56 protein-coding genes and 1 tRNA gene (2 of these 57 cut by a window edge) are annotated in these 57,671 nt (G+C 66.3%); 39 read left to right on the top strand and 18 right to left on the bottom strand.

What is annotated here, in order from left to right; genetic code table 11:
• Positions 1-1,949, top strand: the 3' portion of a protein-coding gene (locus ACFWB0_RS04535; RefSeq protein ID WP_378489235.1) for an ABC transporter ATP-binding protein. It extends 7 nt beyond the left edge of the window; 1,949 of the gene's 1,956 nt are visible here — the last part of the coding sequence; its start codon lies off the left edge, out of view; it ends in the stop codon at positions 1,947-1,949.
• 24 nt (positions 1,950-1,973) lie between these two features.
• Here ACFWB0_RS04535 and ACFWB0_RS04540 read toward each other — a convergent pair whose 3' ends face one another.
• Positions 1,974-2,960, bottom strand: a complete 987-nt coding sequence (locus ACFWB0_RS04540; RefSeq protein ID WP_378489236.1) for an Acg family FMN-binding oxidoreductase — start codon at positions 2,958-2,960, stop codon at positions 1,974-1,976.
• Positions 2,961-3,109: 149 nt separating this feature from the next.
• Between ACFWB0_RS04540 and ACFWB0_RS04545 the strand changes: the two genes are divergently transcribed.
• The 17 genes from ACFWB0_RS04545 (at position 3,110) to mddA (ending at position 20,818) form a co-directional block, all read left to right on the top strand.
• Complete coding sequence (locus tag ACFWB0_RS04545) at positions 3,110-3,841, top strand: enoyl-CoA hydratase (RefSeq protein WP_378489237.1); 732 nt, start codon at positions 3,110-3,112, stop codon at positions 3,839-3,841.
• Positions 3,838-4,956, top strand: coding sequence for an MBL fold metallo-hydrolase (locus ACFWB0_RS04550; protein WP_378489238.1), 1,119 nt, complete (start codon positions 3,838-3,840; stop codon positions 4,954-4,956). The genes ACFWB0_RS04545 and ACFWB0_RS04550 overlap by 4 nt, the downstream gene beginning before the upstream one ends.
• Before the next feature lie 114 nt (positions 4,957-5,070).
• Positions 5,071-7,548, top strand: a complete 2,478-nt coding sequence (locus tag ACFWB0_RS04555) for an HAD-IC family P-type ATPase (RefSeq protein WP_378489239.1) — start codon at positions 5,071-5,073, stop codon at positions 7,546-7,548.
• A gap of 95 nt (positions 7,549-7,643) precedes the next feature.
• Complete coding sequence (locus ACFWB0_RS04560; RefSeq protein ID WP_378489240.1) at positions 7,644-7,928, top strand: antitoxin; 285 nt, start codon at positions 7,644-7,646, stop codon at positions 7,926-7,928.
• A 94-nt stretch (positions 7,929-8,022) separates the two neighbouring features.
• Complete coding sequence (locus tag ACFWB0_RS04565; protein ID WP_378489241.1) at positions 8,023-8,211, top strand: antitoxin; 189 nt, start codon at positions 8,023-8,025, stop codon at positions 8,209-8,211.
• Positions 8,212-8,294: 83 nt separating this feature from the next.
• Positions 8,295-9,929: a Na+/H+ antiporter gene (locus ACFWB0_RS04570; protein WP_378489242.1), complete on the top strand. Its 1,635-nt coding sequence runs from the start codon at positions 8,295-8,297 to the stop codon at positions 9,927-9,929.
• A gap of 46 nt (positions 9,930-9,975) precedes the next feature.
• A complete protein-coding gene (locus ACFWB0_RS04575) occupies positions 9,976-11,199 on the top strand; it encodes a sensor histidine kinase (RefSeq protein ID WP_378489243.1) in 1,224 nt (407 codons plus the stop codon).
• A 31-nt stretch (positions 11,200-11,230) separates the two neighbouring features.
• On the top strand, positions 11,231-12,013 hold the full coding sequence (locus ACFWB0_RS04580; protein ID WP_378489244.1) for a LytR/AlgR family response regulator transcription factor: 783 nt from the start codon (positions 11,231-11,233) through the stop codon (positions 12,011-12,013).
• Positions 11,998-12,393: a hypothetical protein gene (locus ACFWB0_RS04585; protein ID WP_378489245.1), complete on the top strand. Its 396-nt coding sequence runs from the start codon at positions 11,998-12,000 to the stop codon at positions 12,391-12,393. Before ACFWB0_RS04580 ends, ACFWB0_RS04585 begins: the two co-directional genes overlap by 16 nt.
• Positions 12,394-12,405: 12 nt before the next feature.
• Positions 12,406-14,178, top strand: coding sequence for a cation acetate symporter (locus ACFWB0_RS04590; RefSeq protein WP_378489246.1), 1,773 nt, complete (start codon positions 12,406-12,408; stop codon positions 14,176-14,178).
• Between the two features lie 125 nt (positions 14,179-14,303).
• A complete protein-coding gene (locus ACFWB0_RS04595; protein WP_378489247.1) occupies positions 14,304-14,666 on the top strand; it encodes a DUF485 domain-containing protein in 363 nt (120 codons plus the stop codon).
• Positions 14,663-16,297, top strand: coding sequence for a cation acetate symporter (locus ACFWB0_RS04600; protein WP_378489248.1), 1,635 nt, complete (start codon positions 14,663-14,665; stop codon positions 16,295-16,297). The genes ACFWB0_RS04595 and ACFWB0_RS04600 overlap by 4 nt, the downstream gene beginning before the upstream one ends.
• A 114-nt stretch (positions 16,298-16,411) precedes the next feature.
• Entirely contained in the window at positions 16,412-16,843 is a 432-nt protein-coding gene (locus ACFWB0_RS04605) for an SRPBCC family protein (RefSeq protein ID WP_378489249.1), read from the top strand.
• Positions 16,844-16,944: 101 nt separating this feature from the next.
• On the top strand, positions 16,945-19,221 hold the full coding sequence (locus ACFWB0_RS04610) for an ATP-dependent DNA ligase (protein WP_378489250.1): 2,277 nt from the start codon (positions 16,945-16,947) through the stop codon (positions 19,219-19,221).
• A 122-nt stretch (positions 19,222-19,343) separates the two neighbouring features.
• A complete protein-coding gene (locus ACFWB0_RS04615; RefSeq protein ID WP_378489251.1) occupies positions 19,344-19,604 on the top strand; it encodes a LuxR C-terminal-related transcriptional regulator in 261 nt (86 codons plus the stop codon).
• Between the two features lie 25 nt (positions 19,605-19,629).
• Positions 19,630-19,959 carry a YnfA family protein gene (locus ACFWB0_RS04620; RefSeq protein WP_378489252.1) on the top strand — a complete coding sequence of 110 codons (330 nt, stop codon included), beginning with the start codon at positions 19,630-19,632 and terminating at the stop codon, positions 19,957-19,959.
• A gap of 76 nt (positions 19,960-20,035) precedes the next feature.
• Positions 20,036-20,818, top strand: a complete 783-nt coding sequence (gene mddA / locus ACFWB0_RS04625) for a methanethiol S-methyltransferase (protein WP_378489253.1) — start codon at positions 20,036-20,038, stop codon at positions 20,816-20,818.
• On the opposite strand, the gene ACFWB0_RS04630 is transcribed toward mddA, so the two are convergent.
• A complete protein-coding gene (locus tag ACFWB0_RS04630; protein ID WP_378489254.1) occupies positions 20,805-21,263 on the bottom strand; it encodes a hypothetical protein in 459 nt (152 codons plus the stop codon). The two genes, mddA and ACFWB0_RS04630, sit on opposite strands and share 14 nt — an antisense overlap.
• Positions 21,264-21,454: 191 nt before the next feature.
• On the opposite strand from ACFWB0_RS04630, the gene ACFWB0_RS04635 reads away from it, so the two are divergent.
• Positions 21,455-22,348, top strand: coding sequence for a siderophore-interacting protein (locus ACFWB0_RS04635; RefSeq protein WP_378489255.1), 894 nt, complete (start codon positions 21,455-21,457; stop codon positions 22,346-22,348).
• A gap of 71 nt (positions 22,349-22,419) precedes the next feature.
• A complete protein-coding gene (locus ACFWB0_RS04640; RefSeq protein WP_378489256.1) occupies positions 22,420-22,578 on the top strand; it encodes a hypothetical protein in 159 nt (52 codons plus the stop codon).
• Between the two features lie 371 nt (positions 22,579-22,949).
• Here ACFWB0_RS04640 and ACFWB0_RS04645 read toward each other — a convergent pair.
• Positions 22,950-23,022: transfer RNA gene (locus ACFWB0_RS04645), tRNA-Arg, on the bottom strand.
• 241 nt (positions 23,023-23,263) lie between these two features.
• Here ACFWB0_RS04645 and ACFWB0_RS04650 point away from each other — a divergent pair.
• A complete protein-coding gene (locus tag ACFWB0_RS04650; RefSeq protein WP_378489257.1) occupies positions 23,264-24,079 on the top strand; it encodes a M23 family metallopeptidase in 816 nt (271 codons plus the stop codon).
• A gap of 147 nt (positions 24,080-24,226) precedes the next feature.
• Positions 24,227-25,735 carry a glutamate-cysteine ligase family protein gene (locus ACFWB0_RS04655; RefSeq protein ID WP_378489258.1) on the top strand — a complete coding sequence of 503 codons (1,509 nt, stop codon included), beginning with the start codon at positions 24,227-24,229 and terminating at the stop codon, positions 25,733-25,735.
• 7 nt (positions 25,736-25,742) lie between these two features.
• Here ACFWB0_RS04655 and ACFWB0_RS04660 read toward each other — a convergent pair whose 3' ends face one another.
• From ACFWB0_RS04660 to ACFWB0_RS04670, 3 genes are all read right to left on the bottom strand, one after another.
• Positions 25,743-28,049: a M28 family peptidase gene (locus ACFWB0_RS04660; protein ID WP_378489259.1), complete on the bottom strand. Its 2,307-nt coding sequence runs from the start codon at positions 28,047-28,049 to the stop codon at positions 25,743-25,745.
• Positions 28,050-28,127: 78 nt separating this feature from the next.
• Positions 28,128-29,354 (bottom strand): globin domain-containing protein, encoded by a 1,227-nt coding sequence (locus ACFWB0_RS04665; protein WP_378489260.1) that lies wholly within the window; start codon positions 29,352-29,354, stop codon positions 28,128-28,130.
• 18 nt (positions 29,355-29,372) lie between these two features.
• Positions 29,373-29,813 carry an RrF2 family transcriptional regulator gene (locus ACFWB0_RS04670; RefSeq protein ID WP_378489261.1) on the bottom strand — a complete coding sequence of 147 codons (441 nt, stop codon included), beginning with the start codon at positions 29,811-29,813 and terminating at the stop codon, positions 29,373-29,375.
• A gap of 145 nt (positions 29,814-29,958) precedes the next feature.
• Between ACFWB0_RS04670 and ACFWB0_RS04675 the strand changes: the two genes are divergently transcribed.
• From ACFWB0_RS04675 to ACFWB0_RS04685, 3 genes are all read left to right on the top strand, one after another.
• A complete protein-coding gene (locus tag ACFWB0_RS04675) occupies positions 29,959-30,867 on the top strand; it encodes a universal stress protein (RefSeq protein WP_378489262.1) in 909 nt (302 codons plus the stop codon).
• A 65-nt stretch (positions 30,868-30,932) separates the two neighbouring features.
• The gene (locus ACFWB0_RS04680) at positions 30,933-31,973 is read left to right on the top strand and encodes an LLM class F420-dependent oxidoreductase (protein ID WP_378489263.1); all 1,041 of its coding nucleotides are present in this window, start codon (positions 30,933-30,935) and stop codon (positions 31,971-31,973) included.
• A gap of 45 nt (positions 31,974-32,018) precedes the next feature.
• Complete coding sequence (locus ACFWB0_RS04685) at positions 32,019-32,927, top strand: universal stress protein (protein ID WP_378489264.1); 909 nt, start codon at positions 32,019-32,021, stop codon at positions 32,925-32,927.
• Between the two features lie 712 nt (positions 32,928-33,639).
• On the opposite strand, the gene ACFWB0_RS04690 is transcribed toward ACFWB0_RS04685, so the two are convergent.
• A complete protein-coding gene (locus ACFWB0_RS04690) occupies positions 33,640-34,239 on the bottom strand; it encodes a TetR/AcrR family transcriptional regulator (protein WP_378489265.1) in 600 nt (199 codons plus the stop codon).
• 114 nt (positions 34,240-34,353) lie between these two features.
• Between ACFWB0_RS04690 and ACFWB0_RS04695 the strand changes: the two genes are divergently transcribed.
• The 3 genes from ACFWB0_RS04695 (at position 34,354) to ACFWB0_RS04705 (ending at position 37,225) form a co-directional block, all read left to right on the top strand.
• Positions 34,354-35,310: an alpha/beta hydrolase family protein gene (locus ACFWB0_RS04695; protein WP_378489266.1), complete on the top strand. Its 957-nt coding sequence runs from the start codon at positions 34,354-34,356 to the stop codon at positions 35,308-35,310.
• 544 nt (positions 35,311-35,854) lie between these two features.
• A complete protein-coding gene (locus ACFWB0_RS04700; RefSeq protein WP_378489267.1) occupies positions 35,855-36,607 on the top strand; it encodes a hypothetical protein in 753 nt (250 codons plus the stop codon).
• A 468-nt stretch (positions 36,608-37,075) separates the two neighbouring features.
• On the top strand, positions 37,076-37,225 hold the full coding sequence (locus tag ACFWB0_RS04705; protein WP_378489268.1) for a hypothetical protein: 150 nt from the start codon (positions 37,076-37,078) through the stop codon (positions 37,223-37,225).
• A 98-nt stretch (positions 37,226-37,323) separates the two neighbouring features.
• Here the strand turns inward: ACFWB0_RS04705 and ACFWB0_RS04710 are convergent, their stop codons facing one another.
• Entirely contained in the window at positions 37,324-38,748 is a 1,425-nt protein-coding gene (locus ACFWB0_RS04710; protein WP_378489269.1) for a hypothetical protein, read from the bottom strand.
• 403 nt (positions 38,749-39,151) lie between these two features.
• On the opposite strand from ACFWB0_RS04710, the gene ACFWB0_RS04715 reads away from it, so the two are divergent.
• Positions 39,152-39,364: a hypothetical protein gene (locus tag ACFWB0_RS04715; protein ID WP_378489270.1), complete on the top strand. Its 213-nt coding sequence runs from the start codon at positions 39,152-39,154 to the stop codon at positions 39,362-39,364.
• A gap of 73 nt (positions 39,365-39,437) precedes the next feature.
• Here ACFWB0_RS04715 and ACFWB0_RS04720 read toward each other — a convergent pair whose 3' ends face one another.
• The gene (locus ACFWB0_RS04720; protein ID WP_378489271.1) at positions 39,438-39,878 is read right to left on the bottom strand and encodes a hypothetical protein; all 441 of its coding nucleotides are present in this window, start codon (positions 39,876-39,878) and stop codon (positions 39,438-39,440) included.
• 14 nt (positions 39,879-39,892) lie between these two features.
• Here ACFWB0_RS04720 and ACFWB0_RS04725 point away from each other — a divergent pair, with 14 nt between their 5' ends.
• A complete protein-coding gene (locus tag ACFWB0_RS04725) occupies positions 39,893-40,345 on the top strand; it encodes a hypothetical protein (protein WP_378489272.1) in 453 nt (150 codons plus the stop codon).
• 445 nt (positions 40,346-40,790) lie between these two features.
• Here the strand turns inward: ACFWB0_RS04725 and ACFWB0_RS04730 are convergent, their stop codons facing one another.
• The 4 genes from ACFWB0_RS04730 to ACFWB0_RS04745 all read right to left on the bottom strand — a co-directional run bounded on the left by ACFWB0_RS04730 (position 40,791) and on the right by ACFWB0_RS04745 (position 43,945).
• A complete protein-coding gene (locus ACFWB0_RS04730; protein ID WP_378489273.1) occupies positions 40,791-41,432 on the bottom strand; it encodes an RES family NAD+ phosphorylase in 642 nt (213 codons plus the stop codon).
• Complete coding sequence (locus ACFWB0_RS04735; protein WP_378489274.1) at positions 41,432-42,079, bottom strand: hypothetical protein; 648 nt, start codon at positions 42,077-42,079, stop codon at positions 41,432-41,434. The genes ACFWB0_RS04730 and ACFWB0_RS04735 overlap by 1 nt, the downstream gene beginning before the upstream one ends.
• Before the next feature lie 650 nt (positions 42,080-42,729).
• Positions 42,730-42,999, bottom strand: coding sequence for a hypothetical protein (locus tag ACFWB0_RS04740; RefSeq protein ID WP_378489275.1), 270 nt, complete (start codon positions 42,997-42,999; stop codon positions 42,730-42,732).
• A 22-nt stretch (positions 43,000-43,021) separates the two neighbouring features.
• Positions 43,022-43,945 carry a nitroreductase family protein gene (locus ACFWB0_RS04745; RefSeq protein WP_378489276.1) on the bottom strand — a complete coding sequence of 308 codons (924 nt, stop codon included), beginning with the start codon at positions 43,943-43,945 and terminating at the stop codon, positions 43,022-43,024.
• Positions 43,946-44,133: 188 nt separating this feature from the next.
• On the opposite strand from ACFWB0_RS04745, the gene ACFWB0_RS04750 reads away from it, so the two are divergent.
• Positions 44,134-44,781, top strand: a complete 648-nt coding sequence (locus tag ACFWB0_RS04750) for a response regulator (protein WP_378489277.1) — start codon at positions 44,134-44,136, stop codon at positions 44,779-44,781.
• Between the two features lie 22 nt (positions 44,782-44,803).
• Here the strand turns inward: ACFWB0_RS04750 and ACFWB0_RS04755 are convergent, their stop codons facing one another.
• Genes ACFWB0_RS04755 through ACFWB0_RS04770 form a run of 4 tightly spaced genes read right to left on the bottom strand, consistent with a single transcriptional unit; the run spans position 44,804 to position 49,089 of the window.
• Positions 44,804-46,465 carry a GAF domain-containing sensor histidine kinase gene (locus ACFWB0_RS04755; RefSeq protein WP_378489309.1) on the bottom strand — a complete coding sequence of 554 codons (1,662 nt, stop codon included), beginning with the start codon at positions 46,463-46,465 and terminating at the stop codon, positions 44,804-44,806.
• 5 nt (positions 46,466-46,470) lie between these two features.
• Complete coding sequence (locus tag ACFWB0_RS04760) at positions 46,471-47,115, bottom strand: alpha/beta family hydrolase (protein ID WP_378489278.1); 645 nt, start codon at positions 47,113-47,115, stop codon at positions 46,471-46,473.
• A gap of 47 nt (positions 47,116-47,162) precedes the next feature.
• Entirely contained in the window at positions 47,163-48,212 is a 1,050-nt protein-coding gene (locus tag ACFWB0_RS04765) for a tellurite resistance/C4-dicarboxylate transporter family protein (protein ID WP_378489279.1), read from the bottom strand.
• A gap of 10 nt (positions 48,213-48,222) precedes the next feature.
• Complete coding sequence (locus ACFWB0_RS04770) at positions 48,223-49,089, bottom strand: Fpg/Nei family DNA glycosylase (RefSeq protein WP_378489280.1); 867 nt, start codon at positions 49,087-49,089, stop codon at positions 48,223-48,225.
• Between the two features lie 42 nt (positions 49,090-49,131).
• Here ACFWB0_RS04770 and ACFWB0_RS04775 point away from each other — a divergent pair, with 42 nt between their 5' ends.
• From ACFWB0_RS04775 to ACFWB0_RS04785, 3 genes are read left to right on the top strand one after another with little or no spacing between them, the layout of a single operon-like run.
• Positions 49,132-49,932: a thymidylate synthase gene (locus ACFWB0_RS04775; protein WP_378489281.1), complete on the top strand. Its 801-nt coding sequence runs from the start codon at positions 49,132-49,134 to the stop codon at positions 49,930-49,932.
• Positions 49,929-50,417 carry a dihydrofolate reductase gene (locus tag ACFWB0_RS04780; protein ID WP_378489282.1) on the top strand — a complete coding sequence of 163 codons (489 nt, stop codon included), beginning with the start codon at positions 49,929-49,931 and terminating at the stop codon, positions 50,415-50,417. Before ACFWB0_RS04775 ends, ACFWB0_RS04780 begins: the two co-directional genes overlap by 4 nt.
• 34 nt (positions 50,418-50,451) lie before the next feature.
• On the top strand, positions 50,452-50,778 hold the full coding sequence (locus ACFWB0_RS04785) for a cupin domain-containing protein (RefSeq protein WP_378489283.1): 327 nt from the start codon (positions 50,452-50,454) through the stop codon (positions 50,776-50,778).
• 61 nt (positions 50,779-50,839) lie between these two features.
• Here ACFWB0_RS04785 and ACFWB0_RS04790 read toward each other — a convergent pair whose 3' ends face one another.
• Positions 50,840-52,357, bottom strand: a complete 1,518-nt coding sequence (locus ACFWB0_RS04790; protein WP_378489310.1) for a carboxylesterase/lipase family protein — start codon at positions 52,355-52,357, stop codon at positions 50,840-50,842.
• A gap of 119 nt (positions 52,358-52,476) precedes the next feature.
• Here ACFWB0_RS04790 and ACFWB0_RS04795 point away from each other — a divergent pair, with 119 nt between their 5' ends.
• The 5 genes from ACFWB0_RS04795 to ACFWB0_RS04815 all read left to right on the top strand — a co-directional run.
• Positions 52,477-54,333: a dynamin family protein gene (locus tag ACFWB0_RS04795; RefSeq protein WP_378489284.1), complete on the top strand. Its 1,857-nt coding sequence runs from the start codon at positions 52,477-52,479 to the stop codon at positions 54,331-54,333.
• 38 nt (positions 54,334-54,371) lie between these two features.
• Positions 54,372-55,769, top strand: coding sequence for a GTPase (locus ACFWB0_RS04800; RefSeq protein WP_378489285.1), 1,398 nt, complete (start codon positions 54,372-54,374; stop codon positions 55,767-55,769).
• A gap of 125 nt (positions 55,770-55,894) precedes the next feature.
• On the top strand, positions 55,895-56,908 hold the full coding sequence (locus ACFWB0_RS04805; protein ID WP_378489286.1) for an Hsp70 family protein: 1,014 nt from the start codon (positions 55,895-55,897) through the stop codon (positions 56,906-56,908).
• 97 nt (positions 56,909-57,005) lie between these two features.
• Positions 57,006-57,380, top strand: coding sequence for a hypothetical protein (locus ACFWB0_RS04810; RefSeq protein WP_378489287.1), 375 nt, complete (start codon positions 57,006-57,008; stop codon positions 57,378-57,380).
• Between the two features lie 22 nt (positions 57,381-57,402).
• Positions 57,403-57,671, top strand: the 5' portion of a protein-coding gene (locus ACFWB0_RS04815) for a hypothetical protein (protein WP_378489288.1). 34 nt of this gene lie beyond the right edge of the window; 269 of the gene's 303 nt are visible here — the first part of the coding sequence; the start codon lies at positions 57,403-57,405; the stop codon falls past the right edge of the window.

Here is a 57,671-nt window from a genome sequence, read left to right on the forward strand (position 1 = left end):
GCCCGGGCGGCAGGCAGCCGCTGGGTGCGCCGGTGCAGAAGCCTCGCTCGTTCGTGCCGTCCATGAAACGGCTACTGCACCTGCTGGTGTCGTATCGCGGCTTCATGATCGTGATCCTGACCGCGACCGTCGGATCAGTGATTCTCACGGCGATCGCCCCGCGGATCCTGGGGCACGCCACCGACCTGATCTTCAACGGTGTCATCGGCCGGATGCTCCCGGCAGGCACCACCAAGGATCAGGCGGTCGCCGACCTTCGAGCACAGGGACAGGACACGTTCGCCGACATGGTCGGCTCGATGGACCTCACCCCCGGTGTCGGCATCGACTTCACTGCAGTCGGGCAGGTGCTGCTGACGGTTCTCGCCCTGTATGTGGGGTCGGCACTGCTCGCGTGGGTCGGTGCCTATCTGCTCAACATCGTCGTCGTCGGCACGATCAAGCGCTTGCGTTCCGATGTGGAGGAGAAGGTTCATCGCCTGCCCCTGCACTACTACGACACGACACCGCGCGGGGATCTGCTCAGCCGAGTCACCAACGACCTCGACAATCTGTCGCAGAGCCTGCAGCAGACCGTCTCGCAGGCACTGAACTCGGTGCTCACTGTCATCGCGATCCTGATCATGATGCTCTCCATCTCACCGCTGCTCACGATCATCGCGCTGGTGGCGATCCCACTGTCGATCCTCGCGACCGTCCTGATCGCCCGGCGTTCCAAACCGCACTTCTCTGCGCAATGGTCGTCGACCGGCAAACTCAATGCGCAGGTCGAAGAAGCGATCACCGGGCACGAACTGATGCTGGCGTTCGGTCGGCAGCAGGAAGTCGAGAACGAGTTCGACACCCGCAACGACAAGCTCTACAACTCGAGTTGGCGCGCCCAGTTCATCTCCGGTCTGGTCCAGCCGGCCATCATGTTCCTGGGCAACCTGAACTTCGTCGCGGTGGCCGTCGTCGGCGGACTCCAGGTCGCGTCGGGCTCGTTGAGTCTCGGGTCGGTGCAGGCGTTCATCCAGTACTCGCGGCAATTCACCCAGCCGCTCGCCCAGATCGGGTCCATGGTCAATCTGCTGCAGAGCGGAGTGGCCTCGGCCGAACGGATCTTCGACATCCTCGACGCCGAGGAACAGAGCTCCGATCCGGAAGACCCGCAGACCCCGGCGACCAACAGCGGACGCATCGACTTCGACGACGTGTCGTTCCGCTACGTTCCCGACAGGCCGCTCATCGAGAACCTGACGCTGGTGGCCGAACCCGGGCACATGGTCGCGATCGTCGGACCGACCGGCGCGGGCAAGACCACCCTCGTCAACCTCATCATGCGGTTCTACGACGTCGACTCGGGGACGATCCGCGTCGACGGTGTGGACTCCCAGCGCATGACCCGCGACGATCTGCGCGAACGCACCGGCATGGTCCTGCAGGACTCCTGGCTGTTCGGCGGCACCATCTACGAGAACATCGCCTACGGCGATCCGAGTGCTTCCCGAGAGGAAGTGATCGAAGCCGCCGAGCTGAGCCACGTCGACCATTTCGTACGGTCGCTACCCGACGGCTACGACACGATGCTCGACGAGGAAGGCGGAGGCGTCAGCGCCGGGGAACGGCAGCTGATCACAATCGCGCGGGCCTTCCTGGCCAAGCCGGTCGTGCTCATCCTCGACGAGGCGACCAGTTCCGTCGATACCCGCACCGAACTGCTCATCCAGCAGGCCATGGCGACGCTGCGCACCGACCGGACGAGTTTCGTCATCGCACACCGTCTCTCCACGATCCGTGACGCCGACGTCATCGTCGTCATGGAGGACGGACACATCGTCGAGCAGGGAAGCCACGAGGAGCTCCTCGCTGCCCGCGGTGCCTATTACGACCTGTACATCAGTCAATTCACCGGCCCTGTCGAGACGGTGGACAGCACTGAACAGTCGACGGTCGTCGAGCACGGCTGATCGAGCTCGCTGCCGAATGACCGGTCAGCGCCGGCTCGATGCAACCGACAGCACCGCCTCGGTGGGAAGCCGCGGCGTCGGTGCGGGCCTGCCTTCGGGCACGGCTGTCCCGATTCGGATCAGTGCCTGCGGACAACCGCCGTCGGGCGTGACTCCGGCGATGATCTCTCGGCTACCCGGCAGCTCGGTCACATGGGTCAGAGGGCATGTCGACAAGCCGTGCACCGTCGCTTCGAGGAGCAGTTCCGAGAGCAGCCTGCCGGCGGCCAGCCACGAGTGCCGCTCGTCGGCCGAGGTGCTGACCAGCAGGACCGTCGAGGCATCGTCTTCGGCCGGGACTCCCTCCGGGGTGGTTCTACTGCCCGCGGGGAAGCGGCGCCCGACGTCGACCCGGGGATGTTGTTCCGTGGTCACCAGTGCTTCGGGCGGGATGCCGGTGGTCTTGGTGGTGTGCCCCGCCCACCAGCGCAGCTCCTCCTGGTACGAGGTGTCGTAGCGGCGGAGGGCGGCGCTGCGCTCGGTCGCGTCGGCCAACACCGAACGTGCTTCGGGAGACAGGACGGTCACCTGCGCGGCGCCCGTCCCGGCTCTCGACGCGATGCTCCGGGTGATGGCCGTGTCGGGCGTTCCGAGCGGTCGCCGGTCGGAATAACGGCGCCTGATCGCCGCGACGAGATCGAAATCGTGTGACGCGGGCCGGGCGCCGTGTCCGAAACGGACGGTGGCGAGATGATCGGAATGTGCGCCGTCGGGAAGTCGTCGGACGTCGGTCGACCATTTCAAGGCCGTGAACGCGACCTCGAGGTGATGCAGGGCCGCGCCGCAGCTGAGGACGAGCTGCCTGCCCGAAGGGTCGGTGGCCGCGAGCATCCGCGTCGCGTCGGCGTGCAGGTCGAGTGCCCCGGTCTCGTATCGCCAGTGCCACGGCTGACTGTTGTGCACCGAGGGTGCGCGGCACGCGAGATCCACGGCCATACGCACCACGTCGGAATCGGGAATGCGGGTGCTCATCAGCGCTCCGTCCTCGTTCGACAGGTCGGGCCTTGTCCCCATTGTTCGCTGTCGGCGTCGTCGGGTCCAGGGACAATGGTCATCGGTTTCAACACCGCACGCGGTGGTGGGATGATGCGGATGCCCGAGTCGAACAGGATGGGGAAGTGATGATCGGAATCAGCCGCGACGGTGCCGTGTTGACGGTGGAACTCCAGCGTGAGGAACGCCGCAACGCGCTCACCACACAGTTGTGTGTGGAGATCCGCGAGGCCGTGGAGAAGGCCGTGGAAGACGACGCACGAGTTGTCGTGATCACCGGACGCGGTACGTCGTTCTGTGCGGGTGCCGACCTGTCCGGCGATGTGTACGCGGAGGGATTCACCGAGAGTCTCGCCGAGTTGCTCCGCACGATCGTGGAGGCGCCGCTCCCGGTGATCGCCGCCGTCAACGGTCCGGCGATCGGTGCGGGAACCCAGCTGGCGCTCGCATCCGATCTGCGCGTGGTGGCTCCCGGCGCAAGATTCGCGGTGCCCGCGGCGAAGTTGGGGATCTCGGTGGATCGGTGGACGGTGCGGCGGCTCGCGTCGCTCGTCGGTGGTGGTCGTGCCCGCACGGTGATGCTCGCGTGCGAGGCGATCGAGGCCGACGACGCGTTGGCCCACGGCCTGGCCAACAAGATCGGCGATCTGGCGGCTGCCCAGTCGTGGGCGCAGGAGATCGCGAAGCTCGCACCGCTCTCGATGCACGCGCACAAGCTCTTTCTCAACGACGACGGAACTCGCCGCGACCCCACCGCCGAACAGCAGGCGGCAGCTGCCGCGGCGTGGCTCAGCGAGGACGCGCAGGAAGCGCGCCAGGCGCGGGCCGAACGTCGCGACCCGATCTTCCGCGGCCGATGAACATCGGGCGGATGGCCTCCTCTGCGGCTGCGGGCGCAGGGCTCGTGTGGTTGGCGCGCGCGGCACACGGATTGCCCGCGTCGATCGGTGCCTCGGTTGCCGACATCCGCCCGTACGCAGCGGGATCGCCGCAGTACCGCGAGGGGCGCTTCCACAATTCCGAGCCCGCGCAGGCTCTCGGCCCCGAGGCAGGCGGTGGGTTCGTCAAGGACCTGGTCGCCCGTGGTTCCCGCGGAACACCGCAGGGTGAAGTCCCCATCGCCCCGTACGTGGCGCCGGTCGAGGCAGCGCCGCTGGCAGTGACCTGGCTCGGGCATTCGAGCGTCCTGATCGAGATCGACGGGTATCGGGTGCTCGCAGACCCCGTGTGGAGCGACAGGGTGTCGCCTTCGGCGACGGTCGGTCCGATGCGTCTGCATCGCATGCCGATGGAACTGTCGGTGTTGCCGCCGATCGACGCGGTGATCATCTCGCACGATCACTACGACCACCTCGATCGCTTCACCGTCGAATCGCTCGCGGCAACACAACCCCGGACCAAGTTCCTCGTGCCCGTCGGGGTGGGAGCGCATCTGCGGAAGTGGCGGGTACCCGAGGATCGCATCGTCGAACTCGACTGGGACGAACACGCCGAGATCGACGGACTGAAGGTGACCTGCACCGAGGCCCGCCACTTCTCGGGCCGCGGTCTGCAGCGCAACATCACGTTGTGGTCGTCGTGGGTGCTCACCGGGCCTTCCCATTCGGTGTTCTTCGGCGGTGACAGCGGATACACCCGCCGCTTCGCCGACCTCGGCGAGAAGTACGGGCCGTTCGACCTGACACTTCTCCCCGTCGGGGCGTACGACCTACGGTGGCCCGACATCCACATGAACCCGGAAGAGGCGGTGCGCACCCACCTCGACCTCGGCGGAACCGAGCGCCGTGACAGCCTCCTCGTGCCGGTGCATTGGGGCACGTTCAACCTCGCGTTCCACGCATGGTCGGAACCGATCGCCCGTCTGTTGCCTGCAGCGCAGGAGAACAATGTCGCGACGGCCGTCCCGATGCCGGGGCAGCGGGTGGACGTGTCTCGGCCGCGTGCGGACCAGCAGTGGTGGGTCGACCTCGGCTGATTTCACCTCCGACCTCGGCCACAACAGCATGGAGGAATGCGCGATCAGCTCCGGCAGGGTTGTGCACCAGAGGGCACTGAAAAAAATGTCGGCTCACGGCATAGCCTGATCGGCATGACAGCAGACGAGCCCACCGTGACGTTAGGGCCGGGTGAGACGATCGAGACCGACGCGACGCATGTCGCGAACGGGCTGACGACCGAGCAGATCGCCGAACGGGTCGCGCGGGGCGAGACCAACGACGTTCCCGACAGGGCGTCACGGTCGGTCAAGGACATCGTGCGCGCCAACGTGTTCACGCGCATCAACGCGATCCTCGGTGTGCTCTTCCTGATCGTGCTGTTCACCGGGTCGATCATCGACGGCATGTTCGGGCTGTTGATCATCGCGAACAGCGGGATCGGCATCATCCAGGAGGTGCGTGCCAAACGCACACTCGACAAGCTTGCGATCGTCGGGCAGGCCAAACCGGTGGTGCGCCGAAACGGCATGTCCGCAGAGCTGTCGCCGCGCGAGGTGGTGCTCGACGACATCATCGAACTCGGCCCCGGCGACCAGCTCGTGGTCGACGGGGTCGTCGTCGATGCAGCAGCACTCGAACTCGACGAATCGCTGCTCACCGGCGAAGCCGACGCGATCGACAAGACACCGGGCTCGACGGTGATGTCGGGCAGTTTCGTGGCGTCGGGCAGCGGTGCGTACCGGGCGACGAAGGTGGGACGCGATGCGTATGCGGCCCGGCTCGCGGACGAGGCCAGCAAGTTCACGCTGGTGCATTCCGAACTCAATGCCGGGATCAACAAGATCCTGAAGTTCATCACTTACCTGATGATTCCCGCGGGCCTGCTCATCATCTACAACCAGTTGTTCTCGAGCGGTGAGGCACTCGGGCCGGCGCTCAGCGGTATGGTGGCCGCGCTCGTGCCGATGGTGCCCGAAGGGCTCGTGCTGATGACGTCGATCGCGTTTGCGGTGGGCGTGATCAGGCTCGGACGCCGACAGTGTCTCGTGCAGGAACTTCCCGCCATCGAGGGTCTCGCTCGCGTCGATGTCGTGTGCGCCGACAAGACCGGCACACTCACCGAGAACGGAATGCGGTTGGCGGACGTCGTTCCCGCCGACGGCACCGATCTCGATACCGCACGTGCGGCGCTCGCGGCGCTCGCTGCAGACGATCCGCGACCGAACGCGAGTGTGCTCGCGATCGGCGAGGCGTTCCCGGACGGTCCGGGATGGGGGGAATCGACTGCGGTCGCGCCGTTCTCGTCGGCGAAGAAGTGGAGCGGGCAGTCCTACGGAAACCACGGCAACTGGCTGCTCGGTGCGCCCGACGTGTTGCTCGACCCCACATCCGATTTCGCGTTGAAGGCGGAGGAGATCGGAGCGAAGGGCTTGCGGGTGCTGCTGCTCGCCTCGGGCGACCGTCCCGTCGACGACCCCGATGCTCCCGGCACCGTGACACCTGGAGCGTTGGTGGTGCTCGAGCAACGGATCCGGCCCGACGCGCAGGACACTCTCGAATACTTCGCAGGTCAGAAGGTCGACGTCAAGGTGATCTCCGGCGACAACGCCGTATCGGTGGGTGCGGTCGCGTCGTCGCTGGGACTTCAAGGCGGTGACCGTCCGATCGACGCCCGCACGTTGCCCGACGACCCGACCGAACTTGCCGAGACCGTCGGATCCGCAACGACATTCGGACGCGTCCGACCGGATCAGAAGCGTGCGATGGTGGCCGCCCTGCAGTCGCGGGGACACACCGTCGCGATGACCGGCGACGGTGTCAACGACGTGCTGGCGCTCAAGGACGCCGACATCGGGGTCGCGATGGGATCGGGCAGCCCGGCGACCCGATCTGTTGCGCAGATCGTCTTGCTCGACAACAAGTTCGCGACCCTGCCGTACGTGGTGGGGGAGGGGCGCCGCGTGATCGGCAACATCGAACGCGTCTCCAACCTGTTCCTCACCAAGACCGTGTACTCGGTGTTGCTGGCCTTCCTGATAGGTGTGTCGGGGGCGCTGTCGCAGGTTTTCGATTTCGAGCCGTTGCCGTATCCGTTTCTTCCGCGACACGTGACGATCGCGGCGTGGTTCACCATCGGTATCCCGGCGTTCCTGTTGTCGCTCGCACCGAACAACGAGCGTGCGCGGTCGGGATTCGTGTCGCGGGTGATGCGTCTGGCGATCCCGTCGGGCGTGGTGACCGGTGTGGCCACGTTTGTCTGTTACGTGCTCGTCTACGGCGGGCCGGATCAGACCGAAGAGCAGAAGATCCAGGCCGGGACGTCGGCGCTGATCACGCTGATCATGATCGCGCTGTGGGTTCTGGCTGTGGTGGCACGCCCGTACCAGTGGTGGAAGATCGTCTTGCTGACCGGTTCGTTGCTCGGCTACGTCGTGTTGTTCTCGGTTCCGGCCACGCGCGAATTCTTCGCGCTGGACCCGTCCAACGTTGCCTATTCGACGATCGCGGTGACGTGCGGTGCGATCGGTGTGGTGCTCGTCGAGGTCATCTGGTGGGTCTCGGGGCGCCTGCACGGCGAGCACCGGCGTCTGTTCGCAGCCCCGGACGACCTGCTCCCGGGAGTACACTGACCGTCGACCGCTGCCTGGATTCGTCGGTGCATGTTTCGCAAGGCCTCTCGGGCGGGAAATCGTGTCGACGACTCCACCCACAGAAGGAGGACGGCATGGGTTTGATGGATTCGCTCAAGGGTTTGCTCGGTAAGGGCAAGGACTACGCCTCACAGAACCCCGACAAGGTCCAGGGGTACATCGACAAGGCGGGCGACACGGTCGACGGGAAGACCGGCGGCAAGTATTCGCAACACGTCGACAAGGCGCAGGACGCTGCGAAGAAGCACCTCGGCACTTCCGGCAATCCCGCGCCCGGCGCCCAACCCGGTGCCGGCGGCGACCCCGGGCCACAGTCCGATCCTGGCCCGGAGGCACAACCGGGGCCGCGCACCCCATAGCGCAGTCCGTCGACGTGTCCGTGTGCTCCGCCGTCTCCCTTTCCCGGCTGTGCGAGGATTTCTTCGCTCGATAGCCGAACGAAAGGGACACGCTGTGGGATTCATGGATCAGGTCAAAGGCATCGTCGACAAGGGCAAAGATCTGGCCGCCCAGCACCCGGACAAGGTGAACCAGGCGATCGACAAGGTCGGCGACCTGGCCGACGACAAGACCGGCGGCAAGTTCGCCGACAAGGTCGACAGCGCCCAGGATGCGGCGAAGAAGGGCCTCGGCACCGTCTGAGGCCTCCTGCCCCACGCATGCCTCGTGCGTGGGGCGTTGCGCTTCGGGCCCGCGACACGGGCCCCTGACGCACAATCGACCAGGTGAGCGGAACCTGGATTCTTCTCGTCGTCATCGCGGCGATCGCCGTCACCGGACTGGCGAACCGCGGAAATTTGCAGGCCCCGCTGGTGCTCGTCGTGATCGGGGCCCTCGCGTCGTTCATCCCCGGCCTGCCACAGCTCGAACTCGAACCGCACGTCCTCCTCGGGGTGGTCCTGCCGCCGCTGCTGTACTCGGCTGCGCTGCGGTTCTCGGTTCCCACCTTCAAACGCAACCTGTCGCACATTCTTCGCCTCGGTGTCGGGACGGTCCTCGTCACCGCATTCGCCGTGGCGTTCTTCGCGGAATGGCTCGTCCCGGAACTCACCTTCGGCGCGGCACTGGTCCTCGGTGCCGTCGTCGCGCCCACCGATGCGGTCAGCGCGGTCGCGGTCGGGCAGAAACTCGGTCTGCCGAAGCGGGTCATCGCCATCCTCACCGGTGAAGGCCTGGTCAACGACGCCACTGCCCTGACGCTGTTCACTGTGGCGGTCTCCACGGTCGTGGGCACACAGGTATTCGTCGACTCGCCCGTCGTGTTCTTCGGCTACGAGGTCGTCGGTGGTGTCGCGGTGGGTCTGGTTCTCGCGGTGACCGTGCATTGGGTGCGTTCCCGTATGGATCATCCGTCGTTGGAAACAGCGCTGGGCCTGGTCATTCCGTTCACCGCGTATCTCGTTGCCGAGGAAATCCACGCATCCGGGGTGCTCGCGGTCGTCGCCGCCGGCCTCTACATGGGGCACCGGTCGACCGACCTGTCGGTCTCGACCAGACTCCAGGAACGCTTCGTCTGGGAAAGTCTCGACACACTGCTCGAGATGTTCGTGTTCGCGTACATGGGATTACAGCTGAAGTTCGTTCTCGACGAAGTGACCGACAACGGCTACGACGTCGTCACGATTCTGCTGTATGCGTTCGCGGTGCTGGTCGTGGTCATGCTGGTCCGTCCGGCCTGGGGCCTGCTGAATTGGAGCCGGCGACGAGCAGTCCGGAAGGCCGGATTGCACAGACTCGGCCGCGACACGCTCAGCTTCCGAGAACACGTCGTGGTGTCCTGGGCCGGGATGCGCGGCGTCGTGACGCTCGCCGCCGCAGGCGGCATCCCGTTCATGCTCGCCTCCGGTGAGCCGTTCCCCGGCCGGGAGATCATTCATCTCACTGCGATCGTCGTCGCCGTCGGCACCCTGCTCATCCAGGGCTCGACCATGCCCGCGCTGATCCGCCGTCTCGACGTCACCGATCCGTACGAGCGGCTGCGGGCCGAAGAACAGCGTGCATTGGCCCGGTCGATCAGTTCCGCTGCGGCGAGAAGCAGACTGCACGCCCTGTCCGTGGAGCTCCCTGAAGGAACCGACGCCGACGCGGTGCGCCGAATCCTCGAGCGCGTCGACCGGTCGATCCAGGCGCGTGCCGACGTCGAGCGGGCCGAATCGGAGATCGAGGTCGAGCAGAGTCCGGACGCGGGTGTGTTGTTCGACCGGTTCCGTCGTGCCGTACTGCGTGCCCAACGCACCGCGCTGATCGCCGCGCGCGACGACGGCACGCTCGACGACGAAACGCTCCGGACCGAACTCGAGAGTCTCGATGTCGAAGAGGCCGCGGCGGAGGAGCGGATCGACCGGCGCGGCCGGGACTGATCCGTTCGGTGCGCATCTTCGTTCATGCGCGTCGTAGCGTAGATCCGTGACCGGAACCGTCCTGCTCGTCGTCGCTGTCGTGGCACTGTGCGTTGCCGCGGGGATCGCCGCGGTGTGGGCGCGCACGCGCCGAGTTGTCACGACACCCGCCGAGCGGGCCGTCCACGCAACTCTGCACACCGCGTCGCTCGCTGCGCGACCGCTGCGCAGCGGCCTGGATGCGGCCTCCGCGCAGGAAGCAGCCCCGCACCTGCGGATGCTTCTCGCCGAGGCGCAGGCGGTGGCTCTGTTCGACGCGGACGGACTCATGCTCGCGTGGGACGGGCCGTTCGAAACATTGTCCGAGCAGGTCCAGGATGCGGCGGCCCGCGCGATCGACGGTGAGCGGCGCGTCCTCGTCGGGCACAGTTCTCTCGAACGCGGATTCGGTGATGTCGCGGCGCGTGCCGTGGTCGCGCAGCCGCTGGTCATCGACGAGGTCGGTGTCGCGGGTGTGCTCGGTGTCGTCACCACCACCGACCCGGGTCCTGCGCTGCTCGGCGCGCTCACCGAGGTGGCCAGATACGCGTGCAGCCAGCTCGAACTCGCCGAACTCGATGCGTCCCGCGCTCGCCTCGACCGCGCCGAGGTACGTGCGCTGCGGGCACAGATCAGCCCCCACTTCATCTACAACGCACTGAACACGGTCGCCTCGTTCGTGCGCACCGACCCCGACCGGGCCCGCGAGTTGCTGCTCGATTTCGCGGACTTCACCCGCTACTCGTTCCGCGCGACCGGCGAATACACGTTGCTCGCCGACGAGCTGCGCAACATCGACCGATATCTGACGCTGGAACGCGCCCGCTTCGGCAACTCACTCGAGGTTCGGTTGCAGGTCGCGCCCGAGGTACTCAACGTCGCGTTGCCGTTCCTGGCATTGCAGCCACTCGTGGAGAACGCGGTGCGGCACGGCATCGCCGGTAAGTCGGCGCGCGCAGGCACCATCACGATCGTCGCGGCCGATGAGGGCACCGACTGCATCATCAGCGTGGAGGACGACGGTGTCGGCATGGACCCGGAACTGCTGCGGTCGGGAGTACTCGATTCGACCGCCGACGGCACCGAGGGCAGCGGGATCAAGGAATCCGCGCACGTCGGACTTGCCAACGTCGACGACCGTCTGCGCGCCGCGTTCGGCAACGACTACGGCCTCGTCGTCGACACCGCGCCGGGCGCAGGGACCAAGGTGAGCATGCGGGTGCCGAAATTCCGCGCGGGTATCCGGCCGTGACCGGAATCGTTCGTGGCACGATGAGTTCGCTGTGAATGAGAACACCGAGAACCTGACCGTGCTCGCCGTCGACGACGAACCACCCGCGCTCGACGAGCTGGCCTACCTGCTGCGTGCCCGGCCCGAGATCGGGCAGGTCCACACCGCGGGCGACGCGACCACCGCGCTGCGGCTGCTGCGCGACGGCGGGATCGACGCTGTGTTCCTCGACATCAACATGCCGGGCCTCGACGGGCTCGAACTGGCAGGGATCCTGCGGAACTTCGCGTCGCCGCCGTCGGTGGTGTTCGTGACCGCGCACGACGACCGGGCCGTGTCGGCGTTCGACCTGGGCGCGGTGGACTACGTGCTCAAACCGTTGCGGGAGGAACGGCTCGCCGAGGCCGTGCGTCGCATCGTCGAACGTCACCCGCCTGCGGCACCCGAGCCTGCCGATGCGGAGGCACGCGACGAGGTGATTCCCGTCGAACTCGGCGGTGTGACCACCCTGGTGTCGCGGTCGACGGTGCGCTGGGTGGAAGCCGACGGCGACTACACACGACTTCACACCGACACCGGTTCGCACCTCGTACGCATTCCCATCTCGTCGCTCGAGAGCCGCTGGGCGCACGCAGGCTTCCTGCGCGTCCACCGCTCCTACCTGGTGTCGCTGCCGTTGGTGACCGGTATCCGCAGCGCCGGGACGGGGCTCGTGGTGTGCATGAAACCCGCCGGTGGCCAAGCCCCGGTCGAACTGCCCGTGAGCCGTCGCCACACTCGTGAACTCAAGGACCGCTTGATCCGAGGTCCGATGCAGTCGTGGACGTCGCGGTGACCGGCCCGGGCACACGCCCCGCCGCCGGACCGCACCGCGAACGTGTCGTGCTGGCGAAAAGGCGCGGCGCGCGCATGGTGCGCACCCGGGTCGAAGTGCAGCAACAGACCGAGGTGGGCGACGCGATGGTTCGGGGTCTGGTGCGCGCCCAACTCGGACTCGCCCTGCGGATCGCAGTGGTCCCGGTGTGCCTGCTCGGCGCAATCCCCGTGGTGCTGGCCCTGTTTCCCGCGCTGGCCGACTTCACCCTGTGGAAGGTGCGGATGCCATGGATCCTCCTGGGCTTCGTTTCGTATCTCCTGCTCTTGGGCTGTGCGTGGCTGTATGTGCGCCTGGCCGAACGCAATGAGCAGGACTTCACCGACCTCACCGACGACTGACGTTCCACACCCATGGATACCTCGGTTCCTGTCCTCACAGTGGTCGGCATCGTCGCCGCCGCGGTCGCGACGGTCGCGATCGGCGTGTACGGGGTGCGGATCTCCCGCACCACCTCGGATTTTCTCGTCGCCTCCCGCAGTGTCGGTCCACGCTGGAACGCCGCCGCGATCTCGGGTGAATACCTTTCCGCCGCATCATTTCTCGGTGTCGCGGGTCTCGTCGCCAAATACGGCGCCGACGCTCTGTGGTACCCGGTGGGGTTCACCGCCGGATACCTCGGCCTGCTGCTGTTCGTCGCCGCGCCACTGCGACGTTCGGGCGCGTACACCGTGCCGGATTTCGCCGAGTTCCGACTCGGCGAACCCTGGTTACGGTCGCTGTCGATGGTGGTCGTGGCGGTCATCTGCGTGCTCTATCTCGTACCGCAGTTCCAGGGCGCCGGACTGACGCTGAACATCCTGCTCGGACTTCCCAGCTGGGTCGGGGCGGCGGTCGTCGGCGTCATCGTCATCGCCAATGTGGTGGGCGGCGGCATGCGGTCGATCACGTTCGTGCAGGCCTTCCAGTACTGGCTCAAACTCACCGCGGTCGCTGTTCCCGCGCTGTTCCTCACGATCTATTTCGTGAACGACAGCCGCGGTGTCGACGAACCGTTGCCGCCCACCGTCACCGAGATCACCACCGTCGACATCACCGTCGACGTCGTCGTGCAGGTCGCGGAGCCGATCCCCGTGACGGTCACGGGCGAGGTGGATTCCTGGCCGGTGGCAGGCCGGATCGTCCTGACCCCCGGCGAGCACGAACTCGGCGCGGGCACCGAACTGGTCCTCGATGAAGGGTCGTCCGTGCCGGTGGTGGCGGGCGCACCCTCCGACAACGATGCGTGGGGGTCGCCGGGCGCGGGGATCGGAGCCGGTGGCGAGCACCACCTGTTCCAGGTGTATTCGCTGATGATCGCCACGTTCCTCGGAACGATGGGCCTGCCGCACGTCCTGGTGCGGTTCTACACGAACCCCGACGGCCGGGCGGCGCGCGTGACGTCGTTCGCCGTGATCGGGTTGCTCGGATTGTTCTATCTGTTTCCCACCATCCTCGGAGTGTTCGCGCGCCTGTACGTGCCGCAGTTGCTGATCACGGGCCGATCCGACGCCGCGGTGTTGCTGCTGCCCAACTCGGTGCTCTCGGGGTGGGTGGGTCAGCTCCTCGCCGCGCTCGTCGCGTCGGGTGCGATCGCCGCGTTCCTGTCGACGTCGTCCGGTCTGCTGGTGAGTGTCGCGGGGGTGCTGTCGACCGACGTGCTGCGCGGACGGGTCCGGGACTTCCGGATGGCAGCCGTACTGGCGGGGATCGTTCCGTTGCTGCTGGCCGTGTCGGTGGTCTCGCTGGATCTGTCCAGGTCGGTGGGACAGGTGTTCGCGATCGCCGCGTCGACGTTGTGCCCGCTGCTCGTACTGGGGATCTGGTGGCGTGGACTGACCGCGATCGGTGCAGCAGCGGGAATGGTCGTGGGAGGTGCGGTGGCCGGAGGTGCGGCCATGCTCGCAGTCGTGGTGCGGTTCGACCCGTCGACCGCAGGGGGATGGCCTGCCGTTCTGTCGGCCTATCCGGGCGCGGTGAGTGTGCCACTGGCCTTCCTCGTCATGATCGGGGTGAGCTTGGCAACGAGGCGGAGGGTGCCCGCCGACGTCGGTCGTACCTTTTCCCGGATGCATGTTCCGGAGCGTCTCGGGATGGGGCGCGACCGAGAGCTCGGCGCATTCGGAGAGCGCCGTTCGTCGCGGTGAGTCGACCGTTCGGCGCACGCCACGACAGCTCGGCGTGCAACCTGCACGCACCCCTTTCTGTGTGATGGCCGTCTCACTAGCGTCTGTGTGAACTACACCTCACACGTACGACCAAGGAGTCGGCAGTGACCACAGCACCACTCAGCGAGAGTGACGTACCGGAGCGGCGAGACCCCACGCCGCAGGACTTCGTCGACATGCAGGCGAGCCCGGAGTTCCAGGAGTTGCGCAGCCGTTTGCGCCGGTTCGTCTTCCCGGTGACGGTGTTCTTCCTGGCCTGGTACGCCCTGTACGTTCTGCTCGCGACCTACGCGGCGGATTTCATGGCAACCAAGGTGATCGGCAACATCAACCTCGGCCTGATCCTCGGCCTCGGGCAGTTCGTCACCACGTTCATCATCACCGCCGTGTACGTGAAGTTCGCCGGCCGTGAGCTCGATCCGCGCTCGGCAGCGATCCGCGACGAACTGGAAGGGCCGCAGAAGTGACCGTACTTGCCCAGGGCAGCACCGACGTCGGTAGCCCGCTGCTCAACATCGCCATCTTCGTGGCGTTCGTCGTCGTCACGATGGGCCTGGTCATCAAGGCCAGCCGCACCACGAAGAAGGCATCGGACTTCTACACCGGCGGCGGCCAGTTCTCCGGTCCCCAGAACGGTTTCGCGATCGCAGGCGATTACCTGTCGGCGGCGTCGTTCCTCGGTATCGCCGGCGCCATCGCTGTCTACGGCTACGACGGATTCCTGTACTCCATCGGCTTCCTCGTCGCGTGGCTCGTCGCGCTGTTGCTCGTCGCCGAACTGCTCCGCAACACCGGACGATTCACGATGGCCGATGTGCTGAGCTTCCGGCTCAAGCAGCGGCCCGTGCGGATGGCCGCGGCGCTGTCGACCCTCGCGGTGTCGCTGTTCTACCTGCTCGCTCAAATGGCTGGTGCCGGTGGCCTTGTCGCGCTGCTGCTCGACATCCAGGACAAGGCCGGACAGGCGATCGTCGTCGCCGTCGTCGGTGTGCTCATGATCGTGTACGTCCTCATCGGCGGCATGAAGGGCACCACGTACGTCCAGATGGTCAAGGCAGTCCTGCTGATCGCGGGCGCAGGCGTGATGTTCGTGCTCGTGTTGTTCGCGGTACGCGGCAACTTCTCGCAGCTGCTCGCCGACGCTCAGGCGATGGCATCCAGCTCCACGGACGAAGCGGTCGCCGGCCGCGACATCCTCGCTCCCGGAGCGAAATACGGCATCAGCGGCATGACCCGGATCGACTTCATCTCCCTGGGCATCGCGCTGGTGCTCGGCACCGCGGGTCTGCCGCACGTGCTGATGCGGTTCTACACGGTGCCGACCGCCAAGGAAGCACGCCGTTCGGTGACCTGGGCGATCGCGCTCATCGGCGCCTTCTACCTGTTCACCCTGGTCCTCGGCTACGGCGCCGCAAAGATGGTGGGCCCCGACGTCATTCTCAATGCCCCGGGCAAGGAGAACGCGGCCGCACCGCTGCTCGCCTACGAACTGGGCGGCACGATCTTCCTCGCCGTCATTTCCGCAGTCGCATTCGCCACGATCCTCGCGGTCGTCGCAGGTCTGGCGATCACGGCATCCGCATCGTTCGCCCACGACATCTACGCGAGCGTGCTCAAGCACGGTAAGGCGACCGAGGACGAGCAGGTGCGGGTCTCGCGCATCACCGTCGTCGTGATCGGCCTCGTCTCGATCGTGCTCGGCATCCTCGCAATGGGGCAGAACATCGCCTTCCTCGTGGCGCTGGCCTTCGCTGTTGCCGCCTCGGCGAACCTGCCGACGCTGCTGTACTCGCTGTTCTGGAAGAAGTTCAACACCACGGGTGCGCTGTTCAGCATCTACGGCGGCCTCATCAGCTGCCTGCTGCTGATCGTGTTCTCCCCGGCGGTGTCCGGCAGCGCGTCGTCGATGTTCCCGGATGTCGACTTCTCGTTCTTCCCGCTGTCCAACCCGGGCATCGTGTCCATCCCGCTCGCCTTCGCCCTCGGCATCATCGGTACGTACATCGGCCGCAACAAGCCGGAGGATTCGTTCAAGCAGGCGGAGATGGAGGTGCGCTCGCTCACCGGTGTCGGTGTCGAGAAGGCCGTGTCGCACTGAGAGGGTCGCACTGACGGTTCCCTACCCTTGCCCGAGCGAACGGCACCTTCGATCGATCTGATCGAGCGAAAGGTGCCGTTCGCTCTGTCGTGGGGAACGGTTTACGCTGCGGGCATGGCGAAACTCGAAGTCGCGACCGATCTTCCGCTCGACCCACAATCCGCGTGGGAGAAGGCATCCGACCTGGAAGCGTTCGGCGAATGGCTGAGCATCCACGACGGCTGGCGCGGCGAACTCCCCGACACGCTCGAAGTCGGAGTGGCACTGCAGTCGGTGGTGTCGGTCAAGGGGATGCGCAACCGGGTGGAGTGGACGGTCGAGGAACTCGACGCACCGCACCACGTCGTGCTCCGCGGGTCGGGTAAGGGCGGCACCAAGTTCAAGATGCGGCTCGCTGTTGCCGGCGCGGGGTCGGGCTCGCGGTTGACGATGAAGATCGAACTCGGGGGAGCGCCGCTGTTCGGACCCATCGGGTCGGGTGTGGCGCGCGCCCTCCAGGGCGACCTCGACGCCTCACTGCGCAAGTTTGCGGAACTCTACGGCTGACCGTGACTGAGCGAATGGCTCACCCGTCTCGTCAGACCTAGCGAAGGATACATTCGCTCGAATGTGGGGGAGCGGTAGGACGCGGTTGGCACAATGAGACGATGCCGACCCGCACGATCGGGGACCGTCGTCTCACTCTGACGAACCTCGACAAGGTGCTGTACCCCCGCACCGGCACCGTCAAGGGTGAGGTGATCGACTACTACGTCGCCGTCGCCGAGGTCATGCTGCCACACGTCGTGGGTCGTCCCGGTACCCGTAAGCGCTGGCCCAACGGCGTCGACGAACCGGCCTTCTTCGAGAAGAACCTGGCGCCGCACGCGCCGGCGTGGCTCGACCGCCGCACGGTGCATCACAAGCAACGCTCGGTCACCTACCCGGTGTTCGACTCGGTGGCGGGTATCGCGTGGCTCGGGCAGCAGGCCTCGCTCGAGCTGCACGTCCCGCAGTGGCGGTTCGCCGAATCCACCCCCGGCCCTGCGACCCGGCTCGTGTTCGACCTCGATCCTGGGCCGGGCACAGGGCTCGCGGAGTGCGCCGAGGTCGCGCGGTATGTGCGCGACATGGTCGCGGAACTCGGATGGGAGACCTATCCCGTCACGAGTGGCAGCAAGGGTCTTCACCTCTACGTGCCGTTGGATCGGCAGTTGGGCTCCGACGGTGCGTCGACCGTCGCGCGACAGGTCGCGACGAATCTTGCGACGCTGCACCCGGATCTCGTCACCGCGACCATGGCAAAGGTGGTGCGCGGTGGGAAGGTCTTCGTCGACTGGAGTCAGAACAACGCGGCCAAGACGACGGTCGCGCCGTACTCGTTGCGTGGACGCGCCGAACCGTGGGTGGCGGCGCCGCGGAGCTGGGACGAACTCGACGACCCGAAGCTGCGGCAGCTCACGTTCGACGAAGTGCTCGAACGGGTCGCCGACCACGGTGATCTGCTCGCGGGCCTCGACCCCCCGCTCGGCGACACGCAGTCGGAAGACTCCGCCGCCGACGCGCTCACCGACTACCGGCGCAAGCGCAACGCTGGGCGTACCCCGGAGCCGATCCCGTCCCGTGTCGCCGAGACCGGCCACGACGATCGGTTCGTCATCCAGGAGCACCACGCCAGGCGCCTACATTACGACCTGCGACTCGAACGCGACGGCGTGCTTGCGTCGTGGGCGGTGCCGAAGAATCTGCCGGAGGACACCGGCCGCAACCATCTCGCCGTCCGTACCGAGGATCACCCACTCGAATATCTGGACTTCCACGGCACCATCCCGTCCGGTGAGTACGGCGCCGGAACGATGACGGTGTGGGACACCGGCACCTACGACACCGAGAAATGGCGCGACGACGAGGTGATCGTGCGACTGCGCGGTGAGCGCATCGAAGGTCGATACGCGTTGATCCGCACGGAGAAGGATCAGTGGCTCGCCCACCGGATGAAGCAACAGTCCGGCTCTGGGCGGTCGGAGGCATTTCCGGTCGATCTGCGTCCTATGCTCGCGACCGCGGGCGAGGTCGAGGACCTGGGCGGTTCGTCGTGGGCGTTCGAAGGCAAATGGGACGGATATCGCGCGATTGCCGAGGTGCACGACGGCGCAGTCCGGTTGCGCGCTCGATCGGGGCGGGACGTGACCGAGGAGTTTCCCGCGCTCGCTGAACTTGCGGATGTCCTCGCCGGTCACGATGCCGTCCTCGACGGGGAGATCGTCGCGGTGGACGCGGAGGGTGTCACGAGTTTCGAGAGGTTGCAGCGCGGGGCGGTGCCGGAGTACCGGGTGTTCGACCTCCTCTACCTGGACGGTGTGTCGCTGGTGCGCAAGACGTACGACGACCGCCGCCGGGTGCTCGAGGCGCTCGCCGCGGTATCGGCGAAGCTGATCGTGCCGGAGCTGTTGACCGGGAACGGCGCCGATGCTCTCGCCGCGAGTCTGGAGCACGGGTGGGAGGGCGTGGTCGCAAAGCGACGTGACTCGGTGTATCTGACCGGGAAGCGGAGCGCGGCGTGGGTGAAGGCGAAGAACTGGCTCACCCAATCGGTGGTCATCGGCGGGTACCGGCGAGGTCAGGGCAACCGGGCGGGGTCGTTCGGATCGTTGTTGCTCGGTATCCCCGGTGACGACGGGCTCGTGTACGTGGGAAGGGTCGGCACGGGGTTCGACGACCGGGCTCTCGCGGCGCTGACGTCGTCGTTGCGGGAGCTGCGGCGCGACACGAGTCCCTTCGAGGACGAGCTACCGGCCGTCGATCGGCGCGACGCGGTGTGGGTGGCACCCGAGCTGGTGGGAGAGGTGCGGTTCGGGTCGTGGACCGAGGGTGGCCGACTCCGTCATCCGAGTTGGCGCGGCCTTCGCGACGATCTGGACCCGAAGGACGTGCACCGCGAATAGTGTCCGACTCGGTCATCGACTGGTAGTTGTCGGTGCAAAATCGTATGTTCTTCTGATACCGGACGTAATGGCTTTGTCGGGGAGCCACCGGTTCGCCAGATCGCTCAACGAAGGAACCCGACATGACGAGTGTGCTTGCACCCATCCGCACCTACTCCTCGCCGCAGCTCTCGGCACGTGAAACCGAGATCCTCCGGGAGTGGCTCCTGTGCGAGTCCAAGTCCGAGACAGCGTCTCGTCTGTTCGTGACCGCGGCCACCGTGAGTACTCACATCGCCCGCATCCGCGACAAGTACATGCGGGTCGGGCGGCCCGCAAATACCAAGACGTCGCTGCTCGTGCGCGCGCTCCAGGACGGTGTCGTGTCCATCGACGAGCTGTAGCTGCCGATCCGTAGCCTGTCCCAACATGACCGTCCTGAAGTCCCTCGTTCTGTTCGCTGTGGCTGCACTGTTCGAAATCGGTGGGGCGTGGCTGGTCTGGCAGGGTGTGCGCGAGCATCGCGGGTGGATCTGGATGGGCCTCGGTGTACTGGCGCTCGGGGCGTACGGATTCGTCGCGACGCTGCAACCGGATGCCAATTTCGGCCGCATCCTCGCCGCGTACGGGGGAGTGTTCGTCGCGGGCTCGCTGCTGTGGGGTGTCGTGATGGACGGATTCCGCCCGGATCGCTGGGACATCGCGGGCGCGCTGGTGTGTCTCGCCGGTGTCGCCGTGATCATGTACGCGCCGCGGTAGTCGCACGTCGAAGGGTGGGTGGGTACCCACCTCAGGGGATCTTCTGAGCGGCAGTCATCGTCTCGACACTGGGCGCATGACAACAACAACAACAAATACGGGCCCTCGCACCCGAACCCTGGCCTCACGCCTACTCGTCACCGGATACGGAGTGGGCGCGTATCTCATATTCCTCGCGGTGTTCCTGTACGCGATCGGGTGGGTCGAACGACTGGTGGTCCCCCGGAACATCGACGAAGGGCCGCGTGCCCCGGCCGGAATCGCCATCGTGATCAATCTGGCGTTGCTCTCGCTGTTCGCCGTGCAGCACTCGGTGATGGCCAGACCCTGGTTCAAGAAACGCTGGACCCGGATCGTGCCCGAACCCGCCGAACGATCGACCTACGTCTTACTCGCCTCGGCCGCGCTGGCGCTCGTGATGTGGCAGTGGCGTCCACTCCCGCACCCGATCTGGGACATCGAGACCGGTCCGCTGCGAGTTCTCCTCTACGCGGTATCGCTCGGTGGATTCGGGCTCGTGCTCGTCTCCACGTTCGCCATCAATCATTTCGACCTGTTCGGGTTGAGGCAGGTCGTCCGTCATCAGCTCGGAAAACCGCCCGCCGCGAACGCCTTCCGGATACCGCTGCTGTACCGGTCGGTGCGGCACCCGCTCTATCTGGGGTTCGTCGTCGCGTTCTGGGCTGCGCCGACCATGTCTGTCGGGCACCTGATCTTCGCTGCGGTCACCACCGCGTACATCCTGGTGGCGATCAGGTTCGAAGAGCACGACCTCATCGCGACCTTCGGTGAGCGATATCGCTCCTACCGGACCCGCGTGCCGATGATCGTGCCGTGGAAAGGGCTCAGCCGACGGTGACCCCGCCGGTCGCGGGCGTCGAATTGCACAGCGGGCCGCTCGCGAGGCTCACCGATCCGAATACGGTGGTCAGCACCTGGCCAGGCCCGGTATCGACCATCGCAGACAGGTTCGGGTACTCCCCGGTGAGGTCGACGATGCCGGTGCGTCCGTTGTCCGGGTTGAGCCAGGCGACCGTCACCTGACCGGCGGCCGGTATCGGCCACACCGCCTGCGTCGTGGAGAACAGCACGTGGCCCGCGGCGATCCCGTGTTCCTCGTCGGGGCCGGGATGGGCTGCTACCGATGTGAGCGACGCGAGGCTGCCCTGATTGAGGCAGCCGATGGTGATCGCAGTACCCAGCGGTTGCGTCGGAGCCGCTGTGGCGACACCGGCGAACAGAACAGCGGCTGCGACGGGGGCTGCGAATGTGAGTGCTCGACTGGTGAATCGCACTGCAGACATGCTGCGGGCTCCTCAGAGGTGAGAATGACGTGTCCGGGTGCCGACCACAGTGCGTATTGCTCGCGTGGCGCGTCCCACGACCGAAAGACTTTCGTGATTCTATCGAGCAGTCGATCATCGAGGGGCGGTTTCGGGCACCGCAGTGTTGTTGCGGTCACAGGTGCGGAATCGTGATCGGTTAGCCTGGCCTAATGAAGTGGGAGAATTTTGTTGCCACGCTGGTCGCGCGTGAGCAGGTCGCCGAGCATCTGTTGCGTGCCCGCCTCGAGGTCGGGGAAGGGACCGGGAACGGTTACCTTCCGCTGGCTGCAGCCGACGAGTCGGTGGCGTTCTATCTCTCGCGCGACGCGGAAGAGCTGCACGCAAGACCCAGCGAAAATCCGAATGCCCTCGGCGGGTGGGAGATCGCCGACGAGGAGCGCAACGCCGGACACCGCAACTACACGGTGCGCTCCTACGACGCGGAGTCCCGCGAGATGGTGATCGACTTCGCCGAGCACGATCACGGTCCCGCGATCGAGTGGCTGCGCGCCGCGGAACCCGGCTGGCGTGTGCTGATGGCCGGTCCGCGCTCGTGGCACGCGCCCCCGCCCTCGGCGACCCGTCACGTCCTGGCCGGAGATCTCGCCGCGTTGCCGGCTTTGGCCAGAGTCCTGGAGCAGACAGACCCCGCAGTTCACGTGACCGTCGTTGCCGAGGTGCTCCACCGCAGCGAGCTCGAGTACCTGCCTGCTCGGGAGAACACTGAGATCGTCGAGCTCATCGGTACCGGAAACGGAGTGTCGCGCACACGACTGTCCGCTGCGCTCGCCGAGCTCGACCTGCCTGCCGACGGATACTGCTGGTTCGCGGGCGAGGCCGCCGACATCCGCGCCGCCAAGAAGCACCTGCGTTCACTCGGCTGGTCGCGCGACCAGTACGACATCGTCGGCTATTGGCGTGAGGATGCCGAGCGGTGGTCGGCGAAGTTCGAGGAGCAGGGCGACGAGTTGCGCGCGGTGTACTCGGGCGCGCTCGCAGAGGGGAAGTCGGTCGAAGAGGCCATGGATGTGTACGAGGCTGCTCTGGAGAAGGTCGGACTGTAGGCCTCGGCGCGTACTGACCTCTGCATGAAGTTATGCATGCGGAGGAGGGGTGATGGCAACGCTTCAGGTGCGTGACGTCCCGGACGACGTCGCCGCGGCGCGCCATTGCCGCGTGGGACGAGAAGTTGGAGCAGACGCAGCGGCGGCTGGCGATCTCCGGCCGGGCGACGACGTCCGGTGCTGAAGTCGTGCGAGACATTCGAGACGAGTACGACCGGGGAGAAAAGTGATCGTCGTCGATGCATCGGTGTGGGTCGATCTGTTGCGAGGGGCCTTGCCTGCCGGCTACGCGGACCGGATCCGTGCGGCGGGATGTGTGTCTCCGCCGCACGTGGACTTCGAGGTCGGCTCCGCGCTCCTCAGTCTGGTGCGTCGAGGGGAACTGGAGCCCGATCAGGCGCGTGCGCTCATAGCTGCGTTCAGTGATCACCCTGTGGAGCGAATCCGTGAGCCGATCGATTCGGTGGCTGCAGTCGGGTTGATCGATAACTCGTGGACTCGCCCGGCTGAGTGTTCCCGCGCGCTTATCAGCTTCCCGCTTCAGCAATCGCTGATGCGGGAAGCTGCTTTTGTAGCGGGAGTGCGGCGCATGGAGAGTGTGTGCCCTCGGCAGGATTCGAACCTGCGACCTACCCTTTAGGAGAGGGTTGCTCTATCCCCTGAGCTACGAGGGCGCGCGCCCATCCGGCGGACCGAATCGCGGCGCGGTGTGAGTGTAGCGGTCGCTCTCCCGCGGTGACGAAGAGAGCGGAAAATCCGCCCTTTGTTACCGACCGGTTGGTTCGGTTCCCGCTCTGTGAGATCAAGAAGAGGTAACGCTGGACCTGGCGTATATCGTTTTGTTACCTTGAATCGCCAGGAACGGCCGGAACGTTACGAACCGGTCGAATCGGGACTACGAACGGGACAGCAACTGTGGCACGGCACCAGCGGACACGCGAAGATGCATCGGCATACGAGACCGGCCTGACGGTCGGACCGGCACAGCGTGGACGTCATCGCATCGAACCGACGGGCCCGTCGGCTCCTGCCAAGGCCGCGACCGTGGCGTGCGCCACGGGCGCCTTCATGGCCATCGGCGCGCAGTTCACCGCAGGCACCGCCGCTGCTCACCCCGGCCACGATCACGGACCGGTCCAGGCCGCGCCCGCTGCCCCGCAGCTTCCGTTCGAACTTCCCGCGGGCATCGAACTTCCGGCGATCCCCGGTATCACCACTCCCGCCGAGCAGGGCGCTCCGCAGCTGCCCGTCGAGGTCCAGGGCCTCGTCGACCAGTTCACCGGTGGCGGCAACTGGCTCAACGACCTCAACCCCATCAAGCCCAGCACGGTGCAGCCGGTCTCCGGCACCCTGACCTCGGACTGGGGCTCGCGCTGGGGTTCGCACCACGGCGGAATCGATATCGCTGCTCCCATCGGCACCCCGATCCAGTCGGCCTCCGACGGCACGGTCCTCGATGCGGGCGCCGCGTCCGGCTACGGCCAGTGGGTTCGCGTCCTCAACGATGACGGCACCACCGCCGTCTACGGCCACGTCGATACCTTCCAGGTCTCTTCCGGTCAGCGCGTGAGCGCGGGCCAGCAGATCGCCACCGTCGGTAACCGTGGCTGGTCCACCGGGCCGCACCTGCACTTCGAGGTGTGGGATGCGTCCGGCAACAAGACCAACCCGAACACCTGGCTCAGCGACCGCGGCGTCGTCGCCGACTGGAGCAGCTACCGCGCGGTCTGACCGTCACTTCCGAAACTTCGACACACACCCGGCCCTGCGGCCGGGTGTGTTTCGCATTCACAGGATGGACGTCGTGGGATCATGCGATTCGGGACGGACAGCGGTTAGGCTTGCGAAAACGTCCGACGGCACAGACCGGGAGAACCCGTGGGCACAGAGATTTCTGCTCGTTCGTTCACCGGGGCAGACCGCCGACAGTTCCGGCACAAGGTTCGTGAGTGCATGGGTGCGCTCGAACGCATGCTCCGTGATGGCGCATTCGCCGATGCGCACTCCTCGCCCGAGCCGCAGCTCGGCATGGAGATCGAATTCAACCTGGTCCAGAGCGACATGGCCCCGGCAATGTCCAACCTCGAAGTTCTCCAGGCGATCGACGACCATGCGGTCTTTCAGACCGAGCTCGGCCAGTTCAACGTCGAGATGAACGTCGAACCGGGCCCACTCACCGGCGACGCGACCCTCGAGATCGAGGATTCTCTTCGTCAATCCCTTCGGCGAGCCGACGAACGCATGCACCTGTTCGACGCCCAGCTCGTCATGATCGGGATGCTGCCGACACTCGAACTCGACCATCTCGGTCGTGATCGGATCACCGCGAATCCACGCTACGAGGCACTCAACGAGCAGATCTTCGCGGCCAGAGGCGAAGACATCGAACTCGACCTCGACGGTGTGCCCCTCCCAGGAACGGAGGAGATCGAACGGTTGCGCGCCGATACCAACTCGGTGGTGCCCGAAGCGGCCTGCACGTCACTGCAACTGCACCTGCGGGTGGCACCCGAAGACTTCGCGCCGCACTGGAACGCGGCGCAGTGCTTGTCGGGGGTGCAGGTGGCCCTCGCGGCGAACTCGCCGTTTCTGGCGGGCAAGGCACTGTGGCACGAGAGCCGGATTCCCCTGTTCGCCCAAGCAACCGACACGCGGCCGCTCGAGCTGAAGAACCAGGGTGTCCGTCCGCGGGTGTGGTTCGGGGAACGGTGGATCGAGTCCCCGATCGATCTGTTCGAGGAGAACTCCCGCTACTTCACTGCGCTACTCCCGGAGATCACCGATGCCGATCCCGCCGCCGAACTCGACGCGGGCCTGATTCCGCAACTGCGCGAACTGCAGATGCACAACGGCACCATCTACCGGTGGAACCGTCCCGTCTACGACATCAGTAACGGCCAGGCGCACCTGAGGATCGAGAATCGGGTCCTGCCAGCGGGACCGACCGTGCTCGACACCATGGCGAACGCCGCGTTCTACTACGGATTGCTGCGGGCGCTCGTCGAGGACGACGACCCGCTGTGGCGGCGGATGAGTTTCGATGCGGCCGAAGAGAACCTGATCATCGGTGCTAAGCACGGACTCGAATCCCGTTTGTACTGGCCGAAATTGGGTTGGGTCGCTGCCGACGAACTCGTCCTGCGGCGATTGCTTCCGCTCGCCGACCGGGGTTTGGACTCGTTCGGTCTCTCGGCGCAATCCCGCGACCGCTACCTCGGCGTCATCGAGGGGCGGTGCCTGAACCGGCGCACAGGCGCCGCGTGGCAACGCGAGCACGTCGCACGACAGGAAGCAGGTGGGACCGACCGGAAGACCGCGCTCACCCGGATGATGCGTGACTACGTGGAGAACATGCTGACGGGAGCGCCGGTCCACACCTGGAGTTGACGGCCGATCAGATCCGCAGCGACCGCGCGACCACAACGGTGGGTGCCACCACCACCCGGTCGGTCGGTGGTTCGTAGCCGGGCACAACGCTCAGATCATCCGACAGGTCGATGATGCGCAGTCCCACTCGGTCTTCGAGGACGCTGAGAGTGAGAGTCACCTCGACCCCTTCCGGCCCGGCCCCCCAGAACCGGAATCCGAAATTTTCTGCCGGTTCGGCACGGTGCCCGTCGACGGTTGCGCCGTGAACGGTGGCCGTGGTGCTGTCGACCCACAGGCCGACGGCGTTCGCGCCTCGTGGAGACGACAGGCGCAGGCGGAGTTCGCGGGCACCGCCGGCCGACGTGTCGTCGAGCACCTCGACCTCGGGAGCCTGGAGAGGGGCGACGGGTGCTGGACCGTGTGCCATCTGCTCGTCGCGCCACGGGAATTCTACGGGCAGGGGACTTGCCTGGTCGATGAGTAATTCGCGGCTCCACTCGGAGCGAGGGGAGTCCGGCGAAGCCCAGACCGCGGTGTCGAGATCGCTGTTGAGCGCGTACCACAGGTGTTCCTGCCGTGGCTCTGTCGCGCCGTCCCGGTTGAGGAATCCCGCGACGAGCGCGCAGACGAGTACCGATGCGAGGGTAGCGGTTCCGGCAACGCGAGTAACGGAGGCGATGCCGACAGAGGTGCGGGATGACGGAAGTACGGCTTCCCACAGCGTGAGGGTCAGGACGAACAACACCGCGACGAACACTCCGGCGAGGGGGGCACCGAACATGAGTCCGGCGTCGAACGACAGCACTACAGCGGGGACGAGGAGCACAGCGGCCGGGATCGAGCCGATCGTCACCGCTACTACCGGAAGCGGTGGACGGTCCACGACGAATCGGGCGACGTGCATGCCCACGAGGGCCGGCAGTGCGGGCAGAACCAGCGCCGATGCGGCACCGCTGAACGGAAGCGCGACCGCTGCCACCACTGCGATCAGAACGAAGGCGCCGACGACGAGAGACCCTGCGGACAGGTGCTTGCGGGCCCACAGATAGGCCGTGATGAGCACACCCAGTGCTGCGACGACGGCGGCGAGTTCGTACATGCCCGGGCGGTAGGGCTCCGAGACGACGGGCGACGCCATCCCCGGAGCGAGCCGTTGGGCGAGCCACCACGGTAGCCACGCTGCGAGCGCCGTGGCTCCGACGGTGGCGACCGACACCCCAGCGGCGGCGGCCACGGACCAGATACTGGCCTCGGCTCGCCGGATCCGTGCGATGACGAGCCACCCGACCGCGACGAAGAACAATGCGGTCAGCGCAACCTCCACCCACCGCGCGTAGTAGAGCAACCCCCACGGCGTGGTGGTCACGACCTTTTCGCCTCCCGAATCGAGCTCGGTGAGGTCGGCGTCGATGAGAGAGTGCGCGGTGGCGAGGGCGATCTCGCCCATCTGTTGCAGCGACTCGTGGCTCAGCCGGTCGGGAGTGTCGAGTGGGCTGTGATAGAAGGCCGAACCTCGGGAGATCGCCGTGTCGTATGCGTGAAATCCGGCGTTGTCGAAATGCTTGAAGTCGGTGTCGTTGGGGAGCAGCTCGAATCCGAGTTGCGTGAGGGAATCCGCGCTGGCGTCGGGTGCGCCGGCAAGAGCCTCGATGAGGGCACCATTGGGGTCGGAGATACGAAAGGTGACGGGTGCGCCGGAGTTGCCGCGTGCTTCGTGGTTCAGGACGACAGTGGGTCCGAGGGACGGCGAGCGTGTGCTGGTGAACATGTCGGCGCCGAGAAGTCCGTCCTCCTCGCCGTCGGTGAGTAGGACCATGATGTCGTTGCGCGGCGGCGGTCCGGCGGTGATCGCGCGGGCGGACTCGAGGACGGTGCCGATCCCGATCCCGTCGTCCCCGGCACCGGGCGAGCCCCGCACGGTGTCGTAGTGGGCGGCGAGCACGACCGTCCCGGTGGGATCCGTTCCGGGCAGAAGGGCAACGATGTTGTGCACTCGGGCACCGCGCTGCGTTGTTCCGTCTTGGGGAGAGAACCAGCCCACCCCACTCTTGACGGAGGTACGCCAGCCCAGTTCTTCCAGCTCACCGACGAGGTACTCGCGGGCAGCTCGGTGAGCGGGGGAGCCCAGCGCACGGGGTTCGGCGGAGACCGCTTCGATGTGGGTGGCGGCGCGGCCTGCACTGAAGACATCGTCCGCCGCGCCGGTGTCGAGCGGTGTTGCCGGGGCAGGCAGCAGCACAGCTGCGAGCCCGACGACGAGGAGAGCGAGCAGCGTGAGGAGACTCGGCAGCCGGGGCAGAACCCGAGGGTCGTCGGACGCGGTGGTGTCCATGGACCGAGCGTAGCGGTCAAAACGGGCAGAACCCCGGCCGACAAGCCGGGGCACTGCCCATCAGTGGATCACTCGCGTTCAGGCGCCCGCGGGTGCCCAGCTATCGGGGCCGAACACCTCGTAGTGGATGTTCGCGGCGGGCACGTTGCGCTCGATGAGGGCCTCACGCAGCGACATCATGAACGGGAGCGGCCCGCACAGGTAGGCGTGGGTCTTCGGGTCGAGCGGCAGGTCCGTGATGTCGGCGCGGCCGACGCGGATCGTCTCGAGCGGCTGGCGTGCGCCGAGGTCCTCGTACCAGCGGTACACATCGGCCGACGGGATCTGCCCGACGAGGGTCGAGAGTTCGTGCCGGTGTGCATGGTTGGCTACGGACCGGTCTGCGTGCAACACCGAGATCGGGCGCTGATCGCCGACCTCTGCGAGGTGCGAGAGCATGCCGATCATCGGGGTGCAGCCGATACCGGCGGAGGCGAGGAACAGGGGGGCGTCCTCATCGGTGAGGACGAGGTCGCCGAAGGGCATGGTCACCTGAAGTTCATCGCCTTCGAAGAGATTCTGGAACAGGAAGTTCGAGACCTCACCAGCGGGAATGACAGTTCCGTCGGGGGCGGCGGAAGCGGCCACGCTCTTGACGGTGATGCGCCAGTCGCCCTGCGACGGAGCATTGGACAGGCTGTACTGACGGATCTGGCGGGCGCCGTCGGGGAGCTTGACACCGACCGAAAGATACTGTCCCGGGCGGAACGTGGGCAGCGGAGCGCCGTCGAGTGAGGTGAGTACGAACGAGACGGTGTCGGCGGACTGGTAGACACGCTCGGCGACACGCACGGTGCGCCATACATCTCCGACCTCGACGCCCGCTGCCTTGTAGAGGTCTGCCTCGAGGGAGATGAGGGTATTCGCCATCAGCCAGTACACCTCGTCCCAGGCTTTTGCCACCTCGGGAGTGACTGCGGCACCGAGAACTTCGACGATCGCCGCGAAGAGGTGCTCGTGCACGATCCAGTACTCGTCGGGCTTGATGCCGAGCGAGGCATGCTTGTGGGCGATGCGCGAGAGGATCGCTTCGACGCGGGCGGGATCGGGATCGAGCTGGAGCGTGGCGAATGCTGCGATCGAACCGGCGAGTGCCTTCTGCTGCTCACCCTGCTTCTGGTTGCCCCGGTTGAACAGGTCGCGTTCGAGTTCGGGGTGCGCCGCGAACATCTTCTTGTAGAAGAGGGGAGTGATATCGCCGATTGCCGCGCCGACGGCGGGCAGTGTCGCGGCGATGACTTCCTTGGATTCGGGCGAGAGAGTCATGGTGAACTCCATTTCCTGTCAGAGTGTGGGCTGGGTGAGGGTCAACAGGACCGGTTCGATCTTCGATGTGGTCAGGTCGGCGACGGTGATGTCGTCGAGAGTGGCGTAGAAGGCCTCTTGTGCATCGCGCAGTGCCTTCCTGAGTGTGCAGCCGTGGCGGAGAGGGCACGGGTTCGAGCCCTCGCAGTCGACCACTTCTTCGTCTCCTTCGAGCTGCCGTGCCAGCCACCCGATGGTGGCGGTGCGGCCGAGTTCGGTGATGGCCAGCCCTCCGCCTCGTCCGCGACGGGTGGTGACGACGCCGAGCTCGCTCAGCCGGGCGACCACCTTCGTCGTATGTGCATACGACAGATGTAGCTGCTCGGCAACGAGTTTCGTTCTCGGCACGTAGTCCGCAGGGGATGCGGCCAGGTGCATGACAACTCTCAGTCCGAGATCGGTGAACTGGGTGAGTTGCATGCCCACACGCTAGTTAATTTGCATCCAGAATGACAATTTAGTGTGACGTAGATCGCTGTCGGAATGTCGTTGTCTCGCTTAGGTCTCCGACCGCAGGGACGAAAGTCCATTCCACACCACATCGTTAGGGACTAGTCTCGATCTTGTGAAACCTCACGGTGAAACACCTCGGGACCACAACAATGTGACGGTCGGTGTGGATGGATCGCCTGCATCCACCCGGGCGATCCGCTGGGCCGCGACCACCGCCGCCCAGCGCGGACTGTCTCTGCATCTGGTGCACGCGGTCGACTTCGCCACCACGGGATGGACCGCGACCCCCTTCGTTCAGACCTCTTCGATCTTCGAATGGGCGGAGGAGGATGCGCGGGTCGTTCTCGGTGAAGCCGAGCGGGTGGCAGAGGAGAGCGCCCCGGGCCTCGAGATCACCGCCGCGGTGGCCCTGACCGGAACCGCGAGATGGCTGGTCCGGTTGTCGCAGGAGACTCGGATGCTCGTCCTCGGGGAATCCGGAAGTGGCCGTCTCGGCGAGATGTTCCTCGGCTCGACGCCCGTGGCAGTGGTCGGCCACGCTTCGTGTCCCGTCGTCGTCGTGCGCGGTGAAGAGGCGCCCGAGCCCGACTATCGGCCCGTCGTGGTCGGGGTCGACGGCAGCCCGCTGAGCGAGAGCGCCCTGGTTGCGGCGTTCGAGGAGGCGTCGTTCCGCGACGTCGACCTCGTGGCAGTGCACATCTGGAGCGACATCAAGGTCGGAAGCATCGAGGCGATGCCCCTCGAATTCGAGCCGCAGGCACTCGAAGACATCGAGCGCGTGCTGCTCGGTGAGCGCCTGGCCGGCTACGGCGAGCGCTATCCCGATGTCACCGTCGTTCGCAAGATCTACATCGACGGACCACGCACACATCTGCAGGCGTGGAGCGAAAACGCGCAGCTGATCGTGGTCGGCAGCCGAGGTCGAGGCGGATTCAAGGGACTCGTCCTCGGCTCCACGAGCAACTCGCTCCTGCGTGAGGCCCACTGCCCGGTCATGGTTGTTCGTCCGGACGAAACCTGACGACGGTAGTGTTCGGGACACGGTCCACAGGCGTGCCCCGCACGCTGCAGAGTTGAGGTGCGTGCATGCGAATCGGAATGGGTTTGAACTACAGCGGCGGATTCGCCGAGACAGTCGCCGAGGTCGCCGACCTCGAGCGTGCCGGCCTCGACATCGTCTTCGTCCCCGAAGCCTATTCGTTCGATGCAGTGAGCCAGATCGGATATATCGCCGCCAAGACCTCCCGAGTCGAACTCGCGTCCGGCATCTTCCAGCTCTACACCCGGACACCGACGCTGACCGCGATGACCGCGGCCGGTCTCGACTACGTGTCCGACGGTCGCTTCGTCATGGGTATCGGAGCATCGGGTCCGCAGGTCATCGAAGGCTTCCACGGCGTTCCGTACCACGCGCCCCTCGGGCGCACCCGCGAGATCATCGAGATCTGCCGCAAGGTGTGGCGGCGCGAGAAGGTCGAGTACCAGGGCAAGTACTACCAGCTCCCGCTTCCCGAAGACAAGGGAACCGGGCTCGGTAAGCCGCTCAAGCTGATCAACCATCCTGTGCGCGAACGGATTCCGGTGGTCATTGCGTCGATCGGCCCGAAGAACGTCGAGTTGACCGCGGAGATCGCCGAGGGCTGGGAGCCCATCTTCTACTACCCGGAGAAGGTCTCCGAGGTGTGGGGCGACGCGCTGGCCAAGGGCAAGGCCAAACGCGACCCCGCGCTGGGTGAACTGCAGACCTACGTCCAGGTCGCGCTCGCGATCGGCGACGACGTCGACCACATGATCGACTGGGTACGGCCGATGCTCGCGCTGTACATCGGCGGTATGGGCGCGAAGGGCAAGAACTTCTACAACGATCTCGCCGTCCGCTACGGCTTCGAGAAGGAAGCGGCGCTCATCCAGGAGCTCTACCTGGACGGCAAGAAGGAGCAGGCGGCCGCAGCAGTGCCCGAGGATCTCGTGCGCGCCGTGTCGCTGATCGGTCCCGAAGGCTATGTGCGTGAGCGTGTCGCAGCGTTCGAGGAAGCCGGAGCTACGACCCTGAATGTCACCCCGCTCGCCGGCGACACTGCCGGTCGGGTTCGTCTGATCGAGCAGATGCGGAATATCTGCAGCTGACCCCTTGTCGGGTCGGCGTCACCATCACGGAGAGAGGTTCCGGACATGAGCGAGACCAAACCGATCGTCGTCGCGGTCGATGGGTCCGACGCGGCCTCGGGCGCGGTGATCTGGGCGGCCCGCGCGGCGAGTGCCCGATCGTTGCCGCTGCGCATCGTCACGGTCGTCCACGTTCCTGCGTTCTACTACTCGGAGCCCTACCTCGCGCAGAGCTTCCACGAGGAGATGAAGGCGACGGCCCGCGACCGCCTCGCCAATGCCGGGGTGCTCGCGCGGAAGGTCGTCGACGACAACAACGGCTCGGTCGAGATCAGCACCGAGCAGATCGAGGGCAAGATCACCAACACCCTGATCGAGCTGTCCGAACACGCCGACCGGATCGTCGTCGGGTCGCGTGGCCTCGGCGAGGTCAAGGGCCTGCTCGCGGGATCGGTGTCGACGGCACTGGCCGCCCACTCCGCGGCTCCCGTCGTCGTCGTGCGCGGTCGCACACTCGACGGAGCACCTCCGGCCGAAGGCCCCGTCGTGGTCGGTGTGGACGGGTCGGAATCCTGCCGGGCGGCCGTCGAAGTCGCGTTCGAAGAAGCTGCCGCACGGCGCGCGACCCTCGTCGCCGTCAACGTGTGGAGTGATGTGAGCGTGCAGCCGTCGCTGGGTGCCGTCCCCGAAGACCCGCATTGGAGCCGAATCCAGACCGGCGAGGAGATCGTGCTCGCCGAACGCCTGGCCGGCTTCCACGACCGGTATCCCGACGTGGTCGTCGAACGGGTCGTCGCGCGCGACCGGCCCGTGCGGGTGCTCAGTGAATATGCCGAGAGCGCACAGCTTCTCGTGGTGGGGTCGCGCGGGCGCGGCGGTTTCAAGGGGTTGCTGCTGGGGTCCACCAGCAATGCGCTGATCCAGACTGCGGACTGCCCGGTGCTGGTCGCGAGGTCGGAGACGGGCGAGGAGTAGGCGCGGCAGGGCGTTCGGGAATCGGACGCCCTGCGGGCGGCTGCGCCTGACCGTACGGAGACCCTACGGGTCCCTGAGCTTGCCTTCGGCCCCTTCCCCAACGCTGCCCGGTCGCCATACCCCGATAGACCTTCTCGGCCAGCACTTCTGGCCCCACGTCGGAGGTGACGTGTGGCTTGTACTGGACCCGGTCGGTTGTGTCGACCCGCGCGATCGGGTGCTCCACCGCCAGCTGCGGAGACGAAGGATACTGGCGCCCAGTCGGTTTCGTGCCGGGGAATGGCACCCCGGTACGCAGCGTCGATGCGCTGACGTCGGACCTGAGGAGATGAGCGACGAATGCCGGGCGTGCCGCGGTTACCGAAACGGCCCTTGCGCACGCCGGAGCAGGAGAAACACCTCTGGCCCCTCGATCAGCACTGCCGAGTCGGCAGGATCGAGGGGCCGGAAGTTCAGGACGCCGGTGAAGAACCTGGCGGGCAGGTGCGGCGTCGGCCGGCGCGGAAGAATGCGCTCGTGGCTCGTTGCTGATTCACGCCTCTGAAGGGCGTGTGGATAGAATCCACCGTACGGTGCATGACAGTCGCTTTCTGTCGTGTGCCCAGACCCCGGTCGGTGTTAGCGCACCTGCCGGGGTCGACCTGTATTCAGGCCGGTGGAGGGATGATGTCACGTGGCGCGAGTGGGGTCAACTCGAACGTTTGTTCGGTCGCTAAGGCCCTGTCTGCTCATCGGATCCGTTGAGTACGCCGGAGACGAGGAGTTGGACAAGGCGGTCGGCGTCGTAGTTGGGGTCGCCTGCTACTCCGATACAGAGGTTTCCGATGCCCCTCATCAGGTTGTATGCGTCGATCGGTGCGATATGTCCGGCGCCGCGATGGCCGAACGTGGCCTCGAGGAGTGAGTTGCAGACCGGTACGAGGCGGTCGACGAAGTAGGCGTGTAGTGCATCGGATCCGGCGCTGTCTCCTTGCAGTGCGCCGGCGAGGCCATGTTTGGTCACCAGGAATTCCACGAACAGTGCTACCCATGCGCGCAGGGCGGCTTCGGGGGTCGGGCTCTCCTCCAGCAGTCTCGGACCGGCGTCCGCGCACGCCTCGACCTGGTGGCGGTACACCGCCACTACGAGTTCCGGACGAGTCGGGAAGTGCCGGTAGATCGTTCCCATTCCGACCCCGGCTCTCGCCGCGATCTCCCGAACCGGTGCATCGACCCCGGAGATGACGAACACTGCCGCTGCCGCGTCGAGGAGTGCCTGTTCGTTCCGCCGCGCGTCGGCGCGCTTCGCACGGCGTCCGCTCTCATCGATCACAGAACACACTCTTTCATGCCGCCGGGGGTTGATATGCGGAACGTTGCTCCGTATTGTTCGGAACAGTGCTCCGTTTCCAATTCGTGCAGGGGCGACCATCGAAAGGACCCCGTCGTGACTTCTTCCGTCCTGACCACGTCACTTGTTTCCACCCTCGACGATCTCGTCGGCGACGGCACTCCCGTCGTGTCCGTTGCCCCCGTCGAACTGGCGGCCCATGGTCGCGCGCTACCGCTAGACGTGCGGATCTCGGCGCCCGCCACCGGCTCCGACCTGCCGATCGTGCTGTTCTCGCACGGCAACGGCTGGCATCACGACGGCTATGCACCTCTGGCCGCGTTCTGGGCCTCCCGGGGCTTCGTCGTGGTCCAGCCCACCCACCTGGACTCCAGGCGCTACGGGATCGCAGTCGACGACCCCCGCTTCCCCAATATCTGGACCGAGCGGATCGCAGATTTCGGACGCATCCTCGACCAACTCGACGTCGTCGAAGCTGCCGTCCCCGGCTTGGGCGGACGGATCGACCGCACCCGCATCGCCGTCGCCGGTCACTCCTGGGGAGCGCAGACCGCGCAGGCGCTCCTCGGCGCCCGGATCCTGGGCAAGGACGGGCAAGCCGGAAAGGATATGTCCGACAGCAGGGTCGCGGCCGGTATCCTCCTGTCCGCCACAGGTATCGGCGGTGAGGAGTTGAATCCCTTTGCGCAAGCCAACTTTCCGTTCATGCACCCGTCGTTCGGGCAGCTCACCACGCCGACGCTCGTCGTGGCGGGCGACCGCGACCAGTCCCACATGTCGAGCCGCGGCCCCGACTGGTTCACCGACGCCTACACCCACAGCCCCGGCGCCACCGATCTCATCACCTTCTACGAAGCTGAGCACGCACTGGGCGGGATTTCCGGGTACGAGGTTGCGGAGACCACCGACGAGCACCCGGAGCGTGTGGCCGTACTGCAGCGGATGAGCACCGTCTACCTCCGCTCCGCGCTCCGCATCGACGACAAGTGGACATCCGCCCGTGCAGCACTCAACGGCAGCGTCGACCCGATCGGCCACGTCCACAGCAAGTAATTCGGGTCCGCTGGACCGCTCGCCAGGCGGGGCATCGTGAAAGCGCAGTCAGGGCACTTGGTGTCCTGTACCTGATGTGCCTGGCATCCCCGGTTTACCGATCACTGCGGATCGATTCTCGGTGTGCCCATGTCGGCCGGGGCGAAGGACCTCCGGTCGTGGAACAGTGAGCAGGTGAACAAGTCCGACAACGATGCCCGCCGCCGCAGTGCCTGTGCTACCCGCATCAGGGTGACGACTGTGGTTCTCGGAGTGGTGTCGGTGCTGGCGGTGGCGTGTAGTTCGCCGTCGTATCCCGGTGAACCGCTCGAGACGCTGCCCGCCGAGACCGCCGGCGCTGTCTCGCTTGGGGGTCTCGGTGTCGAAACCTCCGGCGGCCGAACCTTGGTCTTCGCCTTCGACGACCATGGCACCGTCCTCGGTCGTATCGAAGGGGAGCGTGTCGATGCCACACAGGTGCTGTTCTCTGCGCATTCTCTGGTGACCGCCACGGGCGAGGCGATGACGGTGCTCACCGAGAGGGGGCGCACCGATATTCCGCTCGATGAGCACACCGGTGTGGTTCGTCCGGGGCCGATCGAACAGCTTCGTCTCGATCGGTCCCGATCAGCAGGTACGACAAGGATCTGTCGACGGCATGGTCCACACCACCGCGTACTGCAGGGACCGGCATGTCGCGATCGTCGAGGACATCCCCACGGCAATCGGCCCGCGCACGAGCCGGTTCTACGAGCTGCTGGCCTCAGGGGAGTTGCAGCTGCGGGGACAGTGGGAGACCGAACCCGACCACAGCTGGGCGTCGCGTACTTCGGTGTGCGCACCGGACGGCCGCTCGGTCCTGGCCTTCAATGCCGATTACTCGGCGGCGAGCATGAGCGCCGGTGGTCCGGCGATGACGCTGGTGGCCATTGACGTCGACACCGGTGCCCCTCAGCGCACTGCCTTGGTAATGCCGGAAGCTAGCGGAGGTGCGCTGCGGGAAACCCTCAGTGTGGTCGACGACCGGTTGTACTGGACCAACTGGGACCAACAGGTGCTGTCGGTGCCGGTGACCGGATCCCCGACGGTGGTCCACGAATGGACTGTGCCCGGGGCTGCCGACACCACGACGGTGTCCGTGCACGATGCGATCGTCACCGCGGTCGACTACCAGCAGCAGCCGGTGTGGTCGCGTTACGACCTGCGTACCGGTACCCCGATCGGGGAGCCGGTCGATTTGCCGTGGCTCGACTCGATCATCGGCTCGCCGGCCGGTGACACGATCTACACGCTGAGCAGCGTAGCCGGAACACCCTGAATGAGTGGTCTTCGGAAACGACACGTCGGTGTCCTCGTAGATTCCATGATGCACCGTCGAAAGGGTGAGGATTGCACCTCGAAAAGGGGGCCCGTAGAGGCGCGGCACGAATGATCGTCGTTTTTCAGCTGTCTGAATAGGATGCGGTCTGTGACGTGGAGGTGCCGTGGGGCGACCTGTGCTGCGCTTGGCGTCGTGGTTGCTGCTGCGGTGTCCTGAAGCTCGTTCACGGTCGGCGAGCGCGAGCCCGTTGACGAGGAGACGATCAACGAGGTTTTCCAGGATGTCGGGTTCACTGTGCCAAGCGGGTTCAAACTCGGGCAGGCGTATCAGTACTCGGAGTTTGTGGGCGAGCCTGCTCGAGCAGCGCGGTTCGATGGTCCTCCCGAGTTGGGAGACGGACAAGCGGTGGCCGCTGCCAACCCGGCCTACCCGGCGATGCAACCAGTGGACTGTGAGGCGGCGCCGATGGGTAGTTGGAGTCGGCTCGGATACATCTGCGTGCCTGGAACATTGACGACGCAGTACCCACCGGCGGGAGCTCTCGATACCGTGACGGTCGTCGTGACTCACGACAAGCGCAGCTCACACCTGTTCGTCTACAGCTCCGGGCACTGACGCTGCCGGCCCAGTGCGTAGCGAGTGTGAGTTGTCTATGGCGCAGCCGATGCTCATGGGGTCGACAGGATCGGAACACCCGCGCGCGATGGTCACGTTCACCGTGTGTGCGACCGGTGGTGGTCGAGGAGTTCGGCGAGGGGCAGGGGTGATGGGAGGGCGCCGGTGGGGGTATGCAGGGCGGTGATGTTTCCGTCGGTGATCCACACGGTGCCGGTGCTGTCGACGGTGACATCAGGTTCGGGGGTATGGATTTCGGTTCGGGCGATGATCTGCCCGGTGGGGTCGGCGAGGCTGAGAAGCCAGTACTCGCGATTGTCGCGGGGGTCTCGGTCGCGGTCGTGGTGCTCGATCCATATCCGGTTGCCGACGGTGCCGCCGGACAGGCCGGGTAGCGGCCAACGTGCCGGGGGATCGGCGTGCAGGTCGGGTCGCAGTGTGCGGATGGTGCCGCGCAGGTCGATGACGGCGGGTGGTTCGGTGGTGAGGAGGGCGTAGTCGTCTATGTCGTCGAGGGGCGGCCCGATGGTGATGTGTCCGTCGAGGTTGATGGCGACGATGAATGTGGTGGTCGGCCACGTGTCCCGGCGGCGCATGAGGATGCGAAATCCGTTGTCGTGTGCGGTGACCGAGCTGATGAGTCCGGCGGGAACGGTGGTGTCGTCGTGGTGGGGCTCCCTATCGGGGTGCCATACGCTGATCCGCGTTGCGGTCTTGTCGGTGGTGCAGGTCAACAGTGTTCCGTTGTGTGCTGCCGAGGCGTTGACCCAGCGGTCGTCGAGACGCTGCACTGCTCCGGTGTCGGCGGCCCGGAAGATTCCATACCATCCGGCGATCCAGCATCCGGCCGGATCGGCATGGACCTGCCACGGTGAGCGTCCCGGCTCCGGAGCTATCCGTGCGGGTAGCAGAACTTCGCGCACATCCGCGGGGTTGTCGAGATCTATCCGCACCACCAGCGGCAACGGCTCGTCGGCTGCCCACATCACGTGCCCGGCTGCGGAGATCGCACGTGGGATGACCGAGGGCCGTACCGCGGGTGGTGGCACATCGTCGAGGTCGAGTTCGGTCAGGATCCCGGGTTCGTGTCGGCCCGCGCTCTCCGCCTCGCCGAGACTGCGGGCTGTGATGACTCGTCCCCGCACCGACCCGGTGGTGGCGTAGGCGAAATCGCCGACCAGACGGCCGGTGAGTCGGACGCGGCCGATGGCGGGGCGTGGGCTGTACCAGGTCGCCGACCAGCCATCTCCGCGCAGCGGAATCCGCCAGACCCACGTCTGCGGCATCGTCGGAAGCGTATCGGCGGCCGGTTCGAGTGCCGGGGGCGCGAGCGGTTCGGCGTCGGCCTCGATCGTCGAGAGCGTCGGGTCGTGTGCGTCGGCTGGTGCTTCTTCGAACACTAGCCAGAACACCCCGACTTGTCCGACCGTCGGGCGGGGGATCTGTCCGTCCTGGATCGCTGTCCGACCTGCCAGCAGCCGCAGCTGCCGGGGCGGACGGAGCTGTGTGGTGTGTTCGGTCATCGGTGTGACTCCCGGGTACTCCGTCCCTATGACGAAGAGAGTCAGCATACATGCGATTGTGTGCGGCAGTATGGGCTTCGAATCGTGTTCGGCTAGCGAAGCCCCGGCAGTGGCCGTCGAGGGAGGAGCGGGGAAAGTCGTGAACTAGGGGTGTCGGGGGAAGCAGTCCTTGGTGGCCGCGGCACTTCTCCGGTAGGAGGGCACGGCCCGACTACGGTCAGGGCGAGGGAGGTAGCTTCACGCCTGCCCGCAGAAGAACGCCACCGACGTCGGGAGAGACAGGGATGCGCACAGCCACGTATCTGATTGGTGCTGCACTCGTCGCGGTGGTGGTGGGCTGTGCGGCACTCTTGCAGCGCAGCACCCTGGTATCCCCGACCCGGGCAGCCAGGAAGGACCCATTGTGACCACTCCGCACGACCCAGCCCCGAAGAGCGAACCCGAGCTCGAGGGCGACTACGACGTGTCGCTCGAGGATCCGATCATCGAGGACGGTGAACCCACCACCTGGGAGGAGTTCGCCCGCGATGCTGCCGTCGGCCAACACCCGGACGATCTGCCGGTGGCGGGTGGGGGCGCGATCACGGTCACCGAGGACGGCCAGGAGCGTCCCTGATAGCAGGTTTTGCTTCGCCGTTGTGGCTGGCGTGGCGATCGAACCACCGCCGCGTCGTCCATGCACCGCGGGCTCAGCAGATGTCTTCCGTGCGAAGGCCATTGCACGAAGTCGTAACCCGCGAGTTGGGTTTGTGCTGTGTCCGCCGCCCACCTCGCCGCCGCTTCGCGAACGACGCGTCCGTGCGGATCGTGCCGTCGCACAGCGAGAATCCGCTGATCCCGGTGGTACCGCTCCAGCCGATCATGACGGCGTCGCCATGCCCGACCGGCAGTTCCCACATCAGCCGATCCGGGTTTACATCGCGGCCGTACCGGAAGCACCGAAGATCACGCGCGACCGCCACGATCGCGTCCACCCACACCTCGGGTGGATCGACACCCGCGGTGGGGTTGTCGTCGAACTCCGGATCGCGGGCCCGACGACCTGCTTCCGATCTTTCGGCACAGCGATCTGTTGTCCGCCGCGGTCTGGGATGCCCCTTCGTGTCGTTGAGTGTCCCGATGCGAGCCATGACAAGATCGACTGATGATCACCGTGTTGCGCTGGGCGTGGGTACTGCTCGCCGTGATTACGGCCGCCTTGGGCGCCTTTGCGGCGTCGAATCCGATACTCCAGATCACCGACTGCGAGCTCGGGCTGTCGGCTACAAGCCCTTCTGAGTGCTACGAATCGATCTGGAGCTATTTCGGAAATAGCATGGTGATCGTTTTGGCTGTGCCGACGATAGCGTGCTTGTTCCCGGCCGTGGTGCCGCGCTCCTCTGTGGTGTGGATGGTCGCCGGCTCGCTGATGGTGGCCTCGGTGCTCGGATTTTCTGAGGCGATGTCGTCCACGCCGTCGTTGTTGGGCGTATACGGCTTCTACCTGCCGATTGCGCTTCTTGCTGCTCTCTTGGCAATTCAGCATCTGGGGATCGCCCGCCGCCAGCGCACTTCGAAAGCTCGGCGCACCGTCAGAGAATCAACGTCCGGTATTTGAAACAGGTAGAGCCACCGGGATCGTGTCTCCGGCTGCCCGTAGGTGGTCCTCAGCGAGGAATCCTTGATATCGACGCCGACGTCAGAGCCAACACGAGTGACCTCGCGATGGATACCACTGGCGACAGTGACGCTGCCCAAAGCTGCCGACGGCATGGTTGGTCGATGCCGTCCCATGTCGGGCATTTCCGCCCGCACACCCACAGCTTGCCCGGGCCGAGAAGTTCGTGCGCGCGGAGCCACAGGCGAGCAGGAACTCGGTGCTCGACCGCTGTGTCCGGGAAGCGGACCCGGAATCGGATCGGCTGGAGTGCCCTCCGGTTTGTTGTACAGGCGCGATCATGCAGCGGCACCGGGCCGCTGTCGGGCGAGTTCGGCGACCCAGAGGACGCGCCTGCGGGGTGTCTGCGGGTCTTGACCTGCCTGATGTCCCCGTGCGCGGCCGGTCAGACGACGTGGTATCCCAATTCCACTGCCGCGCTGTCGATACGGCGTGTAAGTCCCACGTGGGACAGCGGCAGTGAGAACACCGGGTGGGTGGGGAAGGCGTCCGCGGCCTGCTCGAACAGTGCCACGCACAGCTCACCGGCGAATCTGCCGCGGTACGCGATCCCGTCGAGGTGCGGGTGGGCGCGGTGGATCGCCCTGGCCCACGCCTGGGATCTAGAGTGCGGGCCGGAGTCGAGGGAGTGGTTGCAGCCGAGCCGGGTCGGCCAGGTGCCGCCGGCGAATCCTCCGAGATCGAGCAGTGTCAGTGGGCGGCCGGGGGTCAGAGCCGAGAGATACGGGGCGCGGTGGACTCGGTCGATCACTCGCGTGTCCTGGAAGACCTCGGCGAGGGCGCCGCGTGGGCTGCTGGCTCCGTACCAGATGCCGTAGCGGGGGTGGTCGGCTCTCGGCCGGGGATGGTGGTCGAAACGCAGCAGCGGTCCGTGGATGCGGAAGCCGTGCCACGGCAGTACATGAGCGCCGTCGGTGGCGTGGATACGCCAGAGACGGCGGGTGCCGGCCGCGAGGGTGACCAGCTCGTCGTCGCGCACCCCTGCGTCGCGCATGTCCGCGATCGGGGGTGGGGTGGTCGTGGCCACTAGCTAAGGCTCGTCGCGCGTGCGACGACCTCGAGGACAGCGGGAAGGTCTTTCTCTGCTGCCGCGGCGGTGAGGAACTCGATGACCGAGGCGCGGTGACCGTCGACGGTGAGGTCGTCGCGCGGCATGGTCAGCACCGCGTTGACGGTGAGGGGGTGCAGGTCGGTGGGCAGGTGGGGCAGGATCCGGTCGAGGTACGGCACCATCCCGGTGTCGGTGAACTGCGCCTTCGGGTACAGGCGTCCGCGTCGGTCGACGTCGTCGAGGGCCCAGAGTTTGCGTTCGATCGAGGTGAGTTGGCGGACCCGGGGGGCCTTGACCTGCAGCAGGTCCGCGACCTCGGTGGGGGTGAGGGCGGTGCGACGCAGCTCGCTCATGGTCTGGGCCCGTCCCAGCGCGACGGAGAAGCTGGCGTGTTCGCCGTCGTCGGTGAAGCCGGCGTCGTCGAGGAGTTCGGCGTCGTGGCGCGAGAGTGCGCCCTGCGGTTGCGCGGAGCCCAGGGAGGCGAGGTAGTCGAGCGCCCCCGCGACGGCGGTGCGGTCGACGGGGTGTCCGACGGTGCGGGTCAGTGCATCCTCGAACGACAGGGTGCCGGCGGCGTATTGTTCGGCGGGGCCCCGGGCGTGACGATCGTCTGCGACGGTCACAACATCCTCCTAACGGCTATTAACAGTGTAGTTCAGTGTTGATTTCTCGGCTACCGGTGGTCGTGGACATGGCAGGATTCGGGCGATCCGCCCATGCTCGGTCCTCGGTGGCAGGCGAAATGTTCCCGCCGCACTCAGGTCACCCGCGACCGCGCGATGATTCTCAGGAGCTCTCCCGGAAAGTGCTGTGGCGCATGAATTCCTCGTCGGCCCCACCTCGACATTTTCGGTACGCGTGGGCACGCGGCTCGCCCGCGATGCTGCCGTCGGCCAACACCCGGACGATCCGCCGGTGGCCGCGCGCCCACGCCGCCGGCCGAGGAACCTGCCCCGAGCAACGAGCTCGAGGGAGCACCGGACACCGTCGACGCAGCTCCCACCCCGCGAGTTCCTTCCGAGTCCGACGGGGACGTTCCTCTGGCGGCGTGGGCGGCGCTGAGGGGTCAGTCAGCACCCGAAGTGGCGCGTTTTCGAGTTGGAGAATTCGCCGACGTTCGACCAACTCACCGGACAGCGTGTCGTCGATTTGTCCCTGAGTGTCGATGAGACAGCGCTCTGTTCAGCGCGACCCCCGCGGTGAAGCTGGGCGCAATATGATTCGTCGCCATAGGCTTCCGTCGTACCCGACTGCGCCGAAGCTGTCGACCTGGTCAGCCGAACTCGTCGACGCCGGCCGTTCGCACGCGACGCCACATGTCGGCCGGGTGTACACCCTCACGGATTGCGTTGTTCTCGATGAGGATTCCCAGCATTTCCGTGCAGGTGTAGGCGAGGTCTTCGAGGGGGAGACCGCTGTAGCGCGCCGCCAGCCACCCCGAGGTGTTGCCGGCCTTCGCTGCCTGCGCCATGTCCAGAACAGTCTGGAACAGATCGGAACTCGACGGTTCCTCCAGTTCGATGGCGGTGAGTTCTTGTGTCACCTTCGGCGATCCTTCCTCACAGTCAGAATCCGATCCGCATGATCAGCTGCGGCGGGGTGGCCATTCCCAATCGTGCGCCGAGGCGATCGGCGGAGTCTTCGATCCTGAGCGGATGGGTGAGGACCGACGCAGAGAGGCGGGCATCGACCGCCGCCAGCCATGCACGCTCGGTGGCCATTCCGATCCGGACCAGATCGATCGGGTCGGCCGAAGCAGCGTTGAACAGCAGGACGGTCTCGCGGTCGATCGCGTCGGCCAGCGCCGAGGGGTCGGGCACGTCACTGGTGATCAGTGCTTTCCCAGCGGCACCGTTCTCGTCGAGAGTGGCATCCCAATGCTCGACGACCTCGGAGTTGCCGTCCGGCTGCCAATGCGACATCCAAGAGAACATTTCGCGCTGATAATGAGGATTGCGTCGCTTGGCCTCGGCCGAGTAGGTGAGCATGTCGGCGAGAGCAGGGGCCTCATCGGACGCCAGCAGACGGATCCCGACGCCAGGAACGCGGGCGCCTGCGGATACGACGTCGCCGATGGTCTCGGCGGGCACAGGGATGTCTGCGAAGGCGTCGCGGTGGCTCTTGCGATGCGAGATCGCCGCGTAGAGCCGCAGGTCCGAGCTCGTGGGAACAGCAGACCCGCGCGTCTCGATACGCGCGACGAGCGCGGGACGACCGGGGTCGGGACACAGATCGGTGCGGGTCTGCCTGCCGAGGACGCGCATCGCGAGCTCGAGATGGGCCACGGCGGTACCGCACGAGATGAGCCGGTCCGGGCGTAGCGGATCCGCGCCCGGGTCTGCGAATTCGAGGCGTTCGTCGAGCTCCGCGGCGGAACCGGGGAGTCGCAGGTTCCACGGTTGAGTGTCGTGCACCGAAGGCGCCTCGATGACGGCGCGCGCAATGATCTCCGTATCGCTGTGCGACCAGGTTTCGGAATCGACGGTCATTGTTACCCTCCTCATCCGGCCATCACTAGGTGCCGACACATGTCCCGGTGTAGTACGAGCCTCTCGCACGGACGCGGGAGGGTGCAGGGGGCAAAGGTCCCGAAACTGACGTCGAATGGCCCTGAGGCGAATACGGTCGTGGGGAGCTGCGACGATGGCACCATCGAGCTGAACGAAAGGTGCGTGCGATGCCCCGCATATTTCTCGTCGACGATCACGAGATCGTGAGACGCGGACTGGTGGACCTGCTCAGCAGCGTCCCTGACTTCACCGTCGTGGGTGAGGCCGCGTCCGTGGGTGAGGCGCTGGCCCGGATTCCAGGTAGTGGCGCCGACGTCGCAGTGCTGGACGTTCGGCTTCCCGACGGCAACGGCGTCGAACTCTGTCGGGAGTTGCGTGCCCGGATGCCGGAGTTGCGCGCGCTGATGTTGACGTCGTACTCCGACGACGAGGCGCTGTTCGATGCGATCATGGCGGGTGCGTCGGGGTTCGTTCTCAAGCAGATCCTCGGCACCGACCTCGTGTCGGCGGTCCGCACCGTGGGCGAGGGCGGCTCTCTGCTCGACAGCCGCGCCACCGCCGCCCTGATGAATCGGATCCGCGCGTCGCGGACCGCGGATCCGCTCGCGGAGCTGTCCGATCAGGAGAAGGCGGTGTTCGAGCTGATCGGTGAGGGCATGACCAATCGTGAGATCGCCGAGCGGCTCTTCCTCGCCGAGAAGACGGTGAAGAACTACGTGTCGCGGTTGCTGGCCAAGCTCGGGATGCAGCGCCGCACCCAGGCCGCGGTCCTGGCGACCGAGCTGCGTAAGAGCAAGGAGCAGGGGCACTCCTAGTCTTGCTCGGCTGCAGTTCGATTCAGATCGGAGCTCGCCACGACAACCGGGTGCCGCCGTCGTCGCCGGGTCCGATGAGGCATACGCCTCCGCACTGTGTGGCCCGGCGTTCGAGGTTGGCCAGCCCGCTTCGTCGTGCTGTGGAGGGGAGTCCGGTGCCGTCGTCGAGGATCTCGATGCTGAAATCGTCCTCGGCGGTCACCGACACCGTGATGTTCTCGGATTGCGAGTGCCGCAGCGCATTGCTCAGGCCTTCGCGCAGGACGGCTTCGGCATGAGGGTGGATGCGGTCGGGAACCAATGTGTCTATCGGACCGATGAATTGAACATTGGGTGCAACTGTCGAGTGGATGCTGAGATCGCCGACGACGTCAAGTAGTCGCCGCCGGAGGCTGGTCCCAGCGGAGGCTCCCGTCGTGTGCAGATCGAATATGGTCGTGCGGATCTCGCGGACCGTACGATCGAGTTGTTCGACGGCGTGATGAACCACGTCGGTGACGCGCTCGGTGTCGGTGCCGGGCATCAGTACGCTCTGCAGGCTCATTCCGGTTGCGAACAATCGTTGAATCACGTTGTCGTGCAAGTCTTGTGCGATGCGGTCGCGATCGGCGAGGACGTCGAGAAGTCGCTTCTTGCGTTGCTGCTCGGCGAATTCGAGTGCCACTGCCGCGAGATTTGCCATCGAGTCGAGACGCGCGATCTCCTCGTCGTCCCACGGGTCGGACCCCGCTTCCCGGGTGACGATGAGCACGCCGGTGATCGTGGACGTCGCCGACAGCGGCAGCACGATTGCGTTGCCCTCGTTGCCGTTCCCCGCCGACGGTAATCCCGTCAGCGTGTCGGTGAGAACCGCCTGCCGGGTCTTGAGTGCATGCAACACCGGTGTGTCGGTCAGGTCGATGCGTACCGTGTCGGCTGCAGGGGCCGTCGGTGACGCGGCTCGGAGCGTGCCGTGCGACCCGTCGACGAGGACCACGAAAGCGCCTGCGCCGCGAGCTAGTTCGCGAACCTGACCGGTGAGCAGACTGAGCGTTTCGTCGACCGAACCACCCACGAGCAGACGTGCGTTGATGGAGGCCATCGCCGCGAGCCACCGCTCGCGGGTCAACGATCCTTCGAACAGCCGCGCGTTGTCGACGGCCATTCCGGCGGACGTCGCCAGCACTTTCAGGATCACCGCGTCTTCCTCGGTGAACTCCGGCTCTCCCAGCTTCTCGGTCAGATAGATGCTGCCGAATACTTTGCCGCGGATCATGATCGGGGTGCCGAGGAAGGATTTCATCGGCGGGTGGTTCGGGGGAAACCCGATCGAGGCCGGATGTTTCGACAGATCGGCCAGCCGCACCGGACGAGGATCGTTGATCAGCAAACCGAGGATGCCGCGGCCCTCCGGCAGATGCCCCATCCTGCCGCGCTGCGTGGTGCTGATGCCCTCGTAGACGAACTCCGACAGGCCGCCGTCGACGGCGCGAACACCGAGTGCCCCGTATCGGGCATCGAGCAGCGATACCGCGGCCTGCACGATGCGCTGCAACATGGAGTCGAGTTCGAGTCCCGACCCGACCAGGAGCACCGCCTCGAGCAGGCTGCGCAGTGTTTCCGGGTTGGTGGCGGTGTCGTCGAGACGGTCTCGCAGTTCTGCCAGCAGCGTGTCGATCGGAGCTTCGGTGATCGCGTCGGGCATGTCGTTCACAGGGAGTCTCCCAGCAGATCGAGTACCGCGGTGACCGTCCGGTCGGACGGGTCGGACTTCGTGCGGCTCAGATCGTGACCGGCAGCCGGTACCTCGATCAACGCTGTAGCTCCCACCACCATCGCTGCGGCCTCGCGGACTTCGTCGACTGTGCCGAACGGGTCGCGGACGCCGTGCACGAACACCGTCGGCACAGTGATGCCGGGCAGATGTTCGGTGCGGGCCTTCTCGGGCTTCCCGGGGGGATGCAGCGGGTAGGACAGCAGTACGAGTGCGTCGGCGATCTCGGGCTGCTCCGCCACGAGCATCGACGTCTGACGTCCTCCGTAGGAGACGCCGCCGACCAGAATGGGGCCGGTGTGCCGCTCCCGCAATGATGCGGTGGCGTCGGCCACCCCCGCCCGGTCTTCGGCGGCGCGGGCCGGTTGTGGAGGCCCCTTCGGGTTGCGTCGCCTGAACGGCAGGTCGTAGCGCAGCGCGAGGAGCCCGTGTTCGGCGAAGCGGCCGCACATCAACTGCAGGATTTTTGCGTCGCAGTTGCCGCCGGCACCGTGAGTGAGGGCGATCGCGCCACGAGGCTCACCCTCGGGGACATGCAGGTGGCCGTGCACGGTGTCGGTGTCCAGCAGTTCGACGCTCACCAGACCACCGTAACCGGGCCCATGCAGCGTTCTGTCAGGAGTGCGAACTATGCGGAAAGGCCGCGAGGGCGGAGGAGCGTCGTCCAGAGGTGGCGCAGCATCGACACGAACACCACCAGCCACACCGCCGCTGCGACCCACAGTTCGGCCGCACCGACCGCACCGACGAGTGGCAGGTCATCGGCCTGGCCGAGATAGATCCCCGCGACGGCGTACATGCCGAGAGGAAAGACGATCGACCACAGCGACGAGTCGTACGTCAACGGCACCTTGTGGACGCGATGCCGCCACCAACCGGCCGCGATGAGAGGCGGGAACAGCCACGTGGCGAACGCCCAGATCACCACGGCGAGGCCGGCGATCAATCCACGGGTGGCGTCGACCATGGGTGCGTCGTCCATCTCGACGATCCGCGCACCGGCTACCACGGTGATCGAACAGGCACCCATCGCGACCCAGTACGGTGCGGTCAGGTCGGTGGGGCGTAGCGGATACTGCAGCATCCGTGCGCCGACGAATATCCCGGCCGCGGCGTACAGGAACAGACCCACTGCCCAGGCGAAGACCGCGACCGCAGCCAGCAGCCGGTTCAGGTCCTGGTAGACGGGCTGCAACGTGGCTGCGGCGATGGCCACCGATTCGCTGGCCACCACCCAGATGAACCAGGTGCCGTTGGCCTTGGCGAGCACGGGGCGCTGCGTGGTGCCGAGAACCGCGGTCCACGGAATGACGTATCCGAGGACCAGCCAGGTCAGTGCGGCGACGACGAGCAGCACTGCGGCGGTCGAATGCCAGCCCTGCATCATCAGGCGCACACCCAGCACGTTGCTGCCTGCGATGAAGGTGAAGAACCCGAACGCCCGCGACGAATCGGCCATGTCCGCGCGCAGGGCACTTCGGAACGACACGAGTCGCCAGGTCGAGAACACCACCAGTACTGCGAAGGCGACGGCCGCGACGATCAGCAGGGCCAGCGAGGCGACGTCGAATCCGCGGAGATGGAGGCCGATCGAGATGATCCCGCTGGACATGACGAGAGCGAAGTAACCGGGTGCGAGCGACCGGACCGCCGCGCTCGAGCGGGTCGAGAAGTCCACGTCGGGGACCTTACTTCAGCAACCGCGACATCCTGCGGTCGGCGAGGATCCTCCCGCCGGTCTGGCAGGTGGGGCAGTACTGGAAGGACCGTTCGGAGTACGACACCTCGCGGACGGTGTCGCCGCAGATCGGGCACGGCAGCCCTGTCCGGGCATGCACGCGCAACCCCGAGCGTTTCTCCCCTTTCAGCCGGGCGGCGTCCTGGCCCACCGACCTGTCGACGGCGTCGATGAGGACCGAGCGCATCGCGTCGTAGAGCACAGCGACCTGTTCGCCGGTAAGGCGCGACGCGGTGGCGAAGGGTGACAACCGGGCGACATGCAGGATCTCGTCGGAGTACGCATTGCCGATCCCGGCGAGCACCGACTGGTCGACGAGAAGAGTCTTCAGCCGTGCAGTACTGCCTGCGAGCAGTGCGCCGAACTCGTCGGCGGTCACGGCGAGGGCGTCCGGCCCGAGCCGCGCGATACCCCGGACGTGGGCCGGGTCGCGGACGACCCAGACCGCCAGGCGTTTCTTGGTGCCGGCCTCGGTGAGATCGAACGCGGGGGTGGAGGCGTCGGGGCGGAACAGGTGCACGCGCAGCGCGAGCGGCCCCTTGCCGAGCTTCGGTGGTGCCTGCGACGGCTCGCCCCGCCACCGCAGCCACCCGGCCCGCGACAGGTGAGTGATCAGCGACAGATCACCGCAGTCGACGGAGAGGAACTTGCCGAACCGGCGGGCGCCGGTGACATCGTGGCCTTGCAGAGCGGTGATCGGGGGATCGGCGGTCTGCAACACGCTGAGCGCCGCGACGTCGATGCGACCCACCACCGACCCGAGCGCGTGTTCTCGCAGGAACACGGCGAGTGCTTCCACTTCGGGGAGCTCCGGCATGCGGTAAGGCTACTTCGTAGAGCTCCGCCTAGACTGCTGTTCGTGACTGTCCCGACGCCGTACGAAGATCTGTTGCGCCTGGTCCTGGACACCGGGACGCCGAAGTCCGACCGCACCGGCACCGGCACACGCAGCCTGTTCGGACACCAGATGCGCTTCGACCTCGCGCAGGGCTTCCCTTTGATCACGACGAAGAAGGTCCACCTCAAGTCGATCGTGTACGAGTTGCTGTGGTTCCTTCGCGGCGACTCGAACGTGAAGTGGCTGCAGGAACACGGAGTGACGATCTGGGACGAGTGGGCATCCGAGGAGGGTGAACTCGGACCCGTCTACGGCGTTCAGTGGCGCTCGTGGCCGACACCCGACGGGCAGCACATCGACCAGATCTCCGGCGTCATCGACACGATCCGGAACAACCCCGATTCGCGTCGCATGATCGTCTCGGCGTGGAACGTCGCGGACCTCGACGACATGGCGCTCATGCCGTGCCACGCGTTCTTCCAGTTCTACGTCGCCGACGGCAAGCTCAGCTGCCAGCTGTACCAGCGCAGCGCCGACATGTTCCTCGGCGTGCCGTTCAACATCGCCAGCTACGCGCTGCTCACCCACATGGTGGCGCAGCAGACCGGGCTCGAGGTGGGCGAGTTCATCTGGACCGGCGGCGACTGCCACATCTACGACAACCACATCGAGCAGGTCACCGAGCAGCTCACCCGCGAGGCATACCCGTATCCGACGTTGAAGCTGGCGCAGCGCGACTCCATCTTCGACTACCGCTTCGACGATGTCGAGATCGTCGACTATCGGCATCACCCCGCGATCAAGGCACCGGTGGCGGTGTGAGCGACCACGTCACGCTGATCTGGGCGCAGGCCCACGGTGGTGTGATCGGCCGCGACGGCGCGATCCCGTGGCACATCCCCGAAGACATGGCGTTCTTCAAGAACGCGACGATGGGCCTGCCCGTCGTGATGGGTCGCCTCACCTGGGACTCGTTGCCGGAGCGATTCCGGCCGCTGCCCGGTCGCCGGAACGTCGTGATCACCCGCAATCCCGAGTGGGCGGCCGACGGCGCTGTCACCGCGTCGAGCGTCGACGAGGCGCTGAAGGCGGTCGACGGTGAGGTCGTCGTGATGGGCGGTGGCCAGATCTACGCGCAGGCCATGGAACATGCGACGCATTTGCTCGTCACGGAGGTCGATCTCGAGGTCGACGGCGACGCGGTCGCGCCGGCGATCGGGCCGGAGTGGACCCCTGCAGACACAGGCGAATGGACGACGTCGACGTCCGGAACGCGATTCCGCTGGATCAGGTACATCCGAATCTGAGTGTCGCGTCTTCCGGTGCGCCATACTGCGAACCATGGACAAGCTCTCGCTCACCGCACTGGCTCGCCAGCAACTGAAACTCGCCGCCACTTCGAGCAGCGGACGCAGCTCGCACACCGTCTTCGGTGGGCACGCCAAGAGCCTGCGGCAGACCGTCGTCGCATTGCAGGCCGGCCGCGAACTGCGCGAGCACGACAGCCCGGGCGAGGCGACCCTGCAGGTCCTCAGCGGTCAACTCCAGCTGATCGCGGGAGAGGATTCGTGGAAGGGGTCGTCGGGAGATCTGTTGATCATCCCGGCCGCGCGACACAGCGTCGAAGCACTCGAGGATGTTGTCTTCATCCTCACCGTGTCCATGTGAGCGCGGTGTCCATGTGAGTGCAGTGTCCGTGTGAGAAACAGTGGCTACCCGAGAGCGGTGTCTACCCGAGTGCGGCGGCGTAGCCCCGGTAGCCCTCCCACGCGAGCCGACGTTCGCTTCGAGGATCGTGCTCGACGCGGGTCGGCACGTCGAACACCATGGTCGCGCGGTCGGTTTCGTCGTAGTGCGGCCACGACGGCAACGGCTCGCCGTGTCGCGCGAACTGCAGCCACTGCCGCTGCACCGATGCGGAGACCGCCCGCAGATTGCGACGCCCGCCCGCGGAGGTCAGGAGTTTGCCCAGCAGTTCGTCTGCTTGCCCGAACACAGCGAACAATTCGACGGCGTGCGTGGCGTCGAAGCCCGTCCACCGCAGCAGGCGGGGAGCGAAATCGTAGCGGTAGGTGAACGTCGGTGCATGCCGGGCGTGGGCCTGCGCGATCTGCACCGACGGATACCAGAAGGTGGTGTCGCCGCCGAGGTCGATGGCGGCGCGTTCCGAGGGATAACCGGGATACGCGGCAGTGACACGAGCGTGCGCGTCGGGATCGGTGCCCGCGAACATCTTGTCGATTCGCTGCGGGTTGGTGGGAAGCGCGTCGAGGAACCGCGGAAACAGCGCGCCCTCGCGGTCGTTGGTGCCGATGATCAGGGGAACCGCGTGTGCGGTGCCCTTCTCGTACGCCTCGAGCGGAAAAACCGGCAGGTAGTCGCCGTCGACGACCGGACCGAACGGATGCAGCCCCGGCGTCGAACGCAGGACCGACGCGCCGACGCGAGAGCCCGTACGACCCAGTTCGGCCGGTGTTGCGTCCGACAGTGCCTTCGCTGCGGAGTCTGTGTCGGCGCCGAGCAGCTCGATGAAGCGTCGACCCCATTCGCGGCTGCGGTCGACGGTGTTCACCAGTCCCGGCGCGGGGCTCTGCGCGATGGCCCGCGCGAACAGTCCCCGCGCGGCAGGGGTCGCGAGGAGGGTGGTGACCGACGTGCCGCCCGCGGACTCACCGAATATGGTCACGTTGCCGGGGTCTCCGCCGAACGCGGCGATGTTGCGCTGAACCCATTCGAGCGCGGCCACCTGGTCGCGCAGGCCGAGGTTGGAAGCGAAAGGCCCCGATGCGTCGGAGAATTCGGAGAAGTCGAGGTAGCCGAGCGCACCGAGACGGTAGTTGAGTGAGACGTACACGATGTCGCCGCCGCGTACGAGGGATTCGCCGCCGTAGAGCGACAACGCGCTGGTTCCCATGGTGAAGGCGCCGCCGTGGATGAACATCATCACCGGCCGTGGCGCGTGGACGTTGCCCGTCGGGGCGAGCACGTTGAGTGTCAGGCAGTCCTCGCCGGCGGTGACACGGGTGCCTGCGCCTGTCACGAGGCCGCGCGGATGTTGGCTCGCGGCGTTCCCGAAGCGTGTCGCATCGAGGACACCCGGCCACGGCTCCACGGGTTGCGGCGCGCGCAGTCGCAGCGGACCGACCGGAGGCGCGGCGTAGGGGATGCCCCGCCACGCGAGGAGGTCGCCGCTGCGGACTCCGCGGACGGTGCCATCCGGGGTTGTGACGAGCGTCTCGGACATGATCTCCGCACTCTACGTGACGGCCTGTCGCAGCGGGGGTCGGTGGAGGACGCGCATGTCCGGTAATGCCCGGTTTTCCCGGGTCCGATAATGTCGCGTCCGATGCAGGAGAGGAGGCGTTGGTGACAGGGACCCGGACCACGCAGCCTGCGCACTCCACTGCAACGACGACCGGTTCTGCGGTTGTCGACGTGGATGTGCTGGTAGAGGCGTCGGTGAAGGTGCTGCGCGCCTACGGCCGCAATGCCACGGCCGACCTCGCCCTGGCCAAATCGAAGGCGTCTGTGCAGCGTCGCACCGTCGTCGTGGTCGGTGAGGTGCAGCGCGGTAAGAGCGCGCTCGTCAACGCGCTCGTCGGGGAACTCGATGCGTCGCCGTCCGCGGTCGAAACCACGACGTCCGCAGCGGTGCGGTTCGTTCCGCCCGACGATCGGCACCCACCGGGATCCGCTGAACTGCTGTACGCCGATCGGAGCGTGCCGATCGCCCGCGCCGAACTCCCGGACTGGATCACGAGCACCGGTGCGCGCGTCTCCGATCCCACGATCGAAGACCTGCCGACCGGCGCGGTCGTCGCGATCGCGCGGCCGGTGCTCGGCGGTGCTGTCGTCGTGGACACCCCGGGTTCCGGTGGGCTCGTCGCCTCTCACACGGCGCTCGCGACCCAGTCGGCACGCCAGGCCTCCGTTCTGGTGATGGTGTGTGACGCCTCCACACCCCTGACCGAACCCGAGATGAATTTCCTGCGCGATGCGTCCGCGTCGGTGGAATCGGTGGTCGTCGCAGTCACCAAGACCGACAAGAACCTGCGACGGTGGCGTCCGATCGTGGCCGAGGACCGCATGTTGATCGAACGTCACCTGCAGCGGCAGATACCGGTGCTGGGCGTGTCGAGCCTGCGTGCCGGACTCGCCGCGCAGATGCCACCCGGTCCTGCGAGGGATCGAGCCGAACGTGCGTCGGGCATCATCGAACTGCGCGAGCAGATCGATGTCCTGCTCGACGAGAGAGCCGAACTGCCCCAGGCGGATACGCTTCGCACCCTCCTCGAGGGGCTTCGTCGCGTCGATGAACGGGTTGCCTCGGATATCGCGGTCGTCGAAGACAGCGCCACCGCCACCGCCGATCTCACCGCGGAATGCGATCGTCTGCAGGACCTGAAGAATCGGTCGCAGCAGTGGGAGCAGTACCTCGCTCGTGATCTGACGCTGGCCCGCCAGGCCGCGCTGACCCACCTCGACGGGGAACTCGACCGGATCAGACAGCAGTGGACCACTCGGGTCAACAAGTCGTCGCTCGAGGTGATGCGGCGCAGCGCACAGAGTTTCACCGCCGACATGCAGACCGATCTGCTCGCGGCAATGGAATCGGCGGCGCAGGTGTTCCTCGAACGCCTCGAAGCGATCGTTGCGGAACTGTTCGGCCCGAATTCACCGCAGTGGTCGGAGATCCGCGAACTCGTGTGGGCTGGGATGCAGACGGGCACCATCAGCGCGGGAGAGGTCGGCTCGAAGCGTCAGGGACTGCTCGACCCGAGTGTGCTGACGATGGGCATGATCGGCACATCGATGCTCGGCGCGGTCATCGGTGTCGGTGCCGTGGCCGGAGTGGTGTGGGTGGCTGTCAATCTCGGTTACAAGGCGATGCGGACGGGAAAGACCAACCTGCTCAACTGGTTGCGTGAGACCTTGGCCGCGACCCGCACCAGCAGTTCACGCATGCTCGAGTCTGCGCTGTCGGTGGGGCGGCCGGAGATAGTGCTGCGCCACCGCGACGACCTCAAGGCCCGGATCGACGATCTGCAGAGCCAGTTGAAGGAAGCGCAGGAAGCGGCCCGGCTCGACACCGCGACCCGAGAGAAGACCCTCGAGCGGTTGGCGAAGAACCGGAAGATCGTGCAGAACCGGATCGACGCGATCGAGAAGCTGCTTGCGGGGTCCCAGGCTTCGGGGACGCTGAGTTCAGGGCTACAGAGTTGATGTATCAGGGCGGGGGCTCCCCGCGAAGCAACGACCCGGTGCACGCTCGAATCGAGTCGGCATTGCATTCCCTCGCGAATCTGGGCGGCGACCTTCCGTCGCACGCGTCGCGGATCGGGGCGATCCTGTTCTCGCCGCCGCGCATCGTCGTCGTCGGTCGTCTCAAGGCAGGTAAGTCGACGCTGGTCAATGCGCTGATCGGTGCGCCGCTGGCGGAGACGGCCGCGCTGGAGGCGACCAACGTCGTCACCGTCTACAGCAACGGGGCGCCGTCGCGCGCCGAGGTGGTCAAGCTCGACGGCAGCGTCGTCCCACAGCCCCTGAGTTTCGGGGGCACCGTCGAACCGGCCTTCCCGCCCACCGACATCGCCTATGTGCAGCGGTTTCTGCCGTCCCAGTCGCTGTCGGAGATCACCCTCATCGACACGCCGGGGCTTGCGACATTGACGGTCGACAACGCTGCCACGACGCGGCGCGCGTTGATCGACGGATACGAACAGACCCGCACGGCATCGGTGGATGCCGACGCGGCGATCTTCCTGTTCGATTCCGCACCGCGCGCCGACGAGGTCGACTTCCTGCACCAGCTCGGCTTCACCCCGCTGACGACGCTCGGGGTGCTCTCGCGCGCCGACGGATTCGGTGAGGGAGCGTTGGGCCGACGCGATCCGCTCGGCCACGCCGCCGAACATGCCGCGGTGCTGGCCGGCCAGTTGCCCGGACTCGTCGGCTCGGTGATTCCCGTCGCGGGACTGCTGGCGGAGACCAGCCACACGGGCCGGCTCACCGAGACCGATGCGCGGGCGTTGCGTTCGTTGGCGGGTCCGCCCGGTGGGGAGTTGTTCGACATCATCGATGTCGGCGACCCGATGCCGGTGGATGCACCGACCGTCGAGCGACTGCTCGACCTCGTCGGCGAGTACGGGCTCGTGCACGGACGGCAGGTGGCCACCGGTGGTGCGCACGCGCTGGGGGCCTGGCTGACCGAACGGTCGGGTATCGGCCGTCTCCGCGAGGTGCTGCACACTTCGCTGCGCGAATACGCGGTGCTGCAACGTGCCGGTCGGATCCTGCAGGAGATCGACTCGCTCGCCTACAGTCATCCCGCGCGGGAGCACATCCGGTCGATCGCATTCGGGCTGGAGAACGATCCTGCGTTGACTCCGGTGCTGTTGCTGCGGGCGTTGCGGGCGCTGTTGCGCGCGGATCCGTCGGCGCCGCTGGTCGCGGAGTTGGCCGACCTGTTGCGTGGTCGGACGTTCGCAGAGCGGTTGCGGATGCCCGCGTCGGCCCCCCCGGGTGCGATCCGCGACGCGGCGGCGCAGCGGCTCGCGGCCGTTCAGCAACGCACGTTGACCGCGTCCACCGCTGCCGAGGATGCGGCCCTGACGGTGCTCACCCGGGCCTATACCACCATCTGGCGGACCCACGGTTGATAACAGAATCGTATAGGGCATGATGTCGGACGAAACGGTGTGTTCGTAGAGGGGGTTCGTTGTCCGGCTGGATTCTGTCGATCGATTTCGGTGCATCGAATACTGTTGCTGCGCACACTAATCCGGTGCGCGGGACGGTCGAGTCGCTGGTTGTCGACGATGCGGTCCGGCCCCTCGAAGTTGTGTACGAGCGGACTCTCACCGCACATCACGGGCAACGTCCGAAGGTCGTGGTCCTGACTCATCCGGATTCCTGGTCGGAGCAGCAGGTACGGACGCTCGCCGACGCCGCGGCGCGGGCGGGAATCGATGCGCGCACGATCATGACGGTTTCCGAGGCGCGGGCAACGGTGGAGTACTGCACCCAGGGCAGGACGCTCCGGCGCGGGACGGTCCTCGCGGTGTGCGACGTCGGGGGTACCTCACTCGATACGGCCGTCGTCGTCGTGACCGACACCGGCGGGTTCGATGTGGTCGAGGCCCGAGGTGACGGCACCCTCGGTGGACGTACCCTCGACGCTGCCGTCCGCAGATGGGCCGAGGAGGTCTTCACCACGCGCGACCCCGGGTTCGCCACGCAGCTGAAACAGGCGCCGCTGGGCGTGCACCGCGAGTTCGACGAGCAGGCGCGGCGCGCCAAGGAATCGTTGACCGACGAGCACACGGCCACGATCGTCGTCACGCTGGACGGCTGCGACCACACCGTGACGCTCACCCGTGAGGACTTCGATGCGGCAATCACGCCGCACATCGACCGCGTGGTCGAGACGATGTGGGGCACATTGACCGATGCCGGATTCGGGGTGGAGGAACTCGGCGTCCTCTGTACCACCGGAGGCTCGGCGCGGATCCCACTGCTGACCAGAAGATTGGCGCACCTCGGGTCTCTCGCCACACCGAACAATCCCGCAGTGGTGGCAGAGGGTGCACTGATCGTGGCCGAGAACAGCAGACGGAGTCTGCGTGTCCGCGCGATCGGCTGGATTCGACCCGTGGGGATCGCGGTGGCAGGCGCTCTGGTCGTGGCCGGTGTGGCCCTCGCCGCGGTGCGCGGGCTTCCGGAGAACTCCGCTGCTCACGGGACCGGAACGACCCCGTCGACCGCTCAGCCGACGGTGGTTGCCGAGCACTGGTCGTAGTTCTCGTTCCGACCGATTGTCGTCACTCGGGAACATTTGCGGTTGCCGTGGCATCTCATTGTTGTCAGCACGGTGAGCAGCGAGAAACGAGGATATGATGGCGCAGAATCCTTACGGTGTCGGACCCGGATCCACGTCGGAGCAGGGACCGATCGCGAACCCCGCACTCGGCGACGGCGCGGTCGACCGTGACGGCAACGGGGTGGCCGACACCCTGTATGTCGACCTCGACGGCGACGGCCGCATCGATGGCGCACTGTTCGATCACAACGAGGACGGCGTGATCGACGAAGGCAATTTCGACATGGATGGCGACGGTATCGTCGACACGGTGATGATCGACGTCGACGGCGACGGCGTGGCCGACGTCATGGGTGTCGACTACGACCAGGACGGCTATGCCGACGAGGTCTACACACTCGAACCCGACACCGGATCGGCAGGGTCGCCCGACTCGACCGACCTGATGTGACCGACTCCGGGAAGGTGATGCGATGAACGACTCGGACGTCTCTCTGTGGGAGGCCTTGGGGCTGTCTCCCGACAGTGTCCTCGAACCGGTACCCGATGATCTGTGGGAGGCCGCTGTGGGAGCGGCGGTCGACCCGGACGCGGCGGTCGTCGCCTCCGAACTCGTACCCGAGCCGGTATCCGAGCTCGATGACGGCGACGGCATCATTCAGGACGACGGTGTGTCCCCGTGGGATGAGGACACCTCCGACATGTACGACGACCTCGATATCGACCTGGGTAATTCCGGCTC

The sequence above is a fragment of the Rhodococcus sp. NPDC060086 genome, assembly GCF_042730275.1.
Classification (GTDB): domain Bacteria; phylum Actinomycetota; class Actinomycetes; order Mycobacteriales; family Mycobacteriaceae; genus Rhodococcus.

Bases quoted from the DNA above. Each gene is read 5' to 3' on its own strand.
- ACFWB0_RS04540 (WP_378489236.1), bottom strand. From the start codon at position 2,960: ATGAGCACCCGCATTCCCGATTCCGACGTGGTGCGTATGGCCGTGGAT.
- mddA (WP_378489253.1), top strand. From the start codon at position 20,036: ATGACAACAACAACAACAAATACGGGCCCTCGCACCCGAACCCTGGCC.
- ACFWB0_RS04590 (WP_378489246.1), top strand. From the start codon at position 12,406: ATGGATACCTCGGTTCCTGTCCTCACAGTGGTCGGCATCGTCGCCGCC.
- ACFWB0_RS04770 (WP_378489280.1), bottom strand. From the start codon at position 49,089: ATGCCGGAGCTCCCCGAAGTGGAAGCACTCGCCGTGTTCCTGCGAGAA.
- ACFWB0_RS04700 (WP_378489267.1), top strand. From the start codon at position 35,855: ATGAGCACACCGGTGTGGTTCGTCCGGGGCCGATCGAACAGCTTCGTC.
- ACFWB0_RS04630 (WP_378489254.1), bottom strand. From the start codon at position 21,263: ATGTCTGCAGTGCGATTCACCAGTCGAGCACTCACATTCGCAGCCCCC.
- ACFWB0_RS04665 (WP_378489260.1), bottom strand. From the start codon at position 29,354: ATGACTCTCTCGCCCGAATCCAAGGAAGTCATCGCCGCGACACTGCCC.
- ACFWB0_RS04555 (WP_378489239.1), top strand. From the start codon at position 5,071: ATGACAGCAGACGAGCCCACCGTGACGTTAGGGCCGGGTGAGACGATC.
- ACFWB0_RS04755 (WP_378489309.1), bottom strand. From the start codon at position 46,465: ATGCCCGACGCGATCACCGAAGCTCCGATCGACACGCTGCTGGCAGAA.
- ACFWB0_RS04785 (WP_378489283.1), top strand. From the start codon at position 50,452: ATGGACAAGCTCTCGCTCACCGCACTGGCTCGCCAGCAACTGAAACTC.
- ACFWB0_RS04725 (WP_378489272.1), top strand. From the start codon at position 39,893: ATGATCACCGTGTTGCGCTGGGCGTGGGTACTGCTCGCCGTGATTACG.
- ACFWB0_RS04660 (WP_378489259.1), bottom strand. From the start codon at position 28,049: ATGGACACCACCGCGTCCGACGACCCTCGGGTTCTGCCCCGGCTGCCG.
- ACFWB0_RS04745 (WP_378489276.1), bottom strand. From the start codon at position 43,945: ATGACCGTCGATTCCGAAACCTGGTCGCACAGCGATACGGAGATCATT.
- ACFWB0_RS04610 (WP_378489250.1), top strand. From the start codon at position 16,945: ATGCCGACCCGCACGATCGGGGACCGTCGTCTCACTCTGACGAACCTC.
- ACFWB0_RS04750 (WP_378489277.1), top strand. From the start codon at position 44,134: ATGCCCCGCATATTTCTCGTCGACGATCACGAGATCGTGAGACGCGGA.
- ACFWB0_RS04615 (WP_378489251.1), top strand. From the start codon at position 19,344: ATGACGAGTGTGCTTGCACCCATCCGCACCTACTCCTCGCCGCAGCTC.
- ACFWB0_RS04605 (WP_378489249.1), top strand. From the start codon at position 16,412: ATGGCGAAACTCGAAGTCGCGACCGATCTTCCGCTCGACCCACAATCC.
- ACFWB0_RS04620 (WP_378489252.1), top strand. From the start codon at position 19,630: ATGACCGTCCTGAAGTCCCTCGTTCTGTTCGCTGTGGCTGCACTGTTC.
- ACFWB0_RS04545 (WP_378489237.1), top strand. From the start codon at position 3,110: ATGATCGGAATCAGCCGCGACGGTGCCGTGTTGACGGTGGAACTCCAG.
- ACFWB0_RS04720 (WP_378489271.1), bottom strand. From the start codon at position 39,878: ATGGCTCGCATCGGGACACTCAACGACACGAAGGGGCATCCCAGACCG.
- ACFWB0_RS04710 (WP_378489269.1), bottom strand. From the start codon at position 38,748: ATGACCGAACACACCACACAGCTCCGTCCGCCCCGGCAGCTGCGGCTG.
- ACFWB0_RS04685 (WP_378489264.1), top strand. From the start codon at position 32,019: ATGAGCGAGACCAAACCGATCGTCGTCGCGGTCGATGGGTCCGACGCG.
- ACFWB0_RS04810 (WP_378489287.1), top strand. From the start codon at position 57,006: ATGGCGCAGAATCCTTACGGTGTCGGACCCGGATCCACGTCGGAGCAG.
- ACFWB0_RS04550 (WP_378489238.1), top strand. From the start codon at position 3,838: ATGAACATCGGGCGGATGGCCTCCTCTGCGGCTGCGGGCGCAGGGCTC.
- ACFWB0_RS04680 (WP_378489263.1), top strand. From the start codon at position 30,933: ATGCGAATCGGAATGGGTTTGAACTACAGCGGCGGATTCGCCGAGACA.
- ACFWB0_RS04705 (WP_378489268.1), top strand. From the start codon at position 37,076: ATGGGTAGTTGGAGTCGGCTCGGATACATCTGCGTGCCTGGAACATTG.
- ACFWB0_RS04560 (WP_378489240.1), top strand. From the start codon at position 7,644: ATGGGTTTGATGGATTCGCTCAAGGGTTTGCTCGGTAAGGGCAAGGAC.
- ACFWB0_RS04670 (WP_378489261.1), bottom strand. From the start codon at position 29,813: ATGCAACTCACCCAGTTCACCGATCTCGGACTGAGAGTTGTCATGCAC.
- ACFWB0_RS04635 (WP_378489255.1), top strand. From the start codon at position 21,455: ATGAAGTGGGAGAATTTTGTTGCCACGCTGGTCGCGCGTGAGCAGGTC.